The organism is Pseudomonas sp. S5F11, from assembly GCF_019641515.1.
Classification (GTDB): domain Bacteria; phylum Pseudomonadota; class Gammaproteobacteria; order Pseudomonadales; family Pseudomonadaceae; genus Aquipseudomonas; species Aquipseudomonas rhodesiae.
In genome coordinates this window covers 2,683,890-2,740,406 of sequence record NZ_JAIFJZ010000001.1, presented here as the reverse complement: position 1 = coordinate 2,740,406, position 56,517 = coordinate 2,683,890, and the positions used below count along the sequence as shown (strand labels likewise).

Below are 56,517 nucleotides of genomic sequence, written 5' to 3'. Positions count from 1 at the left end.
CTCGATGCCTTGGGCGCGGGCCACGGCTTCCACATCCGCCGGTTTGGCCAACAGCACGCAGCGCGCAATGCCTCGGGCCTGGCAGATAGCGGCGGCCTGTACGGTCAGCGGCTCGCTGCCTTCGGGCAAAACGATGCGCTTGTTGGCGGCCTGGGCGCGCTGGATCAATTGGTAGCGGAACACCGCCGGCGACAGGCGCATCTCCCGCGGCGTGCCGCAGCGTTGGTGCAGCCAACGCGCATCGAGATGGCTGGCGACGAAATCGGTAATGATCTCGGCGCGCTCGCGGTCATCGATGGGGATTTCCTTGTTCAGGTTGTTGAGCAGGTTGGCGGTTTCGTAGGAGCCGGTACTCACCGACAGCACCGGCAGCCCGGCCTGGAAGGCGCCGCGGCACAGGTCCATGATGCGCGGGTCGGGCAGGGTGTCGCTGGTCAGCAGCAACCCGGCCAGGGGTACGCCGTTGATGGCGGCTAGGCTGACGGCCAGGATAATGTCGTCGCGGTCGCCGGGGGTCACCACCAACACGCCGGGCTTGAGCAGTTCCACGGTGTTACGCATGGTGCGGGCGCAGATGATGATGCGAGTCATGCGCCGGGTTTCGTAATCGCCGGCGTTGAGGATCTGCGCACCCATCAGGTCGGCGACGTCGCGGGTACGTGGCGCGTTAAGTTCTGGCTGATAGGGAATGCAGCCCAGCAGACGGAAATCACCGCTGCGCAACAACGGCGAATGCTCTTTCAGGCGTGCCGAGAAGGCCTCCATGCTTTCCTCGGTGCGTACTTTGTTGAGGATCACCCCCAGCACTTTCGGGTCTTTCGGCCCGCCGAACAGTTGCGCCTGCAACTCCACGCGGCCGGACAGCTCGGTGAGCACTTCGTTTTCCGGGGCGGACACCAGGATCACTTCCGCATCAAGGCTCTTGGCCAGGTGCAGGTTGACCCGTGCGGCATAGCTGGCGCTACGGGTCGGCACCATGCCCTCGACGATGAGCACATCCTTGCCCACGGCGGCCTGCTGATACAGCGTGATGATTTCTTCCAGCAGCTCATCGAGCTGGCCGTCGCCGAGCATCCGCTCTACGTGGGCCAGGCCCAACGGCTGTGGCGGCTTGAGGCCGTGGGTACGCGCCACCAGTTCGGTGGAGCGCTCGGGGCCGGTGTCGCCGGGGTGGGGCTGGGCAATTGGCTTGAAGAAGCCGACTTTCAGCCCGGCTCGTTCGAGGGTGCGCACCAGCCCGAGGCTGATGGAGGTCAGACCCACACCAAAATCGGTGGGCGCGATAAAAAAAGTCTGCATGCGAATTCTCTGGAGGTGCATGGCTTCGGTGGCGCTCTATGACTGAGGGCCTGCCGGGAATCAGGTGCCAAGGTTATCGCTATTCGTGGGCTTGCGCACACCAGCCGCAGGCAAAGCGCTGGCCTATTTTTTCACTGCGTTGCCGCGGGTCCAGTACCCAGGCGCGGGATTGCCAAGGCGGCTGGTGGCGCAGGTGCTGGGTGTGGCCGCAGGACAGCTCGGCCACCCAGTGCGCGCTGTCGTCCTGATGGAACGCGACGATGTAGGATGCCGTTGATCGGCCCCGTCCGTCCGGGTTCTGTTCGCTTTCGGGCAAATCCTTGTTTAGACTTGTCCGTTCTTCATTCTTATGCAAAAGGTCTCGCCCCATGACGATCGCCGCTAACAAGGCTGTCTCCATCGACTATACCCTCACCAACGACGCTGGTGAGGTCATCGACAGCTCAGCCGGCGGCGCGCCGCTGGTCTACCTGCATGGCGCAGGCAACATCATTCCTGGCCTGGAAAAGGCCCTGGAAGGCAAAGTAGTTGGTGATGAGCTGACCGTTGCCGTGGAACCTGAAGATGCCTACGGCGAATATTCCGCCGAACTGGTCAGCACCCTGAGCCGCAGCATGTTCGAAGGTGTTGATGAGTTGGAAGTGGGCATGCAGTTCCACGCTTCGGCGCCGGACGGCCAAATGCAGATCGTTACTATCCGTGACCTGGACGGCGACGACGTTACCGTCGACGGCAACCATCCCCTGGCTGGCCAGCGCCTGAACTTCCAAGTGAAGATCGTTGCCATCCGCGACGCTTCCCAGGAAGAAGTGGCCCACGGCCACGTCCACGGTGAAGGCGGTCATCACCATTGATTGATGTTTTGATCAAGTGGTAGCAAAAACGCCCCGACTGGTTCGGGGCGTTTTTTTGCCTGCATTTTTTGGTTGACCGGTTTCCAGTGGTGAGCGGGCTTTTTGTGGTGAGCGGGCTTGCCCCGCGCCGGGGCGCGAAGCGGCCCTAAAACCTGAGATTGGGTTCTGTCTGGAGGAACGCGTTGAATGTATTGGGGCTGCTGCGCAGCCCAGCGCGGGGCAAGCCCGCTCACCACAAAAAAGCCGCACATCCCGCAGGGGGGGATTTTCAGGCCCCAACAAAAATGCCCCGGACCTTTCGGTACGGGGCATTTCTTAACTGTTACGCAACCTGGGTTGCGTTGCAGTTGTTACCACTTAGGCTGCTGCAGCAACGCTCAGAGCCTTGATGTGGCCATTCAGGCGGCTCTTATGACGAGCGGCCTTGTTCTTGTGGATGATGCCTTTATCGGCCATACGGTCGATAACTGGCACAGCCAGAACGTAAGCAGCTTGAGCTTTTTCAGCGTCTTTGGTGTCGATGGCTTTAACTACATTCTTGATGTAGGTACGAACCATGGAACGCAGGCTGGCGTTGTGGCTGCGACGCTTCTCAGCCTGTTTTGCACGTTTTTTGGCGGAAGGTGTGTTGGCCACCGTCGAGCTCCTCGAAAGACTTTTTAGGAAATAGCAAACAAAATAGGCCGCGAATCATGCCGATGACTTGATGGGTTGTCAAGGGCGGCTGATGCGAACTGCTGAGCGGTCGATCTGAAGAGGCGGGTGATTTATTTCCGGCGCTTGACCTGTAAACTCGCGAGCTTTGGCTCTGTGCTGTTGCAGGCGCGCAGTATCGCATAAGTAGGCGCACAGTTCGCCTGCTCTTTATCTATAGGCGCAAACTCTTTCGATGAATCTGCTCAAATCGCTGGCCGCCGTCAGCTCTATCACGATGATTTCCCGGGTTCTGGGGTTTGTGCGTGACACCCTGCTAGCGCGCATCTTTGGCGCCAGTATGGCCACGGATGCCTTCTTTATCGCCTTCAAATTGCCCAACCTGCTGCGGCGTATCTTCGCCGAGGGCGCCTTTTCACAGGCGTTCGTGCCGATTCTTGCGGAGTACAAGACCCAGCAGGGCGAAGAAGCGACGCGTACCTTTATCGCCTATGTTTCCGGGCTGCTCACCCTGGTACTGATGCTGGTGACTGCCCTGGGCATGCTGGCCGCTCCCTGGGTGATCTGGGCCACGGCGCCCGGCTTTGCCAATACCCCGGAAAAATTTGCGCTGACCACCGACCTGTTGCGCGTGACCTTTCCTTATATATTGCTGATCTCCCTGTCGTCCCTGGCCGGGGCGATCCTCAATACCTGGAACCGTTTCTCGGTGCCGGCCTTCGTGCCGACCCTGCTGAACGTGAGCATGATCATCTTTGCGCTGTTCCTCACGCCGTACTTCGATCCGCCGGTGATGGCGCTGGGCTGGGCGGTGCTGGCCGGCGGCCTGGCGCAATTGCTTTACCAACTGCCGCATTTGAAGAAGATCGGCATGCTGGTACTGCCGCGCCTGAACCTCAAGGACACCGGTGTTTGGCGTGTCATGCGCAATATGTTGCCGGCGATCCTTGGTGTATCGGTCAGTCAGATCTCGCTGATCATCAATACTGCGTTCGCCTCCCTGCTGGTGTCCGGCTCGGTGTCGTGGATGTACTACGCCGACCGCCTGATGGAATTGCCTTCCGGGGTGCTGGGGGTGGCGCTCGGCACGATCTTGCTGCCGACCCTGGCGCGCACCTACGCCAGTAAGGATCGCCAGGAGTATTCGCGCATTCTCGATTGGGGCCTGCGCCTGTGCTTTGTGCTGGTGCTGCCCTGTTCACTGGCGCTGGGGATTCTGGCCGAGCCGTTGACGGTCTCGTTGTTCCAATATGGTCAGTTCGACGCCCATGACGCGCAGATGACCCAACACGCGCTGATCGCCTACTCCGTCGGCCTGCTCGGCATCATCGTGATCAAAGTGCTGGCGCCGGGCTTCTATGCTCAGCAGAACATCCGCACGCCGGTGAAAATCGCAATCTTCACCCTGATCGTCACGCAACTGCTCAACTTGCTGTTTATCGGCCCGCTGGCCCATGCCGGCTTGGCCTTGGCAATCAGTGCCGGCGCCTGCATCAATGCCGGCCTGCTGTTCTATCAACTGCGCAAGCAGCAGATGTTTCAGCCGCAACCGGGCTGGGGGATATTCGCGATCAAATTGCTGGTGGCGGTAGGGGCGATGTCCGCCGTGCTGCTTGGCTTGATGCACATAATGCCCGCCTGGGATCAGGGCCATATGCTGGAGCGCTTTATGCGACTGGGTGTACTGGTGATCGCTGGTGTGGTGGTGTACTTCGGAATGTTGCTGCTGCAAGGATTCCGGCTGCGGGATTTCAATCGCAAGTCACTGAATTAGAGAGTTTGCCGCGATAAAACCGGTGTTTTATCGATTCGACCCATTTGGCCTGCGCTGTTGCCTGTCGTCCGGGGCAGTGTGTGGTTATAATCGACCACTTTATGAGCAAGAAGCGCGTTATGCAGCTGGTTCGAGGTCTCCACAACCTGCGCCCCCAGCATCGGGGCTGCGTCGCCACTATTGGCAACTTTGACGGTGTTCACCGTGGCCACCAGGCTATCCTGGCCAGGCTGCGCGAGCGTGCGGTCGAGTTGGGCGTGCCCAGCTGCGTGGTGATTTTTGAGCCCCAGCCGCGGGAGTTTTTCTCCCCTGAGACCGCGCCAGCTCGCCTGGCACGCCTGCGCGATAAACTGCAATTGCTGGCCGAAGAAGGTGTGGACCGCGTCCTCTGCCTGGCCTTCAACCAGCGTTTGCAAAGCCTCAGTGCCGCCGAGTTCGTCGACCGTATCCTGGTCGATGGCCTGGGTGTACAGCACCTGGAGGTCGGTGACGACTTCCGTTTCGGCTGCGATCGCGTCGGCGATTTCGAGTTTCTGCAACAGGCCGGCGTCAGCCAGGGGTTTACCGTTGAAGCTGCGCAAACCGTCGAACTGGATGGCCTGCGCGTGAGCAGCACCCAGGTGCGTAATGCCTTGGCCGCTGCCGACTTCGCGTTGGCCGAGCGTTTGCTCGGTCGCCCGTTCCGCATCGCCGGGCGGGTACTGCACGGCCAGAAGCTGGCGCGCCAATTGGGCACGCCGACCGCCAACGTGCAACTTAAGCGCCGCCGTGTGCCGCTGACCGGGGTTTATCTGGTCAGCGTCGACATCGACGGTCAATCGTGGTCCGGAGTCGCCAACATAGGCGTCAGGCCCACGGTTGCAGGTGATGGCAAGGCCCACCTGGAAGTTCATCTTTTGGATTTTGCCGGTGATCTGTATGACCGGCGTTTGACGGTGGTTTTCCACCAGAAGCTGCGTGAAGAGCAGCGTTTCGCCTCGCTTGAGGCGTTGAAAACGGCGATCAATGCGGATGTCGCCGCCGCCCGTGCACTAGCCGCACCTAGCGCCCATCGCTAACCGAAGAGCCTTAAATGACCGACTATAAAGCCACGCTAAACCTTCCGGACACCGCCTTCCCAATGAAGGCCGGCCTGCCACAGCGCGAACCGCAGATCCTGCAGCGCTGGGACAGTATTGGCCTGTACGGAAAGTTGCGCGAAATTGGCAAGGATCGTCCGAAATTCGTCCTGCACGACGGCCCTCCTTATGCCAATGGCACGATTCATATCGGTCATGCGCTGAACAAGATCCTCAAGGACATGATCATCCGTTCGAAAACCCTTTCGGGTTTCGACGCACCTTATGTTCCAGGGTGGGACTGCCACGGCCTGCCGATCGAACACAAAGTCGAAGTGACCCACGGCAAGAACCTGGGTGCCGACAAGACGCGCGAATTGTGCCGTGCGTACGCTACCGAGCAGATCGAAGGGCAGAAGTCCGAGTTTATCCGCCTGGGCGTGTTGGGCGACTGGGCCAACCCGTACAAAACCATGAACTTCAAGAATGAGGCCGGTGAAATCCGCGCCTTGGCCGAAATCGTCAAGGGCGGTTTCGTGTTCAAGGGCCTCAAGCCCGTGAACTGGTGCTTCGACTGCGGCTCGGCCTTGGCGGAAGCGGAAGTCGAGTACGAGGACAAGAAGTCCTCGACCATCGACGTAGCCTTCCCGATCGCCGACGAGGCCAAGCTGGCCGATGCGTTCGGCCTGGCCAGCCTGGCCAAGCCGGCTGCCATTGTGATCTGGACCACCACCCCGTGGACGATCCCCGCCAACCAGGCGTTGAACGTGCACCCGGAATTCACCTACGCCCTGGTGGACGTCGGTGATCGCCTGCTGGTACTGGCCGAGGAAATGGTCGAGGCCTGCCTGGCGCGCTACGAGTTGCAAGGTTCGGTGATCGCCACCACCACAGGTTCGGCGCTGGAATTGATCAACTTCCGTCATCCGTTCTATGACCGTCTGTCGCCGGTGTACCTGGCCGATTACGTCGAGCTGGGCTCGGGTACGGGCGTGGTTCACTGCTCGCCCGCCTACGGCGTCGACGACTTTGTGATCTGCAAGAAGTACGGCCTGGTCAACGATGACATCATCAATCCAGTGCAAAGCAACGGCGTCTATGTACCGTCGCTGGAGTTCTTCGGTGGCCAATTCATCTTTAAAGCTGACAAGGCCATCATCGACAAGCTGCGCGAAGTTGGCGCGCTTATGCAGACCGCGACTATCCAGCACAGCTACATGCACTGCTGGCGCCACAAGACCCCGCTGATCTACCGCGCCACCGCGCAGTGGTTTATCGGCATGGACAAACAACCGGTTGCCGGTGACACCCTGCGCAATCGTGCTCTCAAGGCCATCGAAGACACCGGCTTTATCCCGGCCTGGGGCCAGGCGCGCCTGCACTCGATGATCGCCAACCGTCCGGACTGGTGCATCTCCCGTCAGCGCAACTGGGGCGTGCCGATCCCGTTCTTCCTCAACAAGGAAAGCGGCGAGCTGCACCCGCGTACCGTCGAACTGATGGAAGAAGTGGCCCGGCGCGTTGAACAGGAAGGCATCGAAGCCTGGTTCAAACTGGACGCCGCCGAGCTGCTGGGCGACGAAGCGCCGCTGTACGACAAGATCAGCGACACACTCGATGTCTGGTTCGACTCGGGCACCACGCACTGGCACGTATTGCGCGGCTCGCATCCGATGGGCCACCAGAGCGGCCCGCGCGCCGACCTGTACCTGGAAGGCTCAGACCAACACCGTGGCTGGTTCCACTCGTCGCTGCTCACCGGTTGCGCCATCGACGACCACGCGCCTTACCGCGAACTGCTGACCCATGGTTTCACCGTCGACGAAAACGGCCGCAAGATGTCCAAGTCCCTGGGCAACGTGATCGCGCCGCAGAAAGTCAACGACACCCTGGGTGCCGACATCATGCGTCTGTGGGTGGCTTCTACCGACTATTCCGGCGAAATGGCCGTGTCGGAGCAGATCCTGCAGCGCAGCGCCGATGCCTACCGCCGTATCCGTAATACCGCACGCTTCCTGCTGTCGAACCTGAGCGGTTTCAACCCGGCCACCGACATCCTGCCGGCCGAAGACATGCTCGCCCTGGACCGTTGGGCCGTGGACCGTACCCTGTTGCTGCAACGCGAGTTGCAGGAACACTACGGCGAATACCGTTTCTGGAACGTCTACTCGAAGATCCACAACTTCTGTGTGCAGGAGTTGGGCGGTTTCTATCTCGACATCATCAAGGACCGCCAGTACACCATCGGCGCCAACAGCAAGGCGCGCCGTTCGGCGCAGACCGCGCTGTACCACATCTCCGAGGCGCTGGTGCGCTGGATCGCACCGATCCTGGCCTTCACCGCCGACGAACTGTGGGAGTACCTGCCAGGCGAGCGTAACGAGTCCGTAATGCTCAACACTTGGTACGAAGGCCTGACCGAATTGCCGGCCGACTTCGAGCTGGGTCGCGAGTATTGGGAAGGTGTGATGGCCGTCAAGGCTGCGGTGAACAAGGAGTTGGAGGTTCAGCGCGCGGCCAAGGCAGTCGGTGGCAACCTGCAAGCCGAAGTTACCCTGTTTGCCGAGGAAGGTCTGACCGCCGACCTGGCCAAACTGAGCAACGAGCTGCGCTTCGTGTTGATCACATCCACCGCGACCCTGGCGCCTTTCGCCCAGGCACCGGCGGATGCCGTGGCGACCGAAGTGCCGGGCCTGAAGCTCAAAGTGGTTAAGTCGGCGTTCGCCAAGTGCGCCCGTTGCTGGCACTGCCGTGAAGATGTCGGTGTGAACCCTCAGCATCCTGAAATCTGCGGTCGCTGCGTCGACAACATCAGCGGTGCCGGTGAGGTTCGCCACTATGCCTAACGCCGGCCGTTTCGGACGTCTGGGCTGGCTTGTCTTGAGTTTGCTGGTCCTGATCATCGACCAGGTCAGCAAGGCTCACTTCGAAAGCTCCCTGGAAATGTTCCAGCAAATCGTGGTGATCCCGGACTACTTCAGCTGGACACTGGCTTACAACACCGGTGCGGCGTTCAGCTTCCTTGCCGACAGTGGCGGTTGGCAGCGTTGGCTGTTTGCCCTGATCGCGGTAGTGGTCAGCGCGGTGCTGGTGGTCTGGCTCAAGCGCCTGGGTCGCGATGACACCTGGCTGGCTGTGGCCTTGGCCCTGGTGTTGGGCGGCGCGTTGGGTAACCTGTACGACCGCATTGCCCTGGGCCATGTGATCGACTTCATCCTGGTGCACTGGCAGAACCGTCATTACTTCCCAGCATTCAACTTTGCCGACAGCGCGATCACCGTCGGTGCAATCATGTTGGCGCTGGATATGTTTAAAAGTAAGAAAACCGGAGAGACCGTCAATGACTGATCAGGTATTGGCTGAGCAACGCATCGGCCAGAACACGGAAGTCACTTTGCATTTCGCACTGCGCCTGGAAAACGGCGACACGGTCGACAGCACGTTCGATAAGGCCCCGGCCACCTTCAAAGTCGGCGACGGCAACCTGCTGCCGGGTTTCGAGGCCGCCTTGTTCGGTTTCAAGGCTGGCGACAAGCGCACCCTGCAGATCCAGCCGGAAAATGCGTTTGGCCAGCCCAATCCGCAGAATGTGCAGATCATCCCGCGTTCGCAGTTCCAGGACATGGAGCTGTCTGAAGGCCTGCTGGTGATTTTCAACGATGCGGCTAATACAGAACTGCCAGGGGTCGTCAAGGCGTTCGATGACGCGCAAGTGACCATCGACTTCAATCACCCGTTGGCCGGTAAAACCTTGACGTTTGATGTGGAAATCATCGACGTTAAAGCTCTTTGATCAACGCCCCGATCTAGAATGTGTGAGGGAGCAATCTCCCTCCCACCTCTGACCTCAATTGTCAGTTCAGCAGCATCAACTCTGACCCAAACGCCAGGCACGAGGCACAGCATGCAAATCAAACTCGCCAACCCCCGTGGCTTCTGTGCCGGTGTGGATCGGGCGATCGAAATCGTCAACCGCGCTCTCGAAGTCTTCGGGCCACCGATCTATGTGCGCCATGAAGTGGTGCATAACAAGTTCGTAGTCGAAGACCTGCGCGCGCGCGGTGCCATCTTTGTCGAGGAACTCGACCAAGTGCCGGACGACGTTATCGTTATTTTCAGTGCTCACGGGGTTTCCCAGGCCGTGCGTAGCGAAGCGGCAGGTCGTGGACTGAAAGTCTTCGATGCAACGTGCCCATTGGTCACCAAAGTCCATATTGAGGTTGCGCGCTATAGCCGCGACGGCCGCGAGTGCATCCTGATCGGTCATGCCGGCCACCCGGAAGTCGAAGGCACCATGGGCCAGTACGACGCCAGCAACGGCGGCGCCATCTACCTGGTTGAGGACGAAAAAGACGTCGCCAATCTGCAAGTGCGCAACCCGGAACGCTTGGCATTCGTGACCCAGACCACTTTATCCATGGACGACACCAGTCGTGTCATCGATGCCTTGCGCACGCGCTTTCCAGCGATCGGCGGGCCGCGTAAGGATGACATCTGCTACGCCACGCAAAATCGCCAGGATGCGGTCAAGCAACTGGCCGATGAATGCGACGTGGTCTTGGTGGTCGGCAGCCCGAACAGCTCCAACTCCAATCGTCTGCGCGAGTTGGCCGAGCGCATGGCGACGCCCGCGTACCTGATCGATGGTGCCGAAGACATGCAGCGCAGTTGGTTCGATGGCGTCGAGCGTATCGGTATCACCGCAGGCGCCTCGGCGCCGGAAGTGCTGGTGCGCGGCGTCATCCAGCAGTTGCACGAATGGGGCGCGACCGGCGCCGATGAGTTGGCTGGGCGCGAGGAGAACATCACTTTCTCCATGCCCAAGGAGCTGCGGGTACGTTCGCTGCTCTGAGTGCCAGGGTGCCGGAATAACTCCGGCACAACGCCTGCTCGACGCTGTCGCTGCGCAGGCTGATACGGCCGCTGGGGGCCAGCACCACTTGGTGTAGGCTCTGTGTCTGGTCCGTGCCACATACATGTAATGTCCCTGCGCGGAACCCTCCGCCGGAAAATACCGGCTCGCCCATCCCGCTGAACCGTACCTGGCTCTTCACCGGCCCGTTACCGACGATGGCTACCCGTCCGGAGTCCTGTCGCTCCAGCAGCACCGGATTGTCCTCATCCAGAGGGCCACGCCCGCTGACATCCACAATCACGCGCCAGCCGTGACTCCAATCATTGTTCAACGCATGAACGACCACCGCCCGGTTTCGCGCGATGGCCTCGGTGCGTGCGAAACGCAGCCCACTCGCCAGGGATTGCGCGGCGCTTTGTTGCTGTTGTGACTCCAGCAACGTCTTGAGTCCGGGCGCTGTGAGATGGGCCAGGATGCCGCTGACGATCAGCCCCAGCAGCAGTTCGATCAGGGTGAAACCTCGTTGTTGCATAGGTTGTCCCTCCGTGGACGCGGTAGATATTTCAGGTGCAGCCAAAGGTATAGCGGCTGGATCTTGGCCTCGGATGATGGCCTTTATGTCCAAAGTATTTCCCTTTGTTCCGGGGACAGCGCGGGCAAAAAACCGACGCTAGTCTTGGGTCGCACAGCAGCTTTTGTCTGCTCTTTTCGGCCCTCGACACGGATGACGACGGTGATGCTTGCTCGCCCGAACATTTTTTTTGCACCTGCTTTATCTCGACGACAAACCGGCACGACCCTTATCGAAGTGTTGGTGGCGGTACTGATTCTCGCCGTGGGCTTGCTGGGCGCGGCGGTGATCCAACTCAACGCGCTTAAGTCCACGGACAGTTCGAGGATGAGCAGTCAGGCCAGCTTTATCGCTTACGACATGCTTGACCGAATCCGCGCCAATGCCGGCGCCGATTACGCATGGAGCCGCTCCGAGCGCGCTCCGGCCAGCACCGCGGGTGCCAGCGTGCGCGACCTGGACCTGCATGATTTTGAGGCCAATATTCTGAGCTTCGCCGGGGAGAGCGCCAAAGGCTCGGTGGCGATCAGTGCCAATGAGGTCACCGTGAGTATCAGTTGGGATGACAGCCGCGGTGCCGGCGCGGTTGGTGCGCGCGAAACGGTCACCCTGACCACTCGCATCGACAGCGATCCGGAGGGTGCACAATGAACCGAAGGTCGCGAGGTTTTACCCTGGTGGAGTTGCTGGTGGCCCTGACCTTGGGGCTGATGCTGGTGCTCGGGGTCAGTCAGGTGGCGATCAGTTCCCGAACGACCCACGCGAGCCAGCAGGCCGCCATGCTGTTGCAGGACGACGCGCGGTTCGCGCTTGGCAAGATGATCCAGGATATTCGTCAAGCCGGCATGTTCGGCTGCCTGGCTACCGCTCATATCGAACAGGCACCGCCGGCATTCGAACGGCCGATCAGTTGGAGCGCCGGCACTGATTCGAAGTCACTGACATTAGTTACCGCCAGCATCGGCGAAGGGAGTGGCAGGCCCGATTGGACAGTATTGTCTGACTGCACAGGTGCCGCCCAGGCCTACACCGGCCTCTCGCCTGCGCCCGGCCCTGGGCAGATTCGATTTGCGATTCGCCAACTCACTTACACCTTCGAGAACGGCCAGTTGAAGATCAGCACGCCGGCCGCACCGGCCAAAGCAGTACTGGTGGATAACGTTCAGGCGTTCGACATCAGTTTCGGCGTTGCCGCCAATGCCGTATCGGCACAGGTGGTGCGCTACGACGCAAGCCCTGCCGACGTGGCGTTGATTCGCAGCGTGCGCGTCCTCATGACGCTGCAAGACCCCTCCGGTCGGGTCAAGGCGCAAACCTACAGCGTCGTGGCGGCGCTACGAAACCGTCTGGGGTAGGGCTGTTATGCAGGGCGTATGGATGACTTATCGGCGGCAGTCAGGCATGGCGCTGCTATTGAGTCTGGTGTTTTTGCTGCTGTTATCGCTGATTGGCCTGTCCTCGATGCAAGGGGTGGTGGCCCAGCAAAAGATGGCCGCCAGTTTTTGGCATCGCAATCAGTCGCTGCAAAGTGCCGAGAGCGGTTTGAGACTCGGAGAGTGGAGCGTGCGGCGTAGTGGTGGGACGTTGCCGCAGTGCCAGTCAATCACCACCTGTGCGCCACCGGATGAGGCGTTTTCGGTGATCGCCGCAGGCACCCACCCGGTTTCAGCGGTGTCCTGGGTTGCCCTCAAAGGTGGGCTTTACGGCGTTCAGTTTCTAGGCATGGGGCGCGGGATCGCGCACTTGCCGCCGAATACAACGGCCGCGCTGTATCGAGTGACGGCAGTCGGCTGGAGCGGTCAGGCGCGCACGGTGCTGGAGAGCGTATATGCCCGGGTAGACGGGGAGGGAGGCCCGCGATTTCGGCGAGTGTCATGGCGACAACTTCTATAGGAGCAATGAGATGGGCATGGACACCCGAGGTTTTACCCTGTTGGAATTACTGATCGGCGTGGTGATCATCGCTCTTCTGGCTGGGATCGTTTACCCCGGTTATACGGCGCAGGTGAAAAAGGCCTACCGCGTACAAATCGTCGGCGTATTGACTGAGCAGGCGCAGCACCTGGAGCGGTTCTATGCGAAGAACGGTACTTTTATTGACGCAAGCGGCGTCAGTGCCGGCGATGATCGCTATAGAATCTCCGTCGCATTGAACCCTCAGGATTTCCGTTTGCTGGCTACGCCTGTAGCTGGCTCGATCATGGACGGCGACGCCTGTGGCGAGTTCAGCCTGACCAGTACCGGCGCACGCAGCAATCCAGGCGCGGCGCCGGAGATGTCACGCCAGGCGTGCTGGGGGCAATGATGCGAATGCTGGATCACTGGGCGTCGGTGGCGCTTGTTCCTTTTTATCGATTGGATCGAATGATGGCTAAGCAAGAGCAAGTGGTGATTGTCGGTGGCGGAGTCATCGGCTTGTTGACGGCGTTCAACCTGGCGACCCAAGGGCAGGCGGTAGTGCTGCTGGAGCGCGCCGGGGTTGGGCAGGAGTCGTCCTGGGCTGGCGGGGGTATCGTTTCGCCGCTGTATCCGTGGCGCTATAGTCCAGCGGTCACCGCGTTGGCGCATTGGTCCCAAGATTTTTACCCGCAATTGGCCGAGCACCTGTTTGTCACCACCGGTGTCGACCCGCAGGTGCATACCACTGGTTTGTACTGGTTGGATCTGGACGATGAGCCCGAAGCGCTGGCCTGGGCTGTCCGCGAGGGACGCCCCTTGAGCAAAGTGGATATATCAGTCGCCCATGATGCTGTTCCGGTGTTGGGGGGTGGGTACTCGCAAGCGATCTTTATGGCCAACGTGGCCAACGTGCGTAACCCGCGCCTGGTCAAATCCCTCAAGGCTGCGCTGTTGGCATTGCCTGGTGTGACGATTCGCGAGCAGTGTGTGGTGACGGGGTTTGCGGTAGAGAACGGCCGTGTGGTGGGGGTGAATACGGCTGAAGGACCGATCCTGGGTAATCAGGTGGTGCTGGCGGCAGGGGCGTGGAGCGGTGATCTGCTCGGTACGCTCGGCTTATCGCTGCCGGTGGAACCGGTCAAAGGTCAGATGATTCTCTACAAGTGTGATTCGAACTTTCTGTCGAGCATGGTCCTCGCCAAGGGCCGTTATGCGATTCCGCGACGGGACGGGCATATTCTGATCGGCAGCACTCTGGAACACGAAGGCTTCGATAAAACGCCCACCGAGACCGCATTGGAAAGCCTGAAGGCTTCTGCTGTCGAGCTGATTCCTGCCCTGGCCCATGCTGAAGTGGTGGGGCACTGGGCCGGTTTGCGGCCGGGGTCGCCGGAAGGTATTCCCTATATAGGCCCGGTGCCTGGGTTCAAAGGTTTATGGCTCAACTGCGGGCATTACCGCAACGGTCTGGTCTTGGCGCCAGCGTCCTGTCAGCTGTTCGCCGACCTGCTGCTAGGCAATAAGCCGATTATTGACCCGGCGCCTTATGCGCCAGAAGGTCGAATCAACGCTGGATAGACTTTGGCCCCTGCTCCAAATGCGCCTGGGTGCAATACCACTCCTGGCGCAGCCGCAAGGCGCGATCCTGCGGCAGGTGCACGCCGCAGTGAGCGCAGCGCACCATCAGCGCGGCATCGGGCTCGTTGGCGCGCTGCTGCTTGGTGGCCGGGCTTTTGAACTTGCGCCAGAACCATACCGCGGCGGCAATAACGGCTATCCAGAACAAAAGACGTAGCATGATGGGCAGTTTCTCGACAAGGAATGGGCCAGTTTAGCCAAGGACGTGGCAGGCGCACAGAGCAATAATGCTGCCCATGAAAAAGGGAGCCTGTGGAGGCTCCCTTTTAGGTGTTACATGGACTGATCAGTCGAATATGCCAAAAGTCATGTAGCTGAACCACGAGCGGTCCTGATTATTGCCCAGGGCTTGCGGTTCTTCCTCTTCGATCACGTCGCCGTTTTCGTCGTGCGGCTTGAGGTCGGAAGGAATAGCGTCCTTGGCGTCCTGGAATTGCTTGATCACGTCCTGGTTGGCGCGGGTTTCGCCCGGCGGCAGCGGTGGACGGGATTCGATCAGGCCCAAGGTGTACTTGCTCAGCCAGGAGCGGTTGTCCGCTTCGGCAACCTGAGGCACGAACTGGCCGTCTTTTAGGCTTGGATGATCGGGATAGTTGAGTTTGAGGGTTTCCAGGCTAGTAGTAGCCAGTTCGTCCAAGTGCAGGCGCTGATAAGCCTCGGTCATTACGGCCAGGCCATCACCCACGGATGGGGTTTCCTGGAAGTTCTCCACCACGTAGCGGCCACGGTTGGCGGCGGCGACGTAGGCCTGACGGGTCAGGTAGTAGTGCGCGACGTGGATCTCGTAGGAAGCCAGCAGGTTGCGCAGGTAGATCATGCGCTGCTTGGCGTCCGGCGCGTAGCGGCTGTTGGGATAGCGGCTGGTGAGCTGGGCGAACTCGTTATAGGAGTCGCGGGCCGCTCCCGGGTCGCGCTTGGTCATGTCCAGCGGCAGGAAGCGCGCCAGCAGGCCAACGTCCTGGTCGAACGAGGTCAGGCCCTTCATATAGTAGGCGTAGTCCACGTTCGGGTGCTGCGGGTGCAGGCGGATGAAACGCTCGGCGGCGGACTTGGCGGCTTCCGGCTCGGCGTTCTTGTAGTTGGCGTAGATCAGCTCTAGTTGGGCCTGGTCAGCGTAGCGACCGAACGGATAGCGTGACTCCAGTGCCTTCAGCTTGGCTGTGGCGCTGGTGTAGCTATTATTGTCCAAGTCTTTCTGAGCCTGTTGGTACAGCTCGACTTCGCTCAGGTTTTCGTCGACGACTTCCTTTGTTGACGAGCAAGCAGCAGTCATGGCGAGGATGGCGATCAGCAGCAGGTGTTTCACTTGCATGGCGGCTTGCGTCCCTATGACGGCCGCTGTCTTGGGCGGGGCCGTCCTGTTATGATGAGCGCCCCGTTGAAAGCCTCGGGGCAAAAGACGCCGTATTTAACCACAAGCGCGCAGCCGAAACCAAAGGCTGTGCCACGCCTAGTCTGAGCATGTCCGATAAAATTGAACTTCGCGCAGAGGTGCCGTCCGAATTGGGCGGCCAACGCCTCGATCAAGTCGCCGCACAATTATTCGCTGAGCACTCGCGCTCGCGCCTTTCCGCCTGGATCAAAGACGGCCGCCTGACTGTGGATGGAGCGGTTATCCGCCCGCGAGACATAGTCCATGGCGGTGCGATTCTTGAGCTGACTGCCGAGCAGGAAGCCCAGGGAGAGTGGGTCGCCCAGGACATCGAGCTGGATATCGTCTATGAAGACGACGACATCCTGGTCATCAACAAACCTGCAGGCCTGGTGGTGCACCCGGCTGCCGGGCACGCTGATGGCACTTTGCTCAACGCCCTGTTGCACCACGTACCGGACATCATCAATGTGCCGCGTTGCGGCATCGTGCACCGACTGGACAAGGACACCACCGGTCTGATGGTGGTCGCCAAGACCATTCAGGCCCAGACCCAACTGGTCACCCAGTTGCAAAGCCGCAGCGTCAGCCGGATCTACGAGTGCATCGTGATCGGCGTGGTGGTGGCCGGTGGCAAGATCAACGCCCCTATCGGTCGCCACGGCCAGCAGCGCCAGCGTATGGCGGTGATGGAAGGCGGCAAGCAGGCCGTGAGCCACTATCGAGTCCTGGAGCGTTTCCGGTCCCACACCCATGTGCGAGTCAAGCTGGAAACCGGTCGTACCCACCAGATTCGCGTGCACATGGCCCATATCAACTTCCCGTTGGTCGGCGATCCGGCCTACGGCGGTCGTTTCCGCATTCCGCCGGCCGCCAGTGCGACCATGGTGGAATCGCTGAAATCCTTTCCGCGTCAGGCCCTGCACGCGCGCTTCCTTGAGTTGGATCATCCGACGAGCGGTAAGCGCATGAGCTGGGAATCGCCGCTGCCGGACGACCTGGTGTGGTTGCTGTCGTTGCTCAAACAGGACCGCGAGGCGTTTATCGGATGAATGACTGGCTGATTCCTGACTGGCCCGCGCCGGCTCAGGTCAAGGCCTGCGTCACCACCCGTGCGGGCGGCGTCAGTCTGGCGCCGTTCGACAGCCTCAACCTGGGCGATCATGTCGAGGACAGCCTTGAGGCAGTCCTGGAAAATCGCCATCGACTTTCCCAAACCTTCGATATCCAGCCAACCTGGCTACGGCAGGTCCATGGCGTGAATGTCGTCAAGGCCGACCCCGGTCGCACCCTCGAAGCCGATGGCTGCTGGACCGACACGCCGGGTATCGCCTGCACAGCCATGACTGCCGATTGTCTGCCGGCGCTGTTCTGCAACCGCGCCGGCACCCGCGTGGCAGCCGCCCACGCCGGTTGGCGGGGGTTGGCGGCCGGCGTACTGGAGGCGACGGTCGATAGCCTGGCCGCCGAGCCTGACGACGTATTGGTCTGGCTGGGCCCGGCGATTGGGCCCCAAGCCTTTGAGGTCGGTCCGGAAGTGCGTGAAGTGTTCATGCAGCAACTGCCGGCGACTGCCCAAGCGTTCGGGCCGAGCCGTAATCCTGGCAAGTTCATGGCCGACATCTATCAACTCGCGCGCCTGCGCCTCGCTGCGCGCGGTATCACGGCGGTCTATGGTGGTGGTTTGTGCACCGTGACCGATCCGCGTTTCTTTTCTTATCGTCGCAGTCCTCGCACCGGACGATTCGCCTCCCTTATCTGGCTTGAGCGCTAGACTCTTCTGATCTGCGTCAACTGTTTGTTGCTTGAATCTCCCAGAATCGACCACATCTATAAGGGTATCTGGCAGGTTTCTTCATTCAGGATGTGTTTATAGATCCGGCCTGCTCAAAAGGAAGGTGACTAATGCGTATTGATCGTTTAACCAGCAAATTGCAGTTGGCCTTATCGGACTCTCAATCCTTGGCGGTGGGCCTCGACCACCCGGCCATTGAGCCTGCGCACTTGATGCAGGCGCTCCTGGAGCAGCAAGGTGGTTCCATCAAACCCTTGTTGATGCAGGTGGGCTTTGACGTCAACAGCCTGCGCAAGGAGTTGAGCAAAGAGCTCGACCAACTGCCGAAAATCCAAAACCCCACTGGCGACGTAAATATGTCCCAGGATCTGGCGCGCTTGTTGAACCAGGCCGATCGTCTGGCTCAACAAAAAGGTGACCAGTTCATCTCCAGCGAACTGGTGCTGCTCGCCGCCATGGACGAGAACAGCAAACTGGGCAAGTTGTTGCTGGGGCAGGGCGTCAGTAAGAAAGCCCTGGAAAATGCCATCAACAACCTGCGCGGTGGCGATGCGGTGAACGACCCTAATCATGAGGAGTCGCGCCAAGCCCTGGACAAATACACCGTCGACCTGACCAAGCGCGCCGAAGACGGCAAGCTCGACCCAGTGATCGGTCGTGACGATGAAATTCGTCGCACCATCCAGGTGCTGCAGCGTCGCACCAAAAACAACCCGGTGCTGATCGGTGAGCCTGGCGTAGGTAAAACCGCGATCGCCGAGGGGCTGGCCCAGCGCATCATTAATGGTGAAGTGCCGGATGGCCTCAAAGGCAAGCGTCTGTTGTCTCTGGACATGGGGGCGCTGATCGCCGGTGCCAAGTTCCGCGGTGAGTTCGAAGAACGCCTCAAAGCTCTGCTGAACGAGCTGTCCAAGCAGGAAGGACAGATCATTCTGTTTATCGACGAACTGCACACCATGGTCGGCGCCGGTAAAGGCGAAGGCTCCATGGATGCGGGCAACATGCTCAAGCCGGCGCTGGCTCGCGGTGAGCTGCATTGCGTGGGCGCCACGACGCTTAACGAATACCGTCAGTACATCGAAAAGGACGCGGCGCTTGAGCGGCGCTTCCAAAAAGTGCTGGTGGAAGAACCGAGCGAAGAGGACACCATCGCAATCCTGCGTGGCCTCAAAGAGCGTTATGAGGTTCACCACAAGGTGGCGATTACTGACGGGGCGATCATTGCGGCGGCCAAATTGAGCCATCGCTATATCACCGACCGCCAGTTGCCCGACAAGGCGATTGACCTGATCGACGAAGCGGCGAGCCGTATCCGTATGGAAATCGACTCCAAGCCGGAAGTACTCGATCGTTTGGATCGGCGCTTGATCCAACTGAAGGTGGAATCCCAGGCCCTCAAGAAAGAAGAGGACGACGCGGCGAAGAAACGCTTGGAAAAACTCCAAGAGGAAATTCAGCGCCTGGAGCGTGAGTACTCCGACCTCGAAGAAATCTGGACCTCGGAGAAAGCCGAAGTGCAGGGTTCTGCTCAGATCCAGCAAAAAATCGAGCAGTCTCGTCAGGAGCTGGAGGCCGCACGTCGTAAAGGTGACCTGAACCGTATGGCCGAGTTGCAGTACGGGGTGATTCCCGATCTGGAGCGCAGTCTGCAGATGGTCGACCAGCATGGCCATAGCGAGAACCAGTTGCTACGCAGCAAGGTGACCGAGGAAGAAATTGCCGAGGTTGTCTCCAAGTGGACCGGCATTCCTGTATCGAAGATGCTGGAAGGCGAACGCGACAAGCTGATGAAAATGGAAAGTCTGTTGCATCAGCGCGTTATTGGTCAGGAAGAGGCCGTCGTGGCGGTATCCAACGCGGTGCGGCGTTCCCGTGCAGGGTTGTCCGACCCGAACCGTCCAAGTGGATCGTTCATGTTCCTCGGCCCGACCGGTGTGGGTAAGACCGAACTGTGCAAGGCCCTGGCTGAGTTCCTCTTCGATACTGAAGAGGCCATGGTGCGGATCGATATGTCCGAATTCATGGAGAAACACTCGGTCGCTCGCTTGATCGGTGCGCCACCAGGCTATGTGGGCTACGAGGAGGGCGGCTACCTGACCGAAGCTGTGCGGCGCAAACCTTACTCGGTCATCCTGCTGGATGAAGTCGAGAAGGCCCACCCGGATGTGTTCAACATCCTGCTGCAAGTGCTGGAGGATGGCCGTCTGACCGACAGTCACGGGCGTACGGTGGACTTCCGCAACACGGTCATCGTGATGACCTCCAACCTTGGCTCGACGCAGATCCAAGAGTTGGTAGGGGATCGTGAGGCCCAGCGCGCAGCGGTGATGGACGCGTTGACTTCGCACTTCCGCCCGGAATTTATCAACCGGGTCGATGAAGTGGTGATCTTCGAGCCATTGGCGCGGGATCAGATCGCCGGCATCACCGAGATCCAGTTGGGCCGCCTGCGTGGTCGTCTGGCCGAACGCGAGCTGTCGCTGGAACTGAGCAGCGAAGCGTTGGACAAGCTGATCGCGGTAGGTTACGACCCGGTGTATGGCGCACGACCTCTGAAACGTGCGATCCAGCGCTGGATCGAAAACCCGCTGGCGCAGTTGATCCTCTCGGGCAGTTTTATGCCGGGAACCAGCGTCACAGCCAGCGTGGAAAACGACGAAATCGTCTTCCACTGAGGCCTGACCGCCGGTTGATAAGAGAAGGCCCCGCATTGCGGGGCCTTTTTTTTCGCTAGGGCGTTGAACTGTAAGGCAAAGGCTTGTAAAGTGCGCCCCGCAGCAACGTCAACCCACGGGTTTCTTCTCCCCAAGAAGAAATCAGAAACAAGCGCAAATCATTGTCTTAAAAGCAATTTAAAGGGTTGACAGGGGTTTTTAAGATTGTAGAATAGCGCGCCTCAGAGACACGAACGTAGCGATACGTAAACGTCGAAGAGGAAGTAAAAAGCAGTAAGTTGTACGTTTGAAATGCTAAGTTCCGTGATAGCTCAGTCGGTAGAGCAAATGACTGTTAATCATTGGGTCCCAGGTTCGAGTCCTGGTCACGGAGCCAATTTCAAATCGGGGTATAGCGCAGTCCGGTAGCGCGCCTGCTTTGGGAGCAGGATGTCGGGAGTTCGAATCCCCCTACCCCGACCATATTTGGGTCGTTAGCTCAGTTGGTAGAGCAGTTGGCTTTTAACCAATTGGTCGTAGGTTCGAATCCCACACGACCCACCATTTTTGAAACCAGTTAACGCTGGGATCAGATCTTAAGATCAGAGGCCAAAAGCACTGATCGAATAAGGCGACTGAAAGGTCGCCTTTTTATTACCGGGGTATAGCGCAGTCCGGTAGCGCGCCTGCTTTGGGAGCAGGATGTCGGGAGTTCGAATCCCCCTACCCCGACCATATTAAAAATCCTCGTATCGAAAGATACGGGGATTTTTTTTGTGCGCGCAAAAACTCAAAAGTTTGGCTGGTCACATGTGAAGAGGGGGCTTGCTCTCATATCGAGCAAGCCCCCTCTGGCCTTACTGTCAGTGCAACTTGAGCCTCGGCTCCGTCCCACGTCCGATCCTGCTGCCCAACATCAGCATTGCCGTGCGGAACACGCCGTACAGCGCCATCTGGTGCATACGGTAGAGCGATACATAGAACATCCGCGCCAGCCAACCCTCCAGCATCACACTGCCAGTCAGGTTACCCATCAGGTTACCCACCGCCGAGAATCGCGACAGCGAGATCAGCGAGCCGTAGTCGGTGTACTTGTACGTCGGCAATTGTTTGCCTTCGATCCGAAGCTTGAGGGATTTGGCCAACAGCGACGCTTGCTGATGCGCGGCCTGGGCCCGTGGCGGGACGTTACGGTCAGTGCCCGGCTGCGGGCAGGCCGCGCAATCGCCAAAAGCGAAAATGTTTTCGTCGCGGGTGGTTTGCAGCGTCGGCAGCACTTGGAGTTGATTGATGCGATTGGTTTCCAGGCCGTCGATGTTCTTGAGGAAGCCCGGCGCGCGAATCCCGGCAGCCCACACCTTCAGGCTGGCCGGAATCACCTGGCCGCTGCTGGTGATCAGCGCATCAGCCGTTACTTCGCTGACCGCCGAATTCGTGAGCACCGTCACTCCCAGTTTTTCCAGGGTTTTATGTACCGGGCCGCCAATGCGCTCCGGCAGGGCGGGCAGTACTCGTGGACCGGCTTCGATCAACGTGATGTGCATGTTCTCTGGCTTGATCCGGTCCAGGCCATAGGCCGCCAGTTCATGGGCGGCGTTATGCAGTTCTGCGGCCAGCTCTACACCGGTCGCACCGGCGCCGACGATGGCGACGCTGATTTTTTCCACCACATCGGTCTGCCCGGCATGGGCGCGCAGGTAGTGGTTGAGCAATTGTTGGTGAAAGCGCTCGGCCTGTTTGCGGGTATCGAGGAACAGGCAGTGTTGCGCCGCGCCTTCGGTGCCGAAATCGTTGGTGGTGCTGCCGACGGCGATCACCAGGCTGTCATAGCCCAATACGCGCGCAGGGACCAATTCGCGGCCTTCTTCGTCGAGGGTGGCGGCCAGTTGGATTTTCTGCTGCTCACGGTCGAGCCCGCTCATGCGCCCCAGCTGGAACTCGAAGTGGTTCCATTTCGCCTGGGCGACATAATTGAGTTCATCTTCCGAAGAGTTCAGAGAACCGGCAGCCACTTCATGCAGCAGGGGTTTCCAGATATGGGTCAGGTTGGTATCGACCAACGTGATGTTGGCGGTACCGCGCTTGCCCAGAGTCTTACCCAGGCGGGTAGCCAACTCCAGGCCGCCGGCGCCGCCGCCGACGATAATAATACGATGGGTCATGGGGATATCTCGCAAGGCTAAAAGAAATCGGTGCGGTTACCCCCGCGAGCGCCAGGCAGCTCATAGCGTCAGGTAACTCAAAAGACGGCTCAGCAGCCCGAGCCCGATCACTGCGACCAGCACCACACAGAGGAGCAGCCAGGGCCTGAAAGGCTTGCGCTCGACTCTGTGTTGGGAGAGTTGCAGGTATTCTTCGACACGTTGTTGGTCTTCGGGTTTCAGGCGGCTGGTCATAAAGGCCTCGTCAGGTAGACGTTGCAAAGGGGCGCCACGTTACAGGGCGGGGATCAGAGGCTGATGCCCACGTCGAACACTATGCTGCGGCCCAGATTGTTGCGCAAGAAATCCGGCGCATCGGGGTGCGCGAACAGCACTCGGGCAAAGGTCGGCCCCACCAGCGACAGCGAGCGCCAGCCTTGGCGCAGGTATTCGGTCGGCGGAGGGAAGTGACTGTTAAGGTCGAGCACTTCGCGCTTGAGACTGGCGAAGGCGACGATATCCAATTCGCCCAAATCCATCCCGCGCTCTTTGTAGTTATGCGCCTTTTTGCGCAGCGTCGGCGCCAGGCGCAGCAGGAACTCATGGGCGGGGATGCGCCGTGGCTTGGCTTCGCGGCGCACCAGTTGGCTCAGGGAAAACGCGCTGCGTCGACGCAGTAACTCATCGCGCCATTCGTCGTTCAGGCGCCGCCCCTCGTCCAGTACGAAGAACACTTCGAAGCTCGCATCGCGAAACAGCACGTCCGGCGGCTCTTGGCCGGCGGCGTGGAACTCTTCGGCGCGATAGGGCACATTCAGGCCTTGCAACAGGCGCTGGCACACCCAACGCTCACGCTCCCATTTGCGGGCATTGGACAGGAAAGCATTGGCTTGTTCGGCCGCTACGGTGAGCAGGCGCAAGTAATCTGAGTCATCCATGCTTGCAGCTTAGCGTTCAAATGATGACCACAGGAAGTCCCGGTGCGAAAGGTCGGTGTAGACTGGCGGCTCTATCGATCAAGCGAGCATGAGGAGTGCGCAGTGAAGTTATTCGTAGTGCTGTTCCTGGGTCTTTTGCCGTTATGGGCCCAGGCCGTCGAAGTCGGCGAGCGCCTCGCGCCCTGGACACTGCTGGATCAGTTCGATCAGGCCTATACCCTGGATGACCAGGCGCAAATCTTGTTGGTGGCCCGCAGCATGGACGCCGCCAAAATCGTCGACGGCGCGCTGCAAGGTCAGCCCAAGGGCTATCTGGAGGCCCGTCACGGGGTATTTGTCGCCGACATTCAGCGCATGCCGCGATTGGTCGCCAGACTGTTCGCGGTACCTGCCATGCAGTCGTACAGCTACCGGGTCATGCTGGACCGGGATGCGCGCATCGCGCCGCGCTACCCGGGAGCTGTGGACAAAGTGCTGTGGCTGCAATTGGAGAGCGGCAAGTTGATTGCGCAGCATGAATACGGCTCCGCGGCTGAACTGCGCCAGGCCCTGGAGCAGGTGAAACCGTGATCAGCGCCGGCGTGCTGACAGCGCCCACCCTCGGCATCGGCTGGCTGCTGTATGCGCCGGTGCTGGCGTGGGCGGTGCTGCGTTCGCCGTGGGTTGAGTTGTTTGCCGACCGACGGCGCCAGCATTTGCTGTTCGGCACCGTGTTTGCGCTGTTTATGCTGTGGTTGGTCCGGCGCGATTTCGATACCGGCGTTTCCTATCACTTCATTGGCATGACAGCCGTAACCCTGCTGCTGGACTGGCCGCTGGCGATTGTCGGTGGTTTTGTCGCACAACTGGGTCTGATGATGCTGGGCCGTCAAGACCTGGCCGCCATCGGCATCAATGGTCTTTTGTTGATTGTGCTGCCGGTACTGATCACGGAAGGCGTCGCACTGCGGGTAGAGCGCGCGCAGCCGCGCAATCCGTTTGTGTATATCTTCTGTTCAGGGTTTCTGGCAGCAGCGCTGGCGGCATTGGCGTGCCTACTACTGGGGCTGGGACTGTTGTGGTTCGACGGTCTTTTCGCCATGCCGGAATGGTTGGAAGACTTCATCGGTTACCTGTGGCTGATCATCTTCCCCGAAGCCTTTATCAATGGCACGGTGATCAGCGCTCTGGTGGTGTTTTGTCCGGAATGGCTGGAAACCTTCAATCGCACACGCTACCTCTCGGCGCCCTGGAAGGACGACGATTCGCTGCGTTGATCCAAATCAAACACCCTGTGTCACGGCAGGCCCATGCTCTGGGAAATTTTCCAGGAGTGCGGATCATGAGTGTGTATGAGTGGGCACGGCAGGAACTTCGCAGAAGCCAGGACGCGGCACAGGAGATCGGTTTCGATCCGGGCCTGACCCTGCGTGCCATGCTGAGCGCCGTCGTGCAGCAAAGCAAGGGCGTGCGCAGTTTCGAAGACCTGGCCGACGAGCTGCAGTACCTGGCAGAAAACCTCGACGACCAGCAGGAATACGCCTTTATGCGCCCTTAGTGGCGGGGTGGGAGGTCTTCGGAGAACAGTTCGTCTTCGGCATCCGGGGCCACGGGGATCTTGTGTTCTTCGGCGGCCCAGGCCCCCAGGTCGATCAATTTGCAACGGTCCGAGCAGAATGGCCGGTTGGGGTTGGTCGCTTTCCATTCCACGGGTGCGCCGCAGGTTGGGCAGTCGACGGTCAAGGGTTGGCTCATGATCGGCCTCCACGCAAAGTAAGGTAAAAGTGGTGCAGTCGCTCGACTTCGCTGTGCAGCCAGGCGAGGTCTCTGTCATTGACCAGTACGTCGTCGGCATGGTTCAGGCGGTCTTCGCGGCTGGATTGGGCCTTGAGAATGGCCTGCACCTGCTGCTCGCTGATGCCGTCGCGCTGCAGGGTACGCTCAATCTGCAGCGATTGCGGCACGTCGATCACCAGAATGCGTTGGGTCATGCTGTACTGACCAGACTCGATCAGCAGCGGTGACACCAGAATCGCGTAAGGCGAGCGCGCCCGTGCCAGGTGGCTGCGAATTTCTTCGGCAATCAAAGGATGCAACAGCGCTTCAAGCCAGCGGCGTTCCTCGGGCACTTCAAAGATCAGTTTGCGCAGTGCGCTACGGTCCAATTGGCCGTCGGGCAACAGCACGCGATCGCCAAAGTGTTCGGCGATGCGCGCCAGCGCGGGACGGCCTGGCTCGACCACCCAGCGTGCGGCGTGGTCGGCGTCCACCGCATCGATTCCGAGATCGATAAAGTGTTGGGCTGCCGCGCTTTTGCCACTGCCGATGCCGCCGGTCAGGCCGAGTATCCACGGGGTTGGAACAGAAGAAGTGCTCATTGGAAACCGACAGACTGCAAATAGAAGTCGGTTATTTGACCACCCCAGAGCAATGCAATCCAGCCGGCAATCGCCAGATAGGGCCCAAATGGCATTGGCGTGGACACCTGGGCCTTGCGCACGCGCATCAGTATCAACCCGGCAAATACCCCAACCAGTGACGCCATCAAGAGGGTCATCGGCACGATCTGCCAACCGCCCCAGGCCCCGAGCAGGGCCAGGAGTTTGAAGTCGCCGTAGCCCATGCCGTCCTTGCCAGTGACCAACTTGAACAGCCAGAACACCGACCATAGGCTCATGTATCCGGCCACCGCTCCCCATACGGCGTCGGGCAACGGCACCAGCAGTGCAAAGCTGTTGACGATCAGACCCAGCCACATAAGCGGCAGTACCAGCACATCCGGCAGTAACTGGTGGTCGGCGTCGATCAGGCTCATCGCCAGCAAGCCCCAAGTCAGCAGCAATACTGCCCCGGCTTGCCAACCAACGCCGAAGTGCCAGGCCACGATCGCCGACAACAATCCGCAGGCAAGTTCGGTGAATGGGTAGCGCAGGCTGATCCTTGCCTTGCAGTGAGCGCAGCGGCCCTTGAGGACCAGATAGCTGAGCAGCGGAATATTTTCCCAGGGGCGGATCCCATGATCGCACTGAGGGCAGCAGGAATTTGGGCGCATCAGGTTGTAGGTCGGCCCGACGGGTTCGGCCGGTAAGCCAAGTACTTCATGGGCCTGGGCACGCCACTCCCGTGCAAGCATCTTCGGCAGGCGCCACACCAGCACATTGAGGAAACTGCCCACGATCAGCCCCAGCACCGAAGCCAGGGCGACAAAGGCCCATGGGGATTCATTCAGCAGTAGGATCAAAATGCGCTCCCCAGTTGGAAGATGGGTAAGTACATGGCAATGACCAACGACCCGACGATGCCTCCCAGCACGACCATGATCAGCGGCTCCATCAGGCTGGTGAGGTGATCGACCTGGTTATCCACTTCGGTTTCGTAGTGGCTGGCGACTTTTTCCAGCATGAAGTCCAGCGTGCCGGATTCTTCGCCGATTGCCGTCATCTGAATCGCCATCCCTGGAAACAGACCACTGGTGGCCATGGCGTGATTCAACGGCATACCTGTGGATACATCGCGACGCATATGCTCGATTGCCTGTTTGTAGGGGGCGGAGCCCGCGGCGCCTGCCACTGAATCCAGGGCCTGCACCAGCGGCACCCCGGCCGCGAAGGTGGTAGAAAGCGTACGGGCGTAGCGGGCCACGGCTGATTTTTGCAGCAGTTTGCCTGCCAGCGGTGCTTTCAACAAACCGGCGTCCAGCCAATGGCGAAAGATTGGCGATTTTCGACAGGCCTGACGCAGGCCAATAACCCCCACACCAAGCCCCAGCGCGACGATCCACCAGGCATGTTGCATGAACTCCGACAGAGCGATAACTGCGAGGGTGAAGCCCGGCAGCTTACCGTTCACTCCGGCGAACAGGCTCTGGAACTGCGGCACCACATGCACCAGCAGCACGCCAGTGACAAGCCCGGCCACGATCACGACCGCGATGGGGTAGGTCATGGCTTTTTTGATCCTGGCTTTGAGCTGTTCGCTCTTTTCGCGATGAACCGCCAGGCGCTCCAGCAGCGTCTCAAGCGCGCCGGCCTGTTCGCCGGCCGCTACCAAATGGCAGTACAGCTCATCGAAATAACGCGGTTGACTGCGTAACGCTTCAGTCAGGGTGGTGCCGGCGGCGACCTGTTGTCTCAGGCTTTGCAGCAGTTCACCCACAGGCGGCTTCTCGACACCTTCGCTGATCAGATCGAAGGCTTGCAGCAGGGGAATGCCGGCCTTCAGCAACGTGGCCAACTGGCGGGTGAACAAGGTTATGTCGGCGGCTTTGATCGGCGCGGCAAGGCCTGGCAGCCGTGGAATTGACTTGCGCACACGGCCGGGGCGGATGCCTTGTTGGCGCAGTTGCGCCTTGACCACGGCAGGGCTGCGTCCGGTGCTTTGGCCGGACACCTTGCGGCCTTTGCGGTTGATGCCTTCCCAGGTGTAAAGCGTTACAGCGTTGTTCATGTCACGGTTCCGCGCGCAGGTCGTTGAAGTTTTTCAAAGCTTAGTCACGGGCTGAAGGCGGGCAGGCTGTGGTGGTGGATAAAATGTCAGAATGTGCGTCATGCAGGCGATTGACCACCGGCGGATGAGTACACTGGCGCCGCTGCACAACGCGGGGCGCAGGAAGCGCCTTGTCATGAGTTCTATTCTGGAGAGTGAGAGTGATGCGTCAGAAAGGTTTTACATTGATCGAGTTGTTGATCGTCGTGGCAATCATCGGCATTTTGGCCACCATTGGCCTGCCCATGTACACCACCCATCAAGCCAAGGCCAAGTTCACCGCCGGCCTGGCTGAAATCAGCGCATTGAAGGCCGGGTACGAAGACACCCTCAATCAGGGCACCGTACCTACCCTGGCATTGATCGGCGGCACCAGCCCTACCGCCAATTGCAAAATCGAGGTGACAGGGGACGTTGCAACGGGCGCGGGCGATATCCGTTGCGAGATCCTCGATGCACCGGCGCCCGTACTGGGCAAGAGCATTGTGCTGACACGCAACGCCACCAGCGGCTGGAGCTGCACCACCACGGCCGAGGCCAAATACGCCGGCAAGGGCTGCGGAGCCGGCGGCGCTTAGCGGTGCCTGTACCCACAAGGACGTTGAGGTAACCGATGGTGTTATCCGTACAGCAGCGCGGCAGTATTTTCCTGGTGGTGACGGTGTGCCTGTTGGTGGTGGGGATTTGTGCACCGTTCAGTGGGCACGATCTACAGCGGGTCATGCAGATTGCCATCGGGTTTTGTGCGGTGCTGTACGGAAGCTCGATTACCCCGACCGAGCCCTGGGTGGATCGCCAGACGGCATGGGGGCTGGCGCTCATCGTGGGATTGGGCCTGGCGTCTTCGCTGCTGGCCCATCAGCCGCTTTGGGCGCTGACCGAGATGGCGCTGTTCGTCAGCTGCGCGGCAATCGCGTTAGCTTTTGCATCGCTGCGCCGTCACGGCGGCGAGCCTTTGGATCGTGTGCTGTTGCTGATCGTGGTGTTGCTGTGCCTGATCAAAACCCTCCAGTACCTGTACGCCGGCGTGCTTGCGTTCGCCAGCGGCGGGCACACGATGAACCCTGATCTGCTGTTATCCAGCTTTTCCAACAAGCGCTTTTATGGCCAGTTCCAGACGTTCACGCTGCCGCTGCTGGCCCTGCCTTTGCTGTTACCCACAGTCTCTCGCTCATTGCGGGGGATGGCATTTGCGTTGCTATGCGCCTGGTGGTTGATCGCGATCAGCGGCGGTACACGCGGCACCTGGCTCGGCATGGCAGTGGCGGGCATGGTCGTGGCACTGATCGGGCCATGGGGGCGGCGTTGGTTGGGTTGGCAATTGGCGGGGATGCTGAGCGGCTTGTGGATCTACTGGCTGGTGTTTACGGTGCTGGCGACCTACCTGGGAATCGACAACTCCAATGACGCCAGCGAGCGCCTCACCACTTCGCTGTCGGGGCGCGGTCCGATCTGGTGGCAGGGTTGGCACATGCTGACTGAGCGGCCGTGGTTAGGCTTCGGGCCGATGCACTTTGCCGATATTGCCAACAAAGTTGCCGCCCATCCGCATCAGGCTGTTTTGCAGTGGGCCAGCGAATGGGGCGTGCCGTCGACATTGTGCGTGGCGTTTTTGGCGGCGCGCAGTGGCTGGGCCACGATTGTCGTGCTGCGTGAGCGCGCGCAGTTCAGCGAGCGTGCGGATCTACTGCGCTTATGTCTGTTCGCTGCGTTGGTCGGTGCGCTGACGCAGTCCATGGTCGACGGTGTGCTGGTGATGCCCACGTCCCAGGTTTGGCTTGCGCTGGTAGTGGGCTGGCTGATGGCGCTGCACCCTTGGCGCACACCTGTAACGGCGTCATGGCCGTTGGCCTGGCGCGCATGGAAGCTGTTGAGCGCGTTGGCCATTGCATTGCTGGTATCTGTCGCGCTGCGCGATGTGCCCCATATCAAGCAGGCCCAGCGACAGTACCTCGACACCCTGGGCAGCTACTTGCAACCGCGTTTCTGGGCGCAGGGTGTTATCGCCCGCTGAAGGCCGCGAGTTGCCGGACGCCGGATGCGGTGCTAGCTTTAGTCCACCGCCCGTGTAGCTCAGCCGGTAGAGCAGCGCACTCGTAACGCGAAGGTCGCAGGTTCGATTCCTGTCTCGGGCACAAAGGCAACACTGTTTCAAAGGCAATGTTTTCAGCTGATCCCAGAATGGTTCTGAAGGCCAGACGAGCCGGCATTCGTGCCTGTTCTTTTGTATCTGCGCAACCTGATGTCCCAGATGCATCCCCATTCCTCGATCTAAGAGAACACCATGACCACGACTGAAATGACCCAGGAAGCCCGGCACGAAGCAGCTCTTGAGCACTACCTCAAGGAATCGCCGCAGCTTAAAGAAGAGATCAAGGACCTGAGCGCCGATGATCAGCGCGACCAGATTCAGTGGGCATTCGAGGACGAGGCCGAAAGCCAGGGCCTCCAACCTTGGGAACTGACCCTCAAGTACACCTCGACACCGGAAGAGTTCGAAGCGCAACGGCTGGTCCTGCATAAGGAAGCGGCCGAGGTGCTGGGTGTGGATTGGGATGAGTATTGCGAGATGAATAACCTGGTGGTTTAGAACAGAGCGGCAAGCTGCAAGGGGCCACTCGGCTTCCTTGCAGCGTCACGCTGACCGCTTGCCGCTTTTCAGAGGCTGAGCCTCATCGACAGGTCCACCGCCTTCACGTCCTTGGTCATCGCGCCGATGGAGATGTAGTCCACCCCGGTCTCGGCAATGGGCAGCAGGGTGGTTTCATTGATGCCGCCGCTGGCTTCCAGCTTCGCCTTGCCGCCGTTCAGGCGCACGGCTTCGCGCATGTCGTCGAGGCTCAACTCATCGAGCATGATGATGTCGGCGCCCGCCGCTAATGCTTCGCGCAGTTCCTCCAAGCTCTCTACTTCGATTTCCACGGGCTTGCCGGGAGCGATCTTGTGCGCCGCCGTGATGGCCTGTGCAATGCCGCCGCAGGCAGCGATGTGGTTTTCCTTGATCAGAAACGCGTCGTACAGACCGATGCGATGGTTGTGACAGCCGCCGCACGTCACCGCGTACTTCTGTGCCAGGCGCAGGCCCGGCAGAGTTTTGCGGGTGTCCAGCAATTTGACTTGAGTGCCGGCAACGAAGTCCGCCAGGTACTTCGCGCGTGTGGCGACGCCGGACAGCATCTGCAAAAAATTCAGCGCACTGCGCTCGCCGCTGAGCAGCGAGCGCGCCGGGCCTTCGAGGTGAAAAAGCGCTTGATTGGGGCTGACGCGTTCGCCATCGGCCACCTGCCAGTGCACGGCGACCCGAGGGTCCAACTGCCGGAACACCGCGTCCACCCACGCCGTGCCGGCGATCACGGCGTCATCGCGGGTAATGATGGTGGCCTTGGCCAGTCGTTCGGCCGGGATCAATTGCGCGGTAATGTCGCCGCTGCCGATGTCCTCCAGCAGTGCGCGGCGCACATTGGCTTCGATTTCGGCGGTGAGGTCGGCAAGACGGAGATTCGGCATAACAGGCTCCACAAACAAAGTGCGTCGATTATAGGGGCTGTGTGACTGGGAACCCAGCCACCCGCTCATTTGTGCGCAAATCACAGAGGGCGCTGGCGCTTGCCCCCCGGTTTGCAAGATAATCTCGCGCCTTGCAATTGGCGTCATAGCTTTGACGTCTGCTGGCGTGCAGTTATCCACAGGGTCGATACGGCCTGTCGATGATTGTCGCCCAACTCAATACCGCCGTTTCAGGAGGCCAGGATGCACAACGACGGAAAGGTGGTGCCGATTAATAAAGCGCATGCCACGCCATCGCCGCTGGCCCGCCTGCCGGTTGTGTTGCTGCAAGTCCGCGACAAGGCGGCGCAGCAGCTGCAGCAAGGCTTGCAGGAACTCTTCGATAACGCCGACGACACGCTGTTTGAAATGGCCGACAAGGCCCGCAGCACCGTCGATCACCATATTTTCTTTGAAGCCATGCGCGACCTGCGCCTCAAGCGCAAGAACTTCGAGCGTGTATTCATGGAGCGCCTATTCGCGGCGTTTGCCAGTCTTGGCGAGGCTGGGCGCGGGGAGCTGCAGTTGGTGCCAGTGGTTTCCTACGATGCGGCACCTGGTTCGTCCCATGACGCACTGGAAAAAACCGTGGCGCTCGAAGCCATGCTGGGCCGCGTCCGGCATCGCGATGGACTGGCACTGTCGCAGCTCACTGCGCGGCTGAGTGCGGTACTGGGCAATGCCCTGGATGAGCGTGAGAACCCCCTGGGCCCGGCGCTGCTGTGCGAATTTTTCTTGCAGGCGGGGCGCAGCCTGGGCGTGGAGATTCGCGTCAAACTGATCATGCTCAAGCTATTCGAGAAGTATGTCCTCAGCGATGCCGATCAACTCTACGCCGAAGCCAATCAATTGTTGGTCGCCACGGGGGTGTTGCCGGAGCTCAAGACCGTGCCTTCGCGCCGTGCCGGTGGGCGGGCCGCCCGTGAACGCTCGCGCGAAGACGCATTGCCGAGCACCGATCAACCCCTCGACGAAAACGGCCAGCAAGCCTTTGCGGCGCTGCAAGCCTTGCTCAAACCCGTGCGCGGTAGCGTGACGCCGACCCTCGAAGCCAGCGCCGAACCCCAGCCTATCGCCACGCGGGACCTGCTGCGCCTGTTGTCCCATTTGCAGCAGTACGTGCCGACGCCGGACGCCGAGGACGATTTCGACCTGTGCAACCAGCTGGAGCAATTGCTCACCCGCGTCAGCGTCAAGAGCGGCAAGTCACGGGTGGTGGAGGAGGCCGATGAAGACGTCATCAATCTGATCGCCCTGCTGTTCGAATTTATCCTCAACGACCCTACCGTCCCGGACGCTTTCAAAGCGCTGATCGCGCGCCTGCAAATCCCAATGCTCAAAGTGGCGGTGCTGGACAAGAGTCTTTTCAGCCATGCCGGCCACCCGGCGCGGCGCCTGCTGAACGAAATCGCTGCGATGGCCTTGGGCTGCAACCTGTGCGATGACTACCCGCGTGACCCTTTGTACCTGCGCATCGAGCAGGTGGTGCAGCGTTTGCTCAATGAGTTTGTCGAAGATCCGGCGATTTTTGCCCAATTGCTCGCTGAGTTCAGCGCGTTCGCCGCCGATGAGTGTCGCCGCAGCGAGTTGCTCGAACAGCACACCCGCGATGCCGAAGAAGGCCGAGTGCGCACCGAGGCGGCCCGTCAGCGGGTGGCCGAGGTGCTCAACAGGCGGCTGCTGGGCAAAGTGTTGCCCCTCGCCGTGGTGCAGTTTCTGCAACAGGCCTGGAGCCAGGTGCTGTTGTTGGTCAGCCTCAAGCACGGTGAAGAGTCGGTGCAATGGCAATCGGCGCTGCGCACCATGGACGAACTGATCTGGAGCGTCGGCCTGCAGGAAGACACCGAGGCCGGGCGGCGCTTGCTGGAGCATTTGCCCGGCTTGCTCAAGGCGCTGCGCGACGGTTTGACCAGCGCGGCGTTCGACCCTCTCAGCACCCGAGAATTTTTCGTCCGCCTCCAGGCTATGCATGTGCAGCCGGCGGACGGTGTCGACGAGCTGATCGAAGTACGCGAGCCTTTGGTATTCAGCGAGCTGCCGCCGGACTCCGCGCTCGACCTGGCGCCCAACGATCCCGACCTGCTCAGGGTTCATCAATTGCGGGTCGGCGCTTGGGTCATGTTCCAGCAGAATGGCGTCGTTACCCAGCGTTGCAAGCTCGCGGCGATCATGGCCCCGGCCAACACGTATGTGTTCGTCAGCCGCACGGGGCTCAAGGTGCTGGAAAAAAGCGTCGGCCAAGTGGCGCTGGCGTTTAAGCAGGGCGTCTTGCAGGTTCTGGACGACAGCCCGCTGTTCGAGCGTGCATTGGCTGCCGTAGTGAGTAAGCTGCGGCAACTCAATCACGGCAAGTGATCGCAACCTCGGGGTCGAACGCGGCATACTGGTCACCTGTTGCCCCATTCAAGGAACCTGTATGCAGTTGGACCCCGCCAGCGGTTGGTGCCAGGGCATTCGTCATTGCCCTTCGCCCAACTTCAATCAGCGCCCCGCAGGCGAAATCTCACTGCTGGTGGTGCACAACATCAGCTTGCCACCGGCGCAGTTCGCCACTGGCAAAGTGCAGGCGTTTTTCCAGAATCGCCTGGATGTCACGGAACATCCTTACTTTGAAGGGATTGCCGACCTACGGGTATCTGCGCATTTTCTGATTGAGCGCGACGGGACGGTGACGCAGTTTGTGTCCTGCCTTGACCGGGCCTGGCATGCCGGTGTTTCGCAGTTCGAGGGGCGGGAAACCTGCAACGATTTTTCCCTGGGCATTGAACTGGAAGGCACGGACGAGCTGCCGTTCACCGATGCCCAGTACCATGCACTGATCGACCTGACCCGCCAATTGCAGGCGGCTTACCCTGATATCACCCCGCAACGCATTTGTGGCCACAGCGATATCGCGCCGGGACGTAAGACCGACCCCGGCCCCGCTTTTGATTGGAAGCGCTTTCGCAGCGCCCTGCAGGATGGAGGACACACCTGATGAGTTTCCTGGTACTGGTGTTGGCGGTCTGGATCGAGAAGTTTTCGGCCCTGCGTCATCGGTTGCAGCGCGATGGCGGCTGGCTGCGCGAGCTGGCCAAACTGGAATCGAGCCCACGTATGGCGCAGCGGCCTTGGTTGATTCTGACCTTGTTGGTGTTACTGCCGGTGGCATTGCTGGCGCTGTTGCTGCTGGTACTGGAACCGGTGGCTTATGGCTTACTGGCGCTGCCGGTGCACCTGCTGGTGGTGATCTACAGCCTGGGCCGTGGCGATCTGCTGGCTGATCTGGGCCCGTTCCGCGATGCCTGGCGACGCGGCGACTTGCAGGCCGCCGAGCACGTCGCCGAGCGCGACCTCAAGCTGGGCGCCGACAGCGGCGAGCAACTGCTCGATCGGGTCCAGGGCCACCTGTTATGGCAGGCCTACCAGAGCTTTTTTGCGGTGATTTTCTGGTATTTCCTGCTGGGCCCGGTCGCTGCCCTGGCTTATCGCCTGTTGGCGTTGGCCAGCGAACACAGCCAGAACCCGCTGGTCGCCGAGCGCGCCGGGCAAATGCGCCACGCCTTCGACTGGTTGCCAGTGCGCCTGCTGGCCGCCAGTTTTGCCTTGGTGGGCAACTTTGTCGCGGTCAGCCGGGTCATGCTGCACGAGCTACTGAGCTGGGACATCAGCGCCGCCCAACTGGTGGATAAAGGCGGTCTGGCCGCCGCCGAGATACCGGCGCCGGCAGTGGGGGCCGACGGTATCAACAGCCTTGACCGCCTATGGGAACTGCTGCTGCGCGCGGCTGTGCTGTGGTATGCCGGGTTCGCCATCTGGACGGTGTTGCCGTAAAGCGCAGACCGCGTTACGTGGGAGCCCCTTCGGCTCCCACTGGCTGTTAACCTTAAGTTACAAAACTCCCTTTCAAATTGAGCTATACAGACAGAGCGCCAAATAGTGGCTTTCTGCCGCCGCCCTGCGCCCTCAATAAAAATAAAACAAAAAGGGAGTTCACCTGTGAAGAGCTTGCTCTATCCCGCCGTCGCGCTGATGAACCGCCTGAGCTTCGGCCTGAAGTTCAGCCTGATCAGTGTGTTGTTCCTGTTGCCGATGCTGGTCACCAACTATTTCCTGGTGCGCGATTCGTGGCGCGAATTCCAGGGCACCCGCGTCGAACTGCAAAGCCTCGACGTGCTCGGCAGCAGCCTGGCCCTGCGCCGTGACCTGGAAACCCTGAATAATCAGGTACAAATCAACGCCACTCTGGGCCAGTCGGGTAAGGCGGGCGACCTGGAAGGCAAGATCAGCGCCTTGGAGCAGAGCGTACTGAGCCGCTTGCAGGGCTTTACCGCGATGGCCACAGACCCCGAGCAAATCGCGGTGTTCGAGGCCAAGCGCGACGAATTGATCGGCGCGTTCAAGGCCCAGCAACAGGAAACTTCGCTGCTGAGTAAAAGCGCATTGATCGGCAAGCTGCTGAACAAGGCGCAGATGCTCGGCCAGATCGTCGCCAGTCAATCGGGCTTGAGCCGCGACCCCCAAAGCGATCTGCGCCAGCTGACTGAGTTGATCACCAGCGTTACGCCGCAGGTGACCCAAACACTGGGAGAAGGGCGGGCCATGGGCGCCTATTCGCTGGGGCAGGGGTTTCTCAACTCATCGTCCAGCACGCGCTTTGACGAACTGCTGCAGCAACTGGAAAAACTCCACGGCGAATATGGCTTGAAACTGCAGGATGCGCTGGGCTCCAGCAGTGCCGCGCACACTGCGCTCGACGGTCTGGCCAAGGCCAGTAACGCCAGCCTCAAGCAAGGCAGTGAGCTGTTCGAAGAGCAGGTGGTCATGGCCGAGACCCTCGATGCGCCCTGGCAGACGTTCTACGATGCGGTCAGCCAGTTGATGGCCCAGACCTATCAACTCGATGAGGCCACCCTGGGGTTTCTTGAGCAACAGTTGCAGCATCGCCTGACGCAGAACCGCCTGCACATGGTGGTGCTGGTGTCGGCGCTGACCGCCGTGTTTTTGCTGATCTTCTACCTCTACGCCGGTTTCTATGCCTCCACGCGCACCACATTGCGACATCTGGGCACGATGATGGACAAGGTGGCGGCCGGTGATATGACCGTCTCCTTCGTGGCGCGCAGCCGCGATGAACTGGGTGACCTGGGTCAGGTGTTCAACGGCACCGTGGCGAAAATCCACGATCTGATCGAGCGCGTCGGGCACACCGTCAACCAGGTCGAGCAGCAGGCCGGTCAGGTGGAAACGGTCTCGGCGCAGAGTAACCAGGCCGTCTGCGGCCAGCGTACACAGATCGAACAGGTGGCGACGGCCATGAACCAGATGTCGTCCACCGCCCAGGAGGTGGCCCGCAACGCCGCTGCAGCCGTGAGCAGCGCCCACAGCGTCAACCAGGAGACCGTCAGCGGTCGCAGCCTGGTGCAATCCCAACAGGGCAGCATCGCGCGGTTGGCGTCGGAGATCGACCAGTCGGTACGGGTGATCAACCAATTGGCCACTGACAGCCAGGCCATCAGCACGGTGTTAGAAGTGATCAAAAGCATCGCTGAGCAAACCAACCTGCTGGCGCTCAATGCCGCGATTGAGGCGGCGCGGGCCGGTGAGCAGGGGCGCGGTTTTGCGGTAGTAGCGGATGAGGTACGTACCCTCGCGCGGCGCACGCAGCAGTCCACCGAAGAGATCGAGCAGATGATCAGTCGCTTGCACAGCGGTGTGGACGCGGCGGTCAAGGCCATGGGCAGCAGCCATGAAATGGCCAATGGCACGGTCGGGCAGTCGGAACAGGTCCAGCAGGCGTTGGAGAATATCCTCGGTGCCGTCGGCATGATCGTGGATCAGAACCAACAGATTGCGGCAGCCGTGGAACAGCAGACCGCCGTGGCCCACGATATCGACCAGAACATCGTCGAAATCAATCGCGCCGGCGAGCATGCCGCCGACGGTGCGCAGCAGACCGCTGCGGCCAGTCAACGCTTGTCATTGCAGGTGGTGGAGTTGAAACAGCTGATCGGCGCCTTCCGCGTGTAAGGCGTAGGCGTAGGACTAAAGCGTTAACGGGTGTGGTGTGCGTCTGAATTTTCCGGGGTGTCTTTTCTGGCCGCGTAGATGAGTGAGAATTTATTTCATTCAAACCGGGAGCCGGGGAGGCACCACGATGACCGCTGCACTCGGCATCAAAGGGCAATGCGCCCATTGCGATATCACCTTTGAACTCAAGCCTTGGCAATTGAATGCCATCGCCATCGAAGAGCCCTTCGACTGCCCGTATTGCCATCGGGAGCTTGAACTCAAATGCCCTCGCCAACTGCGCCATTTCAAGTCCCTGGAATATTGGGCGTTGGTGCGTCCAAGCATGGTGACGTTCACTTGCGTGGTGCTGATCGTGGCGCTGGTGGCAGAGTGGGTGGGGCTGATCAGTGTGATTGGGCAGTTCAATATTTCGCTGGTGGTGTTGCTGGTGCATTTCATGGTGTTGCGCTATGCCCGTCATCGCCAGCGCATCACCCTCAACCTGCACGCCGTCGAACCGACGCTACCAATTGAACAACTCACGCGCATTGCGTGTGCTCGCCTCGGCCAACGATAGCGGGTCGATACCCATATGCTCGGCCAGGGCCTGGCAAATGTCCGGCAAGTGCTCGGGGCTGTTGCGCTGGCCGGGGTACATGGCGGGCGGCATGTCGGGCGAATCGGTTTCCAGCACCACCGCGTCCAGCGGCAGTTGTGCCAGCACCTTGTGCATGCGCAACGCCTGGGGCCAGGTGGCGGCGCCGCCCAGGCCGAGCTTGAAACCCAGCTTGATGTATTCGCGGGCTTCTTCGCGGCTGCCGGCAAACGCGTGAATGATGCCGCCGCGCGGCACGCGGATGCGCTTGAGCGTGGCAATCACCGCCGCATGGCTGCGGCGTACGTGCAGCAGGGCAGGCAACTGAAAATCCACCGCCAGTTGCAGTTGCGCTTCAAACAGCTGTTGCTGACGTTCGCGGTCCAGGTGTTCGAGGAAGTAATCCAGACCGATCTCGCCCACCGCGCAGAGTTGCCGATGGCCTTGCAGGCGGGTCAGCCAGTCACCTAATGCCCTCAGATCGGCGGGGCGGTGATCGTCCAGATACACCGGATGCAGGCCGAACGCAGCGAACAGGCCTTCATCCGTCTGCACCAAATCCCACAACCGCTGCCAATTCTGCTGATACACCCCCAGCACCACCATGCGCTGCACGCCCAGCTGGCGGCTGTGGGCGAGGACTTCCCGGCGGTCGCTGTCGAATTCCGGGAAATCAAGGTGCGTGTGGGTGTCGATCAGCGTCACGTTCACGCCTCGTGAATACGCTGCTTGAAGGTGCGGCCGATGGCGTGTACGCCCGGTTGGTACTGCTCTTCTTCGATGGCGGCCAGGGCCAGGCGCAGCGCGGTGTCAGCGATCAACTGATGCTGCTGGGCCATGGCGTTGACCGGCAGCGGCAGGAAGTCCAGCAGTTGGGTGTCGCCAAACGTGCCCAGGCGCAGGGGCCGTGATTTGAGCGGGTAGTCGTGCAGTGCGTCGAACACCCCTTGGAGCAGCACGTAGGACGTCGTCACCAGCGCGTCAGGCAAATGGCCCAGCCGCTGCAGCAATTGCTCCATCAGCTGTCGGCCACAATCGCGGCTGAAGGCTTCGCCGTGTTCGATGAGCATCTCGCCGGTAAAGCCTTTCAACGCTTGCTGAAAACCGGCGGCGCGTTCCTGGCTGATACTCAGCTCGGGCCGCGCGCCGATCAGCACAATCTGTTTAGGCAATGGTTGCAGCAGGCTGCTGGTCAGTTGCTGGCAGGCCTGGCGGTCGTCGCTGACCACCGAACAGAACTGCGCCGGCTCCATCACCCGGTCGATGGCGATTACCGGCAGGCCTTTGGCTTGCAGCTCGCGGTAGCTGTCGTCGCTGGTGGGCAGGCAACTGGCCACGAACAGCGCATCGCACCGCCGGGCGCGGAACAGTTGCAGCAATTGGCGTTCGCTGTCGGCATCGTCGTCGGAGCTGGCGATCAACAATTGATAGCCACGCGCGCGTGCGCCTTGCTCCAGCAATTTGGCGATACGCGCGTAACTGGGGTTTTCCAGGTCGGGCAGAATAAAGCCCAACGTGCGCGTGTGCCGGCTGCGCAGCCCGGCGGCCTGGGGATTGGGGGTAAAGCCGTGGGCCTCCACCACCGCACGCACTCGTTCGACGGTGGCGTGGCTGATGCGTTGCTGGGCGGCTTTGCCGTTGATGACATAACTGGCGGTGGTAACGGACACACCGGCCAGACGTGCGATATCACTGAGTTTCAAACCGGGATTTCCTTGTTTTTTGGAGCTTGCCCCGACATTTTGTCCAATCGTAACCGATTACGGCACACGACCAATGTCCCAGCTCAATCGCCGAGTGGTCCTTCAAGGATGCACAATTAACGCGTAATCTGCCTTAAATTCTAGATTAAACGTTTCAGCCAGCGTATTTTTACGACGTTCGCGACCGAGCGGCTCCTGCCAACTGACCGCTCAGTCAGTAATTTTCAAACACCCCTACACTGTTTTATTCAAAACAATACCTAGTGCGCCCAGCGCACTAACTAGGAGAACGGCATGCTTGAGCTCACTGTAGAGCAGATATCCATGGGCCAGGTGGCTGTGGATAAATCTGCTGCCTTGCACCTGCTCGCTGACACACTGGTGGCCGACGGTCTGGTCGCCGAGGGCTATCTGAGTGGCTTGCAAGCCCGTGAAGCCCAGGGCTCGACGTTTCTCGGCCAAGGTATTGCGATCCCCCACGGCACGCCAGAAACCCGCGACCAGGTGTTTGCCACCGGCGTGCGTCTGCTGCAGTTCCCCGAAGGGGTGGACTGGGGCGACGGCCAGATCGTGTATTTGGCCATTGGCATTGCCGCTCAATCCGACGAACACCTTCGCCTGCTGCAATTGCTGACCCGCGCCCTCGGCGAGACCGACCTGGGTGAGGCGCTGCGTCGCGCCGCCTCCGCAGAAGCTCTGCTGAAATTGCTGCAGGGTGCACCGCAGGAGCTGGCGCTGGATGCACAGATGATCAGCCTGGGCGTGTCCGCCGACGATTTTGAAGAGCTGGTATGGCGTGGCGCCCGCCTGCTGCGCCAGGCCGATTGCGTCAGCAACGGCTTCGCCGCCGTATTGCAACAGGTCGATGCGCTGCCCCTGGGCGACGGCCTGTGGTGGCTGCACAGCGAGCAGACCGTCAAACGTCCGGGCCTGGCGTTCGTCACCCCGGACAAACCCATGCGTTACCTGGGCCAGCCGCTCACGGGCCTGTTTTGCCTGGCCAGCCTGGGCGAAGCGCACCAGGCCTTGCTTGAGCGTTTGTGCGCGTTGCTGATCGAAGGCCGTGGCCAGGAACTGGGCCGCGCCACCAGCAGCCGCGCAGTGCTTGAAGTATTGGGCGGCGAACTGCCACCGGACTGGCCGAGCGCGCGCATCACCCTGGCCAACGCCCACGGCCTGCATGCCCGGCCGGCGAAGATCCTGGCGCAGTTAGCCAAGAGTTTTGACGGCGATATCCGTGTGCGCATCATCGATGGTCCGGCCACCGCGGTATCGGTCAAAAGCTTGAGCAAGCTGCTCAGCCTCGGCGCCCGCCGTGGCCAGGTGCTGGAGTTCGTCGCCGAACCCGGCGTTGCCGGTGATGCGCTGCCGGCACTGCTGGCCGCGGTGGAGGAGGGGCTCGGTGAAGAGGTCGAGCCGCTGCCGACCGTTAGCGCGCCACCCGAAACCCTGGACCTCGAACCACAGCTCAGCGCACCGGCCTCCGGTAGCCAGATCCAGGCTATCGCTGCGGCGCCGGGGATTGCCATTGGCCCCGCTCATGTCCAGACCCAGCAGGTGTTCGACTACCCACTGCGCGGCGAGTCACCGGTGATCGAGCGTCAGCGTCTGCATGCCGCCCTGACCGACGTGCGCCGCGATATTCAGGGGCTGATCGAGCGCAGCCCATCCAAAGCGATCCGCGAGATTTTCATCACCCACCAGGAAATGCTCGACGACCCGGAACTGACCGACGACGTCGACACTCGCCTTAAGCAAGGCGAAAGCGCCGAAGCCGCGTGGATGAGCGTGATCGAAGCCGCCGCCAAACAGCAGGAGTCGTTGCAGGACGCCTTGCTCGCCGAGCGTGCCGCCGACCTGCGGGATATCGGCCGTCGCGTGCTGGCGCAACTGTGCGGCGTCGAAACCGCCCAAGAGCCGAATGAGCCGTACATCCTGGTGATGGACGAGGTCGGCCCGTCCGATGTGGCGCGCCTGGACCCGGCGCGCGTCGCCGGTATCCTCACCGCTCGCGGTGGCGCCACGGCCCACAGCGCCATCGTCGCGCGTGCCCTCGGTATCCCCGCGCTGGTCGGTGCTGGCGCCGCCGTCTTGCTGGTCGCCGCCGGCACGCCGCTGTTGCTCGATGGCCAGCGCGGCCGCCTGCATGTGGACCCCGATGCCGCCACCCTGCAACGGGCTACCGTCGAGCGCGATACCCGTGAACAACGCCTGCAAGCGGCCTCCGCCCAGCGCCATGAAACAGCTCTTACACGCGACGGGCATGCCGTGGAAGTGTTCGCCAATATCGGCGAAAGCGCCGGTGTCGCCGCAGCGGTGGAGCAGGGCGCCGAAGGCATCGGTTTGTTGCGCACCGAACTGATTTTTATGGCTCACCCACAAGCGCCGGATGAAGCCACCCAAGAAGCCGAGTACCGCCGCGTACTCGACGGCCTCGGCGGGCGCCCGTTGGTGGTGCGCACCCTCGACGTGGGCGGCGACAAACCGTTGCCTTACTGGCCGATTGCCGAGGAAGAAAACCCTTTCCTGGGCGTGCGTGGCATTCGCCTGACCTTGCAACGCCCGCAGATCATGGAAGCGCAGCTGCGCGCGCTGTTGCGTTCGGCGGATAACCGCCCGCTGCGCATTATGTTTCCCATGGTCGGCAGCGTCGATGAGTGGCGCGCCGCCCGTGACATGACCGAGCGCCTGCGCCTGGAAATCCCGGTGGCCGATCTGCAACTGGGGATCATGATCGAAGTACCGTCGGCCGCCTTGCTGGCGCCGGTGCTGGCCAAGGAAGTGGACTTCTTCAGTGTCGGCACCAACGACCTGACCCAATACACCCTGGCCATCGACCGTGGCCACCCAACCTTATCTGCCCAGGCCGATGGCTTGCACCCGGCGGTGTTGCAGTTGATCGATATCACCGTGCGCGCCGCCCATGCCCACGGCAAATGGGTCGGCGTGTGCGGCGAACTGGCGGCGGACCCGCTGGCAGTGCCGGTGCTGGTGGGCTTGGGAGTGGACGAACTGAGCGTGTCGGCGCGCAGCATTCCCGAAGTGAAGGCGCGTGTGCGCGAATTCAGTCTGAGCCAGGCCCAGAGCCTGGCACAACAAGCGCTGGCGGTGGGTTCCCCCGCTGATGTGCGAGCCCTCGTGGAGGCGGTGTAAATGGCAAGGATTCTGACCCTGACGCTGAACCCGGCGTTGGATCTCACGGTGCGCTTGGCCCGCCTGGAACCGGGTGAAGTCAACCGCAGCGAAACCCTGCTGACCCATGCCGCCGGCAAGGGCGTGAATGTGGCGCAGGTGCTGGCCGATCTGGGGCATCAATTGACCGTGGGCGGTTTTCTCGGTGCGGACAACCCGCAAGCCTTTGACGCGCTGATCGCTCGTCGCGGTTTTGCCGACGCGTTTATCCGCGTGCCGGGGGAAACCCGCAGCAATATCAAAATCGCCGAGCAGGACGGTCGTGTCACCGATATCAACGCGCCGGGCCCGCAGGTGAGCGAGCAGGCGCAACAGGCCTTGCTCAACCAGCTCACTCTGATCGCTCCCGGTCACGATGCGGTGGTGGTCGCCGGCAGCTTACCGCGCGGCGTCAGTGCGCAGTGGCTGCACGATGTGTTGGTGCAGTTGAAAGGCCTCGGTTTGAAGGTTGCCCTGGACACCAGTGGCGAGGCGCTGCGTGCCGGTCTGCGAGCCGGCCCGTGGTTGGTCAAGCCGAACACCGAAGAACTGGCCGATGCCCTCGATTGCCCCACCGACTCCCTCGAACAGCAGCGCCAAGCCGCGCAGCGCCTGCACGCCCAGGGGGTGGAACATGTGGTGGTATCCCATGGCGCCGACGGTGTGAACTGGTTCAGCCCGACGCTGGCGCTGCATGCCACGCCGCCCAAGGTCAGCGTGGCCAGCACCGTGGGTGCCGGGGATTCGTTGCTGGCCGGCATGTTGCACGGTCTGCTCAGTGGCGAGGGCCCCGAACAGACCCTGCGCCGTGCCACGGCGATTGCCGCGATGGCGGTGACGCAGATCGGTTTCGGCATCAGCGATGACGCGCAGTTGGCGCATCTGCAAAGCGGCGTCGATGTACGCCCGCTCACAGAACAATAAGAGGGTTAGTCATGAAGTTAGCCATTGTTACTGCCTGCCCCAACGGCATGGTCACCAGTGTGCTGTGCGCCCGCTTGCTGGACGCCGCCGCGCAGCGCCAAGGCTGGAGCACCAGTGTCGAAGTGGTGGATGTGCAGCACCCCGAGCGCGCGTTATCCGAAGCGACCCTGGCCGCCGCCGAGTGGGTGTTGCTGGTCAGCAGCACGCCGGTGGATATGCAGCGCTTCATCGGCAAGCGCGTGTTCCAGAGCACGCCGGCCCAGGCGTTGGCGGATGTGGAAGCGGTGTTGCGTCGCGGTGCTGAAGAGGCTCAGGTGTATGTCGCCAGCCAGGCGCCCGTCGCGGCAAAAAATGCCCCGCGCATCGTCGCCGTCACCGCGTGCCCGACCGGCGTGGCTCACACCTTTATGGCCGCCGAAGCCTTGCAGCAGACGGCCAAGCGCCTGGGTTACGACTTGCAGGTCGAGACCCAGGGCTCGGTGGGCGCGCGTACGCCGCTGAGCGCCGACGCTATCGCCAATGCCGATGTGGTGCTGTTGGCGGCAGATATCGAAGTGGCTACCGAACGCTTCGCCGGCAAGAAGATTTACCGTTGCGGCACCGGCATTGCTCTCAAGCAATCCGAAGCGACCCTGAACAAAGCCCTGGCCGAAGGCGCTGTGGAAAGCGCCGCCGGTGCGCCGGTAGCCAAGTCGGAAAAGACCGGCGTCTACAAGCACTTGCTCACCGGTGTGTCGTTCATGTTGCCGATGGTGGTGGCGGGCGGCTTGCTGATCGCTCTGTCGTTTGCGTTCGGCATTCATGCGTTCGAACAGGAAGGCACCTTGGCGGCGGCGTTGAAAACCGTCGGCAACAGCGCGTTTACCTTGATGGTGCCGCTGCTGGCCGGTTATATCGCCTATTCGATCGCCGACCGTCCGGGGATCGCGCCGGGCATGATCGGCGGCCTGCTGGCCGGCACCTTGGGCGCGGGTTTTATCGGCGGCATTTTTGCCGGTTTCCTGGCCGGTTACTGCGTCAAAGGTGTCACGCGCGTGGTGCGTCTGCCGCAAAGCATGGAAGCTCTCAAACCGATCCTGATCATCCCGTTGCTGGCGAGCCTGTTCACCGGCCTGGCGATGATCTACCTGGTGGGCCCGCCGGTGGCGCGCATGCTCAGCGGCTTGACTGAATTCCTCAGCACCATGGGCACCACCAACGCGGTGCTGCTGGGCATTCTGCTGGGCGGCATGATGTGCGTGGACCTGGGCGGGCCGATCAACAAAGCGGCGTATGCGTTTTCCGTCGGTTTGCTGGCCGCCCACAGCGGCGCGCCGATGGCCGCGACCATGGCCGCCGGCATGGTGCCGCCCATCGGCATGGGCATCGCCACGTTCCTGGCGCGGCGCAAATTCGCCCAGACCGAACGCGAAGCCGGCAAAGCCGCGATGATCCTCGGGATGTGTTTTATCTCCGAGGGCGCGATCCCCTTCGCCGCCAAAGACCCGCTACGCGTAATCCCGGCGAGCATCGCCGGCGGTGCGTTGACCGGCGCGCTATCGATGTATTTCGGCTGCGTACTGGCCGCGCCCCACGGTGGTTTGTTTGTGCTGGTGATCCCGAATGCCATCAACCATGCGTTGCTGTATCTGCTGGCGATCGTTGCGGGCAGCCTGCTGACCGGGGTGGTGTATGCGCTGATCAAACGGGCGGAAGTGGTGGAGCTGAGCGTCGCGCCGGCCAACGCCTGACACGGTCTGGCAGGGCCCGAAATTGTGGGGAGGCAAGCCTCTCCCACAGAGTGTCACACCCGCTTCATCCCCGCGTGGTTAAGTGCCTCTTTTGAGACTCAAGAGGGCACCTGCATGAGCCACTTCGATCTGGGCCGTCGCCGCGTGATGCAAGCCGTCGGCGCCGGTCTGTTATTGCCGGGCCTGGCGCCGGCGGTGATCGCGTCGGTCAAGGACCGGCCGCAACTTACCGATGGGGTGCAGTCCGGCGATCTACTGGGCGACCGCGCGATGATCTGGAGCCGCAGCGACCGGCCCGCGCGGATGGTGGTGGAATGGGACACCCGCAGCGTGTTCAGCAACCCGCGCCGTTTTGTTTCGCCGCTGGCCGACAACCGCACCGACTTCACCGCCCGCGTTGAACTGACTGGCTTGCCTGCCGACCAGGCGGTTTTCTATCGCGTGCATTTCGAAGACGCCCAGAGCGGCGTGGCCAGCGAGCCCTGGTTCGGCCACCTGCGCAGCGTGCCGCAACAGCGCCGCGACATTCGCTTTGTATGGAGCGGCGACACCGTCGGCCAAGGCTTCGGCATCAACCCGGACATCGGTGGCATGCGCATCTACGAAGCCATGCGCTTGCGTCTGCCGGACTTCTTTATCCACAGCGGCGACACCATCTACGCCGACGGCCCGGTGCCGGCGCAACTGGCCACTGAAGGCGGGCGTATCTGGCGCAATATCACCACCGACGCCAAGAGCAAAGTCGCCGAGACCCTGGACGAATACCGTGGCAACTACCGCTACAACCTCATGGATGAAAACGTGCGCCGCTTCAACGCCGAAGTACCGCAGATCTGGCAGTGGGACGACCACGAAGTGATCAACAACTGGTCGCCGAGCAAGCAATTGGACGAGCGCTACCAGACCCGCGACATCAACACGCTGGTGGGCCGCGCGCGCCAGGCCTGGCTGGAATATTCGCCGATGCGCCGCCAAAGCGCCGACGGCGGCGGGCGCATCTATCGCAAGCTCAGTTATGGCCCGCTGCTGGATGTATTCGTGCTCGATATGCGCAGCTACCGTGGCCCCAACGATGACAACCTGGGGGCGGCCAAGCCGTTTCTGGGGCGTGAACAATTGGACTGGCTCAAGAGCGAACTCAAGGGCTCCAAGGCGCAATGGAAAGTCATCGCCGCCGACATGCCCATCGGCCTGGGCGTGCCCGACGGTGAAGTCAGCCCCGGCGTGCCGCGTTGGGAGGCCATCGCCAACGGTGAGCCGGGCCCGGCCCAGGGCCGCGAGCTGGAAATCGCCGAACTGCTGGCGTTCCTGCGTGCACAGCAGGTACGCAACCATGTGTGGCTGACGGCAGACGTGCACTACTGCGCGGCGCATCACTACCACCCGGATCGCGCGGCGTTCCAGGATTTCGAGCCGTTCTGGGAGTTTGTCGCCGGGCCGTTGAACGCTGGCAGCTTCGGGCCCAATCCGCTGGATAAAACCTTTGGGCCTGAAGTGGTGTTCGAAAAAGCGCCACCGGCACAGAACACTTCGCCGTTTGCCGGGTTTCAGTTTTTTGGCGAGGTGAATATTGATGGCCAGACGGGAGAGTTGACGGTGATCCTGCGCGACTTGGATGGAGTCTCAGTATTCGAACAGAAGTTGCAACCCACCTGACTTGAAATGCAGTCCCACTGTGGGAGGAGGCTTGCCCCCGATGGCGGTGTGACAGTTAATTATCAGACGACTGATCCACCGCTATCGGGGGCAAGCCCCCTCCCACAGTGGATCGCGCGGCGGCAGCTTTGGGCCCAATCTGCTGGCTAAAACCTTTGGGCCTGAAGTTGTGTTCGAAAAAGCGCCACCGGCACAGAACACTGACTTGCAATGCAATCCCAATGTGGGAGGGGGCTTGCCCCCGATGACGGTGTGACAGTTATTTATCAGACGACTGACCCACCGCTATCGGGGGCAAGCCCCCTCCCACAGTGGACCGCGGGGCGGCAGCTTTGGGCCTAATCCGCTGGATACAACTTTTGGGCCTGAAGTAGTGTTCGAAAAAGCGCCACCGGCATAGAACACTGACTTGCAATGCAATCCCAATGTGGGAGGGGGCTTGCCCCCGATGACGGTGTGACAGTTATTTATCAGGCGACTGATCCACCGCTATCGGGGGCAAGCCCCCTGCCACAGTGAGTGACCTCAGTACACGTCGCGGCGATAGCGGCCTTGTTCGATCAAGCGCTCCACCGCCTCGCGGCCGAGGATATCCAGCAGCGCCTGGTCCACCCCGGCAGCCATGCCCTGTAAGCTCCCGCACACATAGATCGCCGCGCCATCGGCCAGCCATCTACGTAGCACGTCGGCCGATTCGCGCAGGCGATCCTGCACGTAGATCTTCTCCGCCTGATCGCGGGAGAACGCCAGGTCCAACAGCGCTAGATCGCCGCTGGCGAGCCAGCCTTGCAGCTCGTCCTGGCACAGGTAGTCGTGGGCGATATTGCGTTCGCCGAACAGCAACCAGTTACGTTGCTGGCCTTCGGCAATGCGCGCTTTCAGCAAGCTGCGCAAGCCGGCCAGGCCGGTGCCGTTGCCCAGCAGGATCAGCGGCACCGGCGCGTCCGGCAGGTGGAAGCCGCTGTTGCGCCGCAGACGCAGGCTGATCGCGCCGCCGAGAGCCGCGTGTTCGGTGAGCCAACCCGAGCCCAGGCCCAGGCGGCCGTCGGCGCGGCGTTCCTGGCGCACGATCAGTTGCAGCACGCCGTCGCTGGCAATCGAGGCGATGGAGTATTCGCGCATGCTCAGCGGCACCAGAGCATCCACCAGCGCTTGGGCGTGCAGGCCGACCAGATGCGCGCGGTTGTCCGGCAATTGGCGAGTGGTCAGGGCCTGATCGAGCGTCTGTGCCAGCCCTTCGATGAGTACGCCGTCGCTGCCTTGCAGGCCCAGGCCCGCCAGAAAGTGCTCGACTGCCGACGCGGGATTACGCGGCAGGATTTCCACCAGGTCGCCAGCGTCCCAGTGCTGCGGCGACGTCGACGTGAGGCCCAGCAGGTACACGCCTTCGCCTGCGCTGCCGGGGTTGAGCAGGGTGCGCTGGCTCAGTGTCCAGTGCTCGTACTGGGCGCTGGGCCAGGCGGCGGCGGGGGCGTGGCCGGTCAGTTCGCCCAATTGTTGCTGCCAGTGCAGTAGGGCTTGGGTATCGCCGCTGTCCACTTCCACCGGCGCGAACAGCGCCGTGCCGCCCTGGTTGGTCAGCCAGAAATGCAGGCGTCGGGCGAAGCCGCAAAAGTGCGGGTACTGACGATCCCCTAGGGCCAACACCGCGTAGTTCAAATCGTTGAGCGACAGAGCCTGGCCAAGCACGCCGCGCTCGAAACCACGGGCGCTGTCGGGGGCTTCGCCGTCGCCGAAGGTGCTGACCACGAACAGCGCGTTGTGCGCTTGGCGCAGGTCCTGCGCATTGACGCTGCCCAGCGCCTGCACCTTCACTGGCAGGCCGGCGGCCTGCAATTGCCCGGCGGTCTGCCAGGCCAGTTGCTCGGCGAAACCGCTCTGGCTGGCAAAGCCGATCAGCCACGCCGGTGCGTCGCTGAGGTTGGCGCTGAGGCGCTGGCGGGCGTCGCGCACTTGGCGTTTTTTGCGACGGCGATCCAGGTACAGCAACCAGCCGGTGATAAAGAACAACGGCATCAACAGCGAACTGACGGTCAACACGATCCGCCCGATCAAGCCAAAGTAGCTGCCGGTGTGCAGGGCATAAATGCTGGTCAGTAACTGAGCCTTGAGGCTCTTGTCGGCGTAGCGATCGTGGGATTTGACCTCGCCGGAGGCCGGGTCCAGGTTGATCTGGTTGAGCGCGCGGTCATGGGGCGAGTCGCTCAGCAGGTAATACACGGTGGCCGGTTGTCCGGCAGCGCCTGGCATGCGGATGTTGTAGGCGCTCAGGTCCGGGCCGGCGTTGCTGTAGAGGCTGCTCCAGATCGCGTCGTAGTTGGCCACCGGTGCAGGGCCTGTCGGCGCTGGGCCGCGCGTGCGTACCCGTTCGTTCTGCGGGGCATCGGACAGCAGTTGGGTCAGCCCTCGGCTGTACCAATCGTAGGACCAGGACAACCCGGTGAGTGCCGCCAGCAGGTAAAACAGCAGGCACCAGGTGCCGAACACCGAATGCAGGTCCCAGTTGAAACTGCGGCCCTTTTTGCGCCAGTCCAGGGTCAGCCAGGCGCGCCAACTCGCCACTTGGCGCGGCCAGCGCAGGTACAGGCCGGAGAGGCAGAAAAACACCAGGATCAGGGTGCAGGCGCCGGTGATCTGCCGGCCGGTTTCGCCGATGGCGAGGAAGCGGTGCAGTTGCAGGACAAAACCGAACACATCCTGGCCCACGGCGTCGCCCAGGTACTCGCCGGTGTACGGATCGAAGTAGCGCATCTGGCCACGTCGCTCACCCGGTGGCGGGGTAAAGGCCACGCGTGCGGCATTGCCGCTGTCACGTTCCACCCACAGCATCGCCACGGTTTTGCCTTCGGCGACTTCGAGCTTGCGCACCAGTTCGGCCGGTGGCAGCACCCCGGCTTCGCGTTTTTCCACATGCAGGACGCTGGGGTTGAGGGCCCGCAGTATTTCATCTTGGAACGACACCGCCGCACCGGTGATCCCCATCAAGGCCAGCACCAGCCCGGCAGTAATGCCGAAAAACCAGTGCAACTGAAACAGGGTTTTCTTCAACACGTCGGACCGCCTCGCTCATCGGGATATAAATGCCACGGCGCGCATTATGCCGTGGGTTGTCGAGAAACTTTGTTGTTTAACACGCAAAAGCCCCACGCATTCGATGCGTGGGGCTTATGGGCCAGCGTTTAGAAATGGAAGCTGGTGGTCAGCAGCGCCGTGCGACCCGCCGCCTGATTGGCGAAGTGGGTCGAGAAGGCTTTGTCGTAGTAGACCTTGTCCGTCAAGTTCTGCACGTTCAGTTGCAGGTCGACGTTCTTGGTCAGCTTGTAGCTGGCCATGGCGTCGTAGCGGGTGTAGGACGGCACATACACGGTGTTGCCCACGTCGCCGTAAACCTGGTCGACATAGAACGCGCCGCCGCCAATGGTGAACTTGGGTGTAAGGGCATAGGTGGTCCACAGACTGAAGGTGTTCTTCGGCGTGTTGGGCATCTGGTTGCCTTCGTTGGAACCGGCGCTGATCACCCCGTTGCGACCGTTACGGCCAGCCTTGACCAGTTCGCTGTCCAGGTAGCTGTAGCCGGCGAACACTTGCCATTGCTCTGTGATTTTGCCGCTGGCGGACAATTCCAGACCATCGACCCGAGACTCGCCGGCGTTCTGGTAGGTGAGGGCATCCACCAGAATGCGCGTGTTTTTCTTCTCGGTGCGGAACACGGCGGCGGTCAGCGAGAGGCGGTCGTGGAACAGGTCCCACTTGGTGCCCAGCTCATAGTTGACGGTTTCTTCCGGTTGCAGATCGCTGGTGGCGGCGCCGGCGGACAGTGGGTTGCCGTCCGAACCTTCGCCGACCAGGCCGCCTGGCGGGGTGGCTGAGGTGGCGTAGGAGGCATAGATACTGCCGTTTTCCAGAGGCTTCCAGACCAGGCCGGCCTGCCAGTTGAAGAACTGGCTGTCGTCCTTGATTTTGCTGCGTGCCTTGACCGTCGCACTAGGCACCGCATTGGTGTTGGCTTCGGTGTCGAAAGTGTCGTAGCGCAGGCCGACGTTAAGCAGCCATTTCGGGTCCAGTTCGATGGTGTCGAACACGTACGCGGCGCGGCTAGTGGCTTTGGTGTTGGTGCCGTTGTAGTTGCGGGCGACGGAACCGGTCCAGGCATCGTCCGGGTTCGGGTTGCTCAGCGACGTGCATTGGCCGCCCAGGCCGCCTTTGGCCACGGTGCAGATCGGGTTGGCGTTCGGGCTCACGGTGTAGCTGCTGACGCGGGTTTCTTCGCCGGTGAATTCCAGGCCGGTGGAATAGGTGTTCTTGAAGCCCAGGGCCTGGAAACTGCCGAACAGGTCGGTCTGGTTGGTGGTCGTGGTGGTGGTGGACACCCGCGAGTTGGCACGGCGCCACACGGTGCCGAATTTGTTTACGTTGAGTTTGCTGTCGTCCGGCTGGGTCAGTACGTAGTCCTGGCCAGTGCTGCCGTGGCGCAGGGTGTTTTTCAGGGTCATGTTGTCGTTCAGATCGTGCTCGATGGAGAACGTACTGATGTCGGCGCGGGTCTTGCGGAAATCGCGGCCTTTGAGGCCGTAGAAGTTATCGCTGTCGCCGCCGTCGTTGGGTTTGTCGTGGACGTGGGCGGTGGCGGTGGCCGAACCGTAGCCGTAGGGAATCCCCGAGTCTGGCAGGTCGTCGCTTTCCAGATGGTAGTAGCTGAGGTTGACGCGGGTGGGGGTGCCCAGGCCGAAGGTCAGCGAAGGCGCAACGCCCCAGCGGTCGTAGTTCACGGCATCGCGCCCGGCCACGTTCTGCTCGTGGCTCATCAAGTTCAGGCGGAATGCGGCGCTGTCGTCGAGGAATTGGCGGTTCACGTCGAGCACGTAGCGGCGGGTCTGGTCGGAACCGTAGGTGAAGCCGCCGTTGGTGAAGTCCCGTGCCTGTGGGGTCTTGCTCACCAGGTTGAGGCTGCCACCGGCCGAGCCGCGTCCGCCGAAGGAGGAGTTCGGGCCTTTGCTGACTTCGATGGATTCGATGTCGAAAATCTCACGGCTCTGGCCGCCGGTGTCGCGCACGCCGTCCAGGTAGGTGTCGCCTTGGGCATCGAAACCGCGGATAAACGGACGGTCACCCTGAGGGTTACCGCCTTCACCGGCACCGAAGGTGATACCCGGTACGGTGCGCAGCGCATCCTGCAACGAGGTAGCGGCGGTGTCCTTGAGTACTTGTTGCGGCACCACAGTGACCGAGCGCGGTGTGTCCACCAGCGGTGCGGTGTATTTCTGCGAGGCAGCTTTTTCCACTTGGTAAGAGGTGTCGTCCTGTTCCTGGCCGGTAATGCTGGTGGCGCCCAGAGAGATGCTATTGCGCTCGCCTTTTTGTTCGGTGTCTTCAGCCGCTTGCGCCAAGTGGGCGGCAGAGCTGGCGCTCAGAGCGACGCCTATGGCCGAGGCCAGCATGCGTGGTGAACCGGCAGAGGTTTTTGTTGAAGTGCGCGACATGACGTGTCCTTTCCCCAAGGATGTGAGGCGGCGGAATATAGGGTGAACACGACTTTCTATCAATTGCGATACATTGCTAATTGCACTGAATTTACATTCTTTACACTTTTTGCTTACGGTTTTTACGATCTCATCCGTCCTTGGGTTTTACAGCGTGGATAAGAATCAATACCATTGGCGTCCCTCCGCACCCAGGTACTGCCCCATGCTGCTGCACATTCCCGGCCTGTTCTCCCGCGAGGAGGTGCAGCGCATCCGCCAGGCCTTGGAAAACGCCGATTGGGCCGACGGTAAAATTACCGCCGGGCACCAATCGGCCAAAGCCAAACACAACCTGCAATTGCCCGAAGGCCACCCCTTGGCCAAGGAAATCGGCACGGCGATGCTCGAACGCCTGTGGCAAAACCCGCTGTTCATGTCGGCGGCGTTACCGCACAAAGTGTTTCCGCCGCTGCTTAACTGCTACACCGCCGGCGGCAGTTTCGACTTTCATATCGATAACGCCGTGCGCCAACCCAAGGGCAGCCCTGAGCGGGTGCGCACCGATTTGTCGTCCACATTGTTTTTCAGCGACCCCGAGGACTACGACGGCGGCGAACTGGAGATCCAGGACACTTTCGGTGTGCAGCGGGTCAAGTTGCCGGCCGGCGATATGGTGCTGTACCCCGGGTCCAGCCTGCACAAAGTCAACCCGGTGACCCGGGGCGCGCGTTACGCCTCATTCTTCTGGACCCAGAGCCTGGTGCGCGAAGACAGCCAGCGCACATTGCTGTTCGAGATGGACGGCGCGATCCAGCAGTTGACCCGGGATGTGCCCGATCACCCGGCGTTGATCCAGCTCACCGGCACTTATCACAACCTGCTACGTCGCTGGGTTGAGGTTTGATATGAGCTTTTTGTTGCGTCGCCAAGAGGTGCTCACGGTCGAGCAATTGCAGAGCATGCTTGACGACTCCCCGGTGCGCGCCGCCCAGGCGATCCTGGTCGCGGCGAAGGAAGGGGTGGTGGATGCCCAGGCGTTGCTAGGGCAGATTCTGCTGGACGGGCGCGGTATCGAACGCGATCAAGCGCTGGCGCTGCGGTGGTTTCGCATTGCGGCACAAGGCGGGCAGTTGATGGCGCGCAATATGCTCGGGCGTTGCCTGGAACACGGCTGGGGCTGCGCCGTCGACGAAGCGGCGGCCGCGCGGGAATATCGCCTGGCGGCCGAGGCGGGGTTGGACTGGGGGTTGTACAACTACGCCAACCTGCTGGCCACCGGGCGTGGTGTTGCACAGGATCAAGCCCAGGCATTGGCGTGCTATCGCCAAGCGGCCGAGCGGGGTCATGCCAAGTCGATGAACTTGCTCGGGCGGTATCTGGAGGAAGGACAATTCTGCCCACGGGATCTGGAAGCCGCGCAGCAGTGGTATCGCCGTTCAGCCGAGGGCGGGGATTTTCGCGGGCAATTCAGTCATGCGGCGGTGCTGGCGGGTAATGGCCAGATCGAAGCGGCGTTGGCATGGCTGCGCAAAGCGCTGGCGGGCGGGAATCTGAAGTTTCTGCGGGTGGCCCACACGGCGCTGGCGGCTACGGATGACCCGAGGATCCGGGCGATGGCGCAGGCTTATCAACAACGAGCCCGACAGTTGGAAAACCTATAGGAGCGAGCCGCTCGCTCCTATAGGAAGCACGGTTTAGACGTAGTAGGACTTCAGTGGCGGAAACCCATTGAACTCAACGGCGCTGTAGCTGGTGGTGTACGCACCGGTGGACAACCAGTACAAACGATCACCGATCGCCAGGTTCAGCGGCAGGCCGTACTTGTAGTTTTCGTACATGATGTCGGCGCTGTCGCAGGTCGGTCCAGCGATGACCACTTCTTCCATCTCACCTTTCTTCTCCGTCCATATCGGAAACTTGATGGACTCGTCCATGGTTTCGATCAGGCCGGAGAACTTGCCCACATCCGTGTACACCCAACGCTCGACGGCGGTGCGGGATTTACGCGCCACCAGCACCACTTCGCTGACCAGAATGCCGGCGTTGGCGATCAACGAACGGCCGGGCTCCAGGATGATTTCCGGCAGATCGTCGCCGAAATCTTCCTTGAGGAAGCGGATAATTTCCTCGGCATAGGTTTCCAGGCTGTTGGTGCGGGTGATGTAGTTGGCCGGGAAGCCGCCGCCCATGTTGATCAGCTTGAGGTGGATGCCGTCTTCTTCTTTCAAACGCTCGAAGATCACTTTGACCTTGGCGATAGCCGCGTCCCACACGCTGATATCGCGCTGTTGCGAGCCGACGTGGAACGAGATGCCGTACGGCACCAGGCCCAGGTCACGGGCCAGGATCAGCAGGTCCATGGCCATGTCGGTCTGGCAGCCGAATTTACGCGACAGCGGCCAGTCGGCTGTGGTGGAGCCTTCGGTGAGAATGCGCACATACACTTTCGAGCCCGGCGCGGCCTTGGCGATATTGCGCAGGTCGGCTTCGGAGTCGGTGGAGAACAGACGCACGCCCTTCTCGTAGAAGTAGCGGATGTCCTTGGATTTCTTGATGGTGTTGCCGTAGCTGATGCGGTCGGCGCTGACGCCACGGTCCATGACCTTGTCCAGCTCGTAGATCGAGGCGATGTCGAAGCTCGAACCTTTGTCTTTCAACAGGTCGATGATCTCGACGGCGGGGTTGGCCTTGACCGCGTAATAAACCTTGGCGAATTCGAAACCGGCGCGCAGGTCATCGTAGGCCTGGCTGATCATCGCGGTGTCGATCACCACGAACGGGGTTTCTTGCTTGTCGGCGAACGCCTTCATTTTGTCAAAAGTGGCGCGCGCGAAATAATCTTCGACGTTGATCGACATGCTGGGAACTCCTAAGGGCAAACTGTATTGATCAATGGGTACAACTGAACGTCCTCCGTATCCCCACTTTGGTTCGCCTACTTCCCAAGGCATGTCGCCGAAAGCAAAAAGGCCATGGGATAAGCTGCCCTTGGCCTTGCTGTCTCGTCGTCAGTACTTGAGCCGGATGGATCGTTTCCAGCATGGACGTTCGGCGCGAACTTTAGGGCGTGAGGGGCCATAGATCAACTAAAAATGTCGCGTTTCTGCACGCGTTCGTCGCGCTGCGTTGTGCAGCTACTTATGTAACCGACCGGTGTGACGGAATGATGTTCCCCGCATGGGGGTAATTGAAGGTATTTCCCTGACAGATCACGGACCCAATATGGGAGGGAGCAAGCCCCCTCCCGCACAAGATCAGGCCAGGGCGGTCTCGGCAGGGGAGACGATGCTGGTCTTGCCCCCACGGGACTTACCGGAGCTCAGGTACTCGGCAATCGACTCTTGCGTTACTTCCCCCAGGAACACCCGCTCGGCATCCATCACTGGCAACCACGAGCGATTGAACTCGTACATGCGCGACAACAGGATGCGCAAGTGCTCGTCATACGCCGCCGTGGCATTGAACTCACGCAGGTACTGGCCGCAAGTGCCGGTCTGACGGTGCAGGTCGCGACGGCGCACATAGCCCAGCGCCTTGTTCTCGGCGCAGGTCACCACCACGTAGCGACGGTCGTGCTCGTCCATCAGTTCCAGCGCATCGGCCACCGGGGTTTCCGGGCTCACCGACGGGGCGTTGTCCGCCGCGTCTTCGGCCTTGACCAGCAGCAGGCGCTTGAGGGTGCTGTCCTGGCCCACAAAGTTGCTGACGAATTCGTCTGCCGGGTGTGCCAGCAACGTGTCCGGGTGGTCGATCTGCAACAGCTTGCCGGCGCG

General features: G+C 61.1%; 52 protein-coding genes, 5 tRNA genes and 1 pseudogene (2 of these 58 running past the window's edge). 38 read left to right on the top strand and 20 right to left on the bottom strand.

The genetic code is table 11. The features are described from left to right. A protein-coding gene (gene pta, locus K1567_RS12415) for a phosphate acetyltransferase (RefSeq protein ID WP_047881676.1) crosses the window boundary here: on the bottom strand, positions 1 to 1,299 show its 5' portion. Its footprint begins 801 nt before the window's first position; only the first 1,299 of its 2,100 coding nucleotides appear in the window; the start codon lies at positions 1,297 to 1,299; its stop codon lies off the left edge, out of view. A gap of 79 nt (positions 1,300 to 1,378) precedes the next feature. Then, positions 1,379 to 1,669 carry a DUF3565 domain-containing protein gene (locus tag K1567_RS12410; RefSeq protein WP_152331801.1) on the bottom strand — a complete coding sequence of 97 codons (291 nt, stop codon included), beginning with the start codon at positions 1,667 to 1,669 and terminating at the stop codon, positions 1,379 to 1,381. Here K1567_RS12410 and K1567_RS12405 point away from each other — a divergent pair. Next, entirely contained in the window at positions 1,668 to 2,153 is a 486-nt protein-coding gene (locus K1567_RS12405; RefSeq protein ID WP_040267216.1) for a peptidylprolyl isomerase, read from the top strand. The two genes, K1567_RS12410 and K1567_RS12405, sit on opposite strands and share 2 nt — an antisense overlap. Before the next feature lie 357 nt (positions 2,154 to 2,510). Here K1567_RS12405 and rpsT read toward each other — a convergent pair whose 3' ends face one another. Then, the gene (gene rpsT / locus K1567_RS12400; RefSeq protein WP_016976313.1) at positions 2,511 to 2,789 is read right to left on the bottom strand and encodes a 30S ribosomal protein S20; all 279 of its coding nucleotides are present in this window, start codon (positions 2,787 to 2,789) and stop codon (positions 2,511 to 2,513) included. Between the two features lie 253 nt (positions 2,790 to 3,042). Between rpsT and murJ the strand changes: the two genes are divergently transcribed. The 6 genes from murJ (at position 3,043) to ispH (ending at position 10,491) form a co-directional block, all read left to right on the top strand. Beyond that, positions 3,043 to 4,581 (top strand): murein biosynthesis integral membrane protein MurJ, encoded by a 1,539-nt coding sequence (gene murJ / locus K1567_RS12395; protein WP_034111708.1) that lies wholly within the window; start codon positions 3,043 to 3,045, stop codon positions 4,579 to 4,581. A gap of 119 nt (positions 4,582 to 4,700) precedes the next feature. Continuing rightward, positions 4,701 to 5,639: a bifunctional riboflavin kinase/FAD synthetase gene (gene ribF / locus K1567_RS12390; protein WP_034095812.1), complete on the top strand. Its 939-nt coding sequence runs from the start codon at positions 4,701 to 4,703 to the stop codon at positions 5,637 to 5,639. 14 nt (positions 5,640 to 5,653) lie between these two features. Next, positions 5,654 to 8,485: an isoleucine--tRNA ligase gene (ileS, locus tag K1567_RS12385; RefSeq protein ID WP_220698534.1), complete on the top strand. Its 2,832-nt coding sequence runs from the start codon at positions 5,654 to 5,656 to the stop codon at positions 8,483 to 8,485. Next, the gene (gene lspA / locus K1567_RS12380) at positions 8,478 to 8,987 is read left to right on the top strand and encodes a signal peptidase II (protein ID WP_034095814.1); all 510 of its coding nucleotides are present in this window, start codon (positions 8,478 to 8,480) and stop codon (positions 8,985 to 8,987) included. The genes ileS and lspA overlap by 8 nt, the downstream gene beginning before the upstream one ends. Before the next feature lie 7 nt (positions 8,988 to 8,994). Further along, positions 8,995 to 9,432 (top strand): FKBP-type peptidyl-prolyl cis-trans isomerase, encoded by a 438-nt coding sequence (gene fkpB, locus K1567_RS12375; protein WP_169868004.1) that lies wholly within the window; start codon positions 8,995 to 8,997, stop codon positions 9,430 to 9,432. A gap of 111 nt (positions 9,433 to 9,543) precedes the next feature. Beyond that, positions 9,544 to 10,491 (top strand): 4-hydroxy-3-methylbut-2-enyl diphosphate reductase, encoded by a 948-nt coding sequence (ispH, locus tag K1567_RS12370; protein ID WP_034095816.1) that lies wholly within the window; start codon positions 9,544 to 9,546, stop codon positions 10,489 to 10,491. Here ispH and K1567_RS12365 read toward each other — a convergent pair. Then, positions 10,445 to 11,026, bottom strand: coding sequence for a GspH/FimT family protein (locus K1567_RS12365; protein WP_040267219.1), 582 nt, complete (start codon positions 11,024 to 11,026; stop codon positions 10,445 to 10,447). The genes ispH and K1567_RS12365 overlap by 47 nt on opposite strands. Before the next feature lie 204 nt (positions 11,027 to 11,230). On the opposite strand from K1567_RS12365, the gene pilV reads away from it, so the two are divergent. From pilV to thiO, 5 genes are all read left to right on the top strand, one after another. Next, on the top strand, positions 11,231 to 11,716 hold the full coding sequence (pilV, locus tag K1567_RS12360; protein ID WP_034111710.1) for a type IV pilus modification protein PilV: 486 nt from the start codon (positions 11,231 to 11,233) through the stop codon (positions 11,714 to 11,716). Further along, complete coding sequence (locus tag K1567_RS12355) at positions 11,713 to 12,420, top strand: PilW family protein (RefSeq protein ID WP_099313217.1); 708 nt, start codon at positions 11,713 to 11,715, stop codon at positions 12,418 to 12,420. Before pilV ends, K1567_RS12355 begins: the two co-directional genes overlap by 4 nt. A gap of 46 nt (positions 12,421 to 12,466) precedes the next feature. Further along, positions 12,467 to 12,958, top strand: a complete 492-nt coding sequence (locus K1567_RS12350) for a PilX N-terminal domain-containing pilus assembly protein (RefSeq protein ID WP_047881671.1) — start codon at positions 12,467 to 12,469, stop codon at positions 12,956 to 12,958. Positions 12,959 to 12,968: 10 nt separating this feature from the next. Next, positions 12,969 to 13,370 carry a type IV pilin protein gene (locus K1567_RS12345; protein ID WP_034095820.1) on the top strand — a complete coding sequence of 134 codons (402 nt, stop codon included), beginning with the start codon at positions 12,969 to 12,971 and terminating at the stop codon, positions 13,368 to 13,370. 62 nt (positions 13,371 to 13,432) lie between these two features. Continuing rightward, entirely contained in the window at positions 13,433 to 14,542 is a 1,110-nt protein-coding gene (thiO, locus tag K1567_RS12340; protein ID WP_034095821.1) for a glycine oxidase ThiO, read from the top strand. On the opposite strand, the gene K1567_RS12335 is transcribed toward thiO, so the two are convergent. Then, entirely contained in the window at positions 14,529 to 14,762 is a 234-nt protein-coding gene (locus K1567_RS12335; protein ID WP_034095822.1) for a PP0621 family protein, read from the bottom strand. The two genes, thiO and K1567_RS12335, sit on opposite strands and share 14 nt — an antisense overlap. 126 nt (positions 14,763 to 14,888) lie before the next feature. Next, complete coding sequence (locus K1567_RS12330; protein ID WP_034095823.1) at positions 14,889 to 15,914, bottom strand: outer membrane protein assembly factor BamD; 1,026 nt, start codon at positions 15,912 to 15,914, stop codon at positions 14,889 to 14,891. 149 nt (positions 15,915 to 16,063) lie between these two features. Between K1567_RS12330 and rluD the strand changes: the two genes are divergently transcribed. The 7 genes from rluD (at position 16,064) to K1567_RS12295 (ending at position 21,158) form a co-directional block, all read left to right on the top strand. Further along, on the top strand, positions 16,064 to 17,026 hold the full coding sequence (gene rluD / locus K1567_RS12325) for a 23S rRNA pseudouridine(1911/1915/1917) synthase RluD (RefSeq protein WP_024073341.1): 963 nt from the start codon (positions 16,064 to 16,066) through the stop codon (positions 17,024 to 17,026). Next, positions 17,023 to 17,748, top strand: coding sequence for a peptidoglycan editing factor PgeF (gene pgeF, locus K1567_RS12320; RefSeq protein ID WP_184336765.1), 726 nt, complete (start codon positions 17,023 to 17,025; stop codon positions 17,746 to 17,748). Before rluD ends, pgeF begins: the two co-directional genes overlap by 4 nt. A gap of 131 nt (positions 17,749 to 17,879) precedes the next feature. Continuing rightward, a complete protein-coding gene (gene clpB, locus K1567_RS12315; RefSeq protein WP_034095825.1) occupies positions 17,880 to 20,444 on the top strand; it encodes an ATP-dependent chaperone ClpB in 2,565 nt (854 codons plus the stop codon). A gap of 300 nt (positions 20,445 to 20,744) precedes the next feature. Beyond that, positions 20,745 to 20,820: transfer RNA gene (locus K1567_RS12310), tRNA-Asn, on the top strand. 9 nt (positions 20,821 to 20,829) lie between these two features. Then, positions 20,830 to 20,906, top strand: a tRNA-Pro gene (locus K1567_RS12305). A 5-nt stretch (positions 20,907 to 20,911) separates the two neighbouring features. Next, positions 20,912 to 20,987, top strand: a tRNA-Lys gene (locus K1567_RS12300). Positions 20,988 to 21,081: 94 nt separating this feature from the next. Next, positions 21,082 to 21,158, top strand: a tRNA-Pro gene (locus K1567_RS12295). Positions 21,159 to 21,286: 128 nt separating this feature from the next. On the opposite strand, the gene K1567_RS12290 is transcribed toward K1567_RS12295, so the two are convergent. The 3 genes from K1567_RS12290 to K1567_RS12280 are packed head-to-tail and all read right to left on the bottom strand — an operon-like array spanning position 21,287 to position 23,502. After that, on the bottom strand, positions 21,287 to 22,585 hold the full coding sequence (locus K1567_RS12290; protein WP_220698533.1) for an NAD(P)/FAD-dependent oxidoreductase: 1,299 nt from the start codon (positions 22,583 to 22,585) through the stop codon (positions 21,287 to 21,289). A gap of 60 nt (positions 22,586 to 22,645) precedes the next feature. Further along, entirely contained in the window at positions 22,646 to 22,819 is a 174-nt protein-coding gene (locus K1567_RS12285; protein ID WP_034095827.1) for a DUF3094 family protein, read from the bottom strand. A 53-nt stretch (positions 22,820 to 22,872) separates the two neighbouring features. Then, the gene (locus K1567_RS12280) at positions 22,873 to 23,502 is read right to left on the bottom strand and encodes a DUF1780 domain-containing protein (protein WP_017845475.1); all 630 of its coding nucleotides are present in this window, start codon (positions 23,500 to 23,502) and stop codon (positions 22,873 to 22,875) included. A 102-nt stretch (positions 23,503 to 23,604) separates the two neighbouring features. On the opposite strand from K1567_RS12280, the gene K1567_RS12275 reads away from it, so the two are divergent. From K1567_RS12275 to K1567_RS12265, 3 genes are all read left to right on the top strand, one after another. Further along, positions 23,605 to 24,072: a hypothetical protein gene (locus K1567_RS12275; protein WP_034095829.1), complete on the top strand. Its 468-nt coding sequence runs from the start codon at positions 23,605 to 23,607 to the stop codon at positions 24,070 to 24,072. Then, positions 24,069 to 24,758 carry an energy-coupling factor ABC transporter permease gene (locus tag K1567_RS12270; protein WP_034095830.1) on the top strand — a complete coding sequence of 230 codons (690 nt, stop codon included), beginning with the start codon at positions 24,069 to 24,071 and terminating at the stop codon, positions 24,756 to 24,758. The genes K1567_RS12275 and K1567_RS12270 overlap by 4 nt, the downstream gene beginning before the upstream one ends. Before the next feature lie 65 nt (positions 24,759 to 24,823). Further along, positions 24,824 to 25,039, top strand: coding sequence for a hypothetical protein (locus K1567_RS12265; protein ID WP_003171680.1), 216 nt, complete (start codon positions 24,824 to 24,826; stop codon positions 25,037 to 25,039). Here K1567_RS12265 and yacG read toward each other — a convergent pair. The 4 genes from yacG to K1567_RS12245 are packed head-to-tail and all read right to left on the bottom strand — an operon-like array spanning position 25,036 to position 27,927. Then, positions 25,036 to 25,236 (bottom strand): DNA gyrase inhibitor YacG, encoded by a 201-nt coding sequence (yacG, locus tag K1567_RS12260; protein ID WP_034095831.1) that lies wholly within the window; start codon positions 25,234 to 25,236, stop codon positions 25,036 to 25,038. The genes K1567_RS12265 and yacG overlap by 4 nt on opposite strands. After that, on the bottom strand, positions 25,233 to 25,859 hold the full coding sequence (gene coaE / locus K1567_RS12255; RefSeq protein ID WP_034111714.1) for a dephospho-CoA kinase: 627 nt from the start codon (positions 25,857 to 25,859) through the stop codon (positions 25,233 to 25,235). The genes yacG and coaE overlap by 4 nt, the downstream gene beginning before the upstream one ends. Next, the gene (locus tag K1567_RS12250; protein WP_034095833.1) at positions 25,856 to 26,722 is read right to left on the bottom strand and encodes an A24 family peptidase; all 867 of its coding nucleotides are present in this window, start codon (positions 26,720 to 26,722) and stop codon (positions 25,856 to 25,858) included. The genes coaE and K1567_RS12250 overlap by 4 nt, the downstream gene beginning before the upstream one ends. Next, entirely contained in the window at positions 26,719 to 27,927 is a 1,209-nt protein-coding gene (locus K1567_RS12245; RefSeq protein ID WP_034095834.1) for a type II secretion system F family protein, read from the bottom strand. The genes K1567_RS12250 and K1567_RS12245 overlap by 4 nt, the downstream gene beginning before the upstream one ends. 203 nt (positions 27,928 to 28,130) lie before the next feature. On the opposite strand from K1567_RS12245, the gene K1567_RS12240 reads away from it, so the two are divergent. The 4 genes from K1567_RS12240 (at position 28,131) to K1567_RS12225 (ending at position 30,556) form a co-directional block, all read left to right on the top strand. Beyond that, positions 28,131 to 28,544: a pilin gene (locus tag K1567_RS12240; RefSeq protein ID WP_167418613.1), complete on the top strand. Its 414-nt coding sequence runs from the start codon at positions 28,131 to 28,133 to the stop codon at positions 28,542 to 28,544. Between the two features lie 35 nt (positions 28,545 to 28,579). Then, positions 28,580 to 29,980 (top strand): O-antigen ligase, encoded by a 1,401-nt coding sequence (locus K1567_RS12235; protein WP_034095836.1) that lies wholly within the window; start codon positions 28,580 to 28,582, stop codon positions 29,978 to 29,980. A gap of 48 nt (positions 29,981 to 30,028) precedes the next feature. Then, positions 30,029 to 30,101, top strand: a tRNA-Thr gene (locus tag K1567_RS12230). Between the two features lie 149 nt (positions 30,102 to 30,250). Then, positions 30,251 to 30,556, top strand: coding sequence for a DUF6388 family protein (locus K1567_RS12225; RefSeq protein WP_034095837.1), 306 nt, complete (start codon positions 30,251 to 30,253; stop codon positions 30,554 to 30,556). A 68-nt stretch (positions 30,557 to 30,624) separates the two neighbouring features. Here the strand turns inward: K1567_RS12225 and nadC are convergent, their stop codons facing one another. After that, positions 30,625 to 31,473 carry a carboxylating nicotinate-nucleotide diphosphorylase gene (gene nadC / locus K1567_RS12220; RefSeq protein ID WP_034095838.1) on the bottom strand — a complete coding sequence of 283 codons (849 nt, stop codon included), beginning with the start codon at positions 31,471 to 31,473 and terminating at the stop codon, positions 30,625 to 30,627. Positions 31,474 to 31,716: 243 nt separating this feature from the next. Here nadC and K1567_RS12215 point away from each other — a divergent pair, with 243 nt between their 5' ends. The 6 genes and pseudogenes from K1567_RS12215 (at position 31,717) to K1567_RS12195 (ending at position 38,080) form a co-directional block, all read left to right on the top strand. Next, entirely contained in the window at positions 31,717 to 33,867 is a 2,151-nt protein-coding gene (locus tag K1567_RS12215) for a DUF1631 domain-containing protein (protein WP_220698532.1), read from the top strand. Between the two features lie 61 nt (positions 33,868 to 33,928). Further along, the gene (gene ampD / locus K1567_RS12210) at positions 33,929 to 34,489 is read left to right on the top strand and encodes a 1,6-anhydro-N-acetylmuramyl-L-alanine amidase AmpD (RefSeq protein WP_034095840.1); all 561 of its coding nucleotides are present in this window, start codon (positions 33,929 to 33,931) and stop codon (positions 34,487 to 34,489) included. Continuing rightward, a complete protein-coding gene (ampE, locus tag K1567_RS12205; RefSeq protein WP_220698531.1) occupies positions 34,489 to 35,325 on the top strand; it encodes a regulatory signaling modulator protein AmpE in 837 nt (278 codons plus the stop codon). The genes ampD and ampE overlap by 1 nt, the downstream gene beginning before the upstream one ends. A 198-nt stretch (positions 35,326 to 35,523) precedes the next feature. Continuing rightward, positions 35,524 to 36,615: pseudogene (locus K1567_RS27975) on the top strand (methyl-accepting chemotaxis protein); the annotation flags it as partial. Continuing rightward, positions 36,592 to 37,521, top strand: coding sequence for a methyl-accepting chemotaxis protein (locus K1567_RS27970; RefSeq protein ID WP_376753347.1), 930 nt, complete (start codon positions 36,592 to 36,594; stop codon positions 37,519 to 37,521). The pseudogene K1567_RS27975 and the gene K1567_RS27970, both read left to right, overlap by 24 nt. A 127-nt stretch (positions 37,522 to 37,648) precedes the next feature. Beyond that, a complete protein-coding gene (locus K1567_RS12195; protein WP_034095843.1) occupies positions 37,649 to 38,080 on the top strand; it encodes a hypothetical protein in 432 nt (143 codons plus the stop codon). On the opposite strand, the gene K1567_RS12190 is transcribed toward K1567_RS12195, so the two are convergent. Next, positions 38,027 to 38,803 carry a TatD family hydrolase gene (locus K1567_RS12190; protein ID WP_220698530.1) on the bottom strand — a complete coding sequence of 259 codons (777 nt, stop codon included), beginning with the start codon at positions 38,801 to 38,803 and terminating at the stop codon, positions 38,027 to 38,029. The two genes, K1567_RS12195 and K1567_RS12190, sit on opposite strands and share 54 nt — an antisense overlap. A 2-nt stretch (positions 38,804 to 38,805) precedes the next feature. Continuing rightward, complete coding sequence (gene cra, locus K1567_RS12185; protein WP_034111727.1) at positions 38,806 to 39,801, bottom strand: catabolite repressor/activator; 996 nt, start codon at positions 39,799 to 39,801, stop codon at positions 38,806 to 38,808. A 294-nt stretch (positions 39,802 to 40,095) separates the two neighbouring features. Here cra and ptsP point away from each other — a divergent pair, with 294 nt between their 5' ends. The 4 genes from ptsP (at position 40,096) to K1567_RS12165 (ending at position 47,282) form a co-directional block, all read left to right on the top strand. Further along, complete coding sequence (ptsP, locus tag K1567_RS12180; RefSeq protein WP_220698529.1) at positions 40,096 to 42,954, top strand: phosphoenolpyruvate--protein phosphotransferase; 2,859 nt, start codon at positions 40,096 to 40,098, stop codon at positions 42,952 to 42,954. Continuing rightward, complete coding sequence (gene pfkB, locus K1567_RS12175; protein ID WP_047881664.1) at positions 42,955 to 43,896, top strand: 1-phosphofructokinase; 942 nt, start codon at positions 42,955 to 42,957, stop codon at positions 43,894 to 43,896. An 11-nt stretch (positions 43,897 to 43,907) separates the two neighbouring features. Continuing rightward, positions 43,908 to 45,626, top strand: a complete 1,719-nt coding sequence (locus K1567_RS12170) for a PTS fructose-like transporter subunit IIB (protein ID WP_220698528.1) — start codon at positions 43,908 to 43,910, stop codon at positions 45,624 to 45,626. A gap of 114 nt (positions 45,627 to 45,740) precedes the next feature. After that, on the top strand, positions 45,741 to 47,282 hold the full coding sequence (locus K1567_RS12165) for an alkaline phosphatase D family protein (protein WP_220698527.1): 1,542 nt from the start codon (positions 45,741 to 45,743) through the stop codon (positions 47,280 to 47,282). Positions 47,283 to 47,807: 525 nt separating this feature from the next. Here K1567_RS12165 and K1567_RS12160 read toward each other — a convergent pair. Then, on the bottom strand, positions 47,808 to 50,333 hold the full coding sequence (locus K1567_RS12160; protein ID WP_220698526.1) for a sulfite reductase flavoprotein subunit alpha: 2,526 nt from the start codon (positions 50,331 to 50,333) through the stop codon (positions 47,808 to 47,810). 128 nt (positions 50,334 to 50,461) lie between these two features. Next, entirely contained in the window at positions 50,462 to 52,762 is a 2,301-nt protein-coding gene (locus K1567_RS12155; RefSeq protein ID WP_034111733.1) for a TonB-dependent siderophore receptor, read from the bottom strand. Positions 52,763 to 52,967: 205 nt separating this feature from the next. Here K1567_RS12155 and K1567_RS12150 point away from each other — a divergent pair, with 205 nt between their 5' ends. Both K1567_RS12150 and K1567_RS12145 read left to right on the top strand, forming a co-directional pair. After that, complete coding sequence (locus K1567_RS12150; RefSeq protein ID WP_034095852.1) at positions 52,968 to 53,648, top strand: Fe2+-dependent dioxygenase; 681 nt, start codon at positions 52,968 to 52,970, stop codon at positions 53,646 to 53,648. A gap of 1 nt (position 53,649) precedes the next feature. Next, positions 53,650 to 54,405 (top strand): tetratricopeptide repeat protein, encoded by a 756-nt coding sequence (locus tag K1567_RS12145; protein ID WP_220698525.1) that lies wholly within the window; start codon positions 53,650 to 53,652, stop codon positions 54,403 to 54,405. 33 nt (positions 54,406 to 54,438) lie between these two features. Here the strand turns inward: K1567_RS12145 and K1567_RS12140 are convergent, their stop codons facing one another. After that, positions 54,439 to 55,602, bottom strand: a complete 1,164-nt coding sequence (locus tag K1567_RS12140; RefSeq protein ID WP_034095854.1) for a type III PLP-dependent enzyme — start codon at positions 55,600 to 55,602, stop codon at positions 54,439 to 54,441. Between the two features lie 396 nt (positions 55,603 to 55,998). Further along, positions 55,999 to 56,517, bottom strand: partial view of a betaine/proline/choline family ABC transporter ATP-binding protein gene (locus tag K1567_RS12135; protein WP_003171711.1) — the end only. The gene runs 639 nt beyond the window's last position; 519 of the gene's 1,158 nt are visible here — the last part of the coding sequence; its start codon lies off the right edge, out of view — the gene reads right to left on this strand; the stop codon is at positions 55,999 to 56,001.

Coding starts and splice junctions, on each gene's coding strand:
- murJ (WP_034111708.1), top strand. CDS start 3,043: ATGAATCTGCTCAAATCGCTGGCCGCCGTCAGCTCTATCACGATGATT.
- K1567_RS27970 (WP_376753347.1), top strand. CDS start 36,592: ATGACCGTCTCCTTCGTGGCGCGCAGCCGCGATGAACTGGGTGACCTG.
- K1567_RS12215 (WP_220698532.1), top strand. CDS start 31,717: ATGCACAACGACGGAAAGGTGGTGCCGATTAATAAAGCGCATGCCACG.
- ileS (WP_220698534.1), top strand. CDS start 5,654: ATGACCGACTATAAAGCCACGCTAAACCTTCCGGACACCGCCTTCCCA.
- K1567_RS12410 (WP_152331801.1), bottom strand. CDS start 1,669: ATGGGGCGAGACCTTTTGCATAAGAATGAAGAACGGACAAGTCTAAAC.
- clpB (WP_034095825.1), top strand. CDS start 17,880: ATGCGTATTGATCGTTTAACCAGCAAATTGCAGTTGGCCTTATCGGAC.
- K1567_RS12140 (WP_034095854.1), bottom strand. CDS start 55,602: ATGTCGATCAACGTCGAAGATTATTTCGCGCGCGCCACTTTTGACAAA.
- ampE (WP_220698531.1), top strand. CDS start 34,489: ATGAGTTTCCTGGTACTGGTGTTGGCGGTCTGGATCGAGAAGTTTTCG.
- K1567_RS12155 (WP_034111733.1), bottom strand. CDS start 52,762: ATGTCGCGCACTTCAACAAAAACCTCTGCCGGTTCACCACGCATGCTG.
- K1567_RS12245 (WP_034095834.1), bottom strand. CDS start 27,927: ATGAACAACGCTGTAACGCTTTACACCTGGGAAGGCATCAACCGCAAA.
- K1567_RS12355 (WP_099313217.1), top strand. CDS start 11,713: ATGAACCGAAGGTCGCGAGGTTTTACCCTGGTGGAGTTGCTGGTGGCC.
- K1567_RS12350 (WP_047881671.1), top strand. CDS start 12,467: ATGGCGCTGCTATTGAGTCTGGTGTTTTTGCTGCTGTTATCGCTGATT.
- K1567_RS12195 (WP_034095843.1), top strand. CDS start 37,649: ATGACCGCTGCACTCGGCATCAAAGGGCAATGCGCCCATTGCGATATC.
- ptsP (WP_220698529.1), top strand. CDS start 40,096: ATGCTTGAGCTCACTGTAGAGCAGATATCCATGGGCCAGGTGGCTGTG.
- K1567_RS12225 (WP_034095837.1), top strand. CDS start 30,251: ATGACCACGACTGAAATGACCCAGGAAGCCCGGCACGAAGCAGCTCTT.
- K1567_RS12170 (WP_220698528.1), top strand. CDS start 43,908: ATGAAGTTAGCCATTGTTACTGCCTGCCCCAACGGCATGGTCACCAGT.
- ispH (WP_034095816.1), top strand. CDS start 9,544: ATGCAAATCAAACTCGCCAACCCCCGTGGCTTCTGTGCCGGTGTGGAT.
- pgeF (WP_184336765.1), top strand. CDS start 17,023: ATGAATGACTGGCTGATTCCTGACTGGCCCGCGCCGGCTCAGGTCAAG.
- K1567_RS12165 (WP_220698527.1), top strand. CDS start 45,741: ATGAGCCACTTCGATCTGGGCCGTCGCCGCGTGATGCAAGCCGTCGGC.
- K1567_RS12265 (WP_003171680.1), top strand. CDS start 24,824: ATGAGTGTGTATGAGTGGGCACGGCAGGAACTTCGCAGAAGCCAGGAC.
- K1567_RS12285 (WP_034095827.1), bottom strand. CDS start 22,819: ATGACCAGCCGCCTGAAACCCGAAGACCAACAACGTGTCGAAGAATAC.
- K1567_RS12280 (WP_017845475.1), bottom strand. CDS start 23,502: ATGGATGACTCAGATTACTTGCGCCTGCTCACCGTAGCGGCCGAACAA.
- lspA (WP_034095814.1), top strand. CDS start 8,478: ATGCCTAACGCCGGCCGTTTCGGACGTCTGGGCTGGCTTGTCTTGAGT.
- thiO (WP_034095821.1), top strand. CDS start 13,433: ATGGCTAAGCAAGAGCAAGTGGTGATTGTCGGTGGCGGAGTCATCGGC.
- coaE (WP_034111714.1), bottom strand. CDS start 25,859: ATGAGCACTTCTTCTGTTCCAACCCCGTGGATACTCGGCCTGACCGGC.
- K1567_RS12405 (WP_040267216.1), top strand. CDS start 1,668: ATGACGATCGCCGCTAACAAGGCTGTCTCCATCGACTATACCCTCACC.
- pilV (WP_034111710.1), top strand. CDS start 11,231: ATGCTTGCTCGCCCGAACATTTTTTTTGCACCTGCTTTATCTCGACGA.
- yacG (WP_034095831.1), bottom strand. CDS start 25,236: ATGAGCCAACCCTTGACCGTCGACTGCCCAACCTGCGGCGCACCCGTG.
- K1567_RS12290 (WP_220698533.1), bottom strand. CDS start 22,585: ATGACCCATCGTATTATTATCGTCGGCGGCGGCGCCGGCGGCCTGGAG.
- K1567_RS12365 (WP_040267219.1), bottom strand. CDS start 11,026: ATGCAACAACGAGGTTTCACCCTGATCGAACTGCTGCTGGGGCTGATC.
- K1567_RS12330 (WP_034095823.1), bottom strand. CDS start 15,914: ATGCAAGTGAAACACCTGCTGCTGATCGCCATCCTCGCCATGACTGCT.
- K1567_RS12335 (WP_034095822.1), bottom strand. CDS start 14,762: ATGCTACGTCTTTTGTTCTGGATAGCCGTTATTGCCGCCGCGGTATGG.
- pfkB (WP_047881664.1), top strand. CDS start 42,955: ATGGCAAGGATTCTGACCCTGACGCTGAACCCGGCGTTGGATCTCACG.
- ampD (WP_034095840.1), top strand. CDS start 33,929: ATGCAGTTGGACCCCGCCAGCGGTTGGTGCCAGGGCATTCGTCATTGC.
- K1567_RS12235 (WP_034095836.1), top strand. CDS start 28,580: ATGGTGTTATCCGTACAGCAGCGCGGCAGTATTTTCCTGGTGGTGACG.
- rluD (WP_024073341.1), top strand. CDS start 16,064: ATGTCCGATAAAATTGAACTTCGCGCAGAGGTGCCGTCCGAATTGGGC.
- K1567_RS12150 (WP_034095852.1), top strand. CDS start 52,968: ATGCTGCTGCACATTCCCGGCCTGTTCTCCCGCGAGGAGGTGCAGCGC.
- K1567_RS12240 (WP_167418613.1), top strand. CDS start 28,131: ATGCGTCAGAAAGGTTTTACATTGATCGAGTTGTTGATCGTCGTGGCA.
- ribF (WP_034095812.1), top strand. CDS start 4,701: ATGCAGCTGGTTCGAGGTCTCCACAACCTGCGCCCCCAGCATCGGGGC.
- K1567_RS12345 (WP_034095820.1), top strand. CDS start 12,969: ATGGGCATGGACACCCGAGGTTTTACCCTGTTGGAATTACTGATCGGC.
- K1567_RS12145 (WP_220698525.1), top strand. CDS start 53,650: ATGAGCTTTTTGTTGCGTCGCCAAGAGGTGCTCACGGTCGAGCAATTG.
- nadC (WP_034095838.1), bottom strand. CDS start 31,473: ATGCCGAATCTCCGTCTTGCCGACCTCACCGCCGAAATCGAAGCCAAT.